Consider the following 56021-nt stretch of genomic DNA (forward strand, 5'->3'; position numbering starts at 1 on the left):
CGGGGGTTGGGGCTGGTGCTGGGGTGGTTGGGCAGGGCGTTGTTCGTGTGGCCGTGGGTGGCGTTGTGGCGGTATGTGCTGGCGCCGGTGGGCCGCGGGGTTGTTGTGGTGGTGGCGTGGTTGGTGCGGTATCTGGTGGTGGTGCCGGCCCAATGGCTGTACGCGGCGGTGCTGGCGCCGGTGGGGCGGGGGATCGCCTGGCTGGTGCGGGGGTTGGGGCTGGTGCTGGGGTGGTTGGGCAGGGCGTTGTTCGTGTGGCCGTGGGTGGCGTTGTGGCGGTATGTGCTGGCGCCGGTGGGCCGGGCGGCTGTTGTGGTGGTGGCGTGGCTGGTGCGGTACTTGGTGGTGGTGCCCGCTCAATGGCTGTACGCGGCCGTGCTGACACCCCTCGGGCGCGGGATCGCCTGGCTGGTACGGGGACTCGGCGCCGTGCTCGCCGCCCTCGTCCGGTGGACCGTGATCGTGCCGCTGGCCGCCCTCTGGCGCTACGTACTGCGGCCGGCCGGGCAGGCGCTGGTCACCGTGGTGACGGTCCTCGTCCGCGAGACCGTGGCGGCGTTCGGACACTGCTGGCGGGTCGCCGGGATGATCTCCCGCGCCATCGGCCGGTTCCTCGGTGCGGTGCTGCGGTGGCTCGTCGTCAAGCCGGTGCGCTGGGTGTACCGCACCGTCCTCACCCCACTCGGCCACGTCCTCCGCGACGGCATCTGGCGCCCGGTCCGGCAGGCGCTGCGCACCGCCCGCGAGACGGTGCGGCAGACCCGCAGGGAGCTGCGGCGCGCCCTGTTCGGCGCGCCCCGTGAGCCGCAGCGGGCCGCCGCCGGTCCGCCCCGGCGGGAACCGGGGACGTCCGGGGCACGTACTCTTGGTAGCAGTACGACCGCACTCACGAAGGACTGAACGACACTGGGCAAGCGACAGCCCGAAGGCCCGCCGCCCGCACCGGCGGTGCAGCGCATCCGACTGCGCTACACCAAGCGCGGCCGCCTCCGGTTCACCAGCCACCGCGACTTCCAGCGCGCTTTCGAGCGGGCGCTGCGCCGCGCCGAGGTCCCCATGGCCTATTCGGCGGGCTTCACCCCGCACCCCAAGGTGTCGTACGCCAACGCCGCCCCGACCGGTACGGGCAGCGAGGCCGAGTATCTGGAGATCCAGCTCGCCGAGCACCGCGACCCCGGCAAGCTGCGCGAACTCCTCGACGCGTCGCTGCCGGACGGGCTGGACGTGACCGACGCCGTCGAGTCCCGCACCAGCGGCCTGGCCGACCGGCTGGAGGCCTCGGTGTGGGAGATCCGGCTCGACGGGGTCGCGCCGGAGGTGGCGGGGCGCGCCGTCGAGGCGTTCCTCGCCGCGGACGAGGTACAGGTCGAGCGCCGTACGAAAAGCGGCATGCGGACCTTCGACGCACGGGCCGCGGTGACGCGTCTGGAGGTCGCCGGTGGCGAGAGCGATAGGCCCGACGGCAAAGCCTGTGCGATACTGCGGCTGGTTGTTCGGCATCTGACACCTGCCGTTCGACCCGACGACGTCCTGTCCGGCCTCCGAGCTACGGCCGACCTGGCGCCGCCGGTCCCCGCTGCGGTGACCAGGCTGGCGCAGGGGCTGCTCGATGAGGAGACCGGCGCGGTGACCGACCCGCTTGCGCCCGACCGCGACGCTGCCACGGCCGCCCCACCCACGGCCGCCGGGCTGAGTGCCGCGAAGGCGACGAGTGGGGCCTCCCCGGCAGCCGGGGACGGTACTGCGTAGGACCGCCGTCGTCGCGTCGCCGATCAGCCAGGGAGCCACCCCGGTCCGGCAGACGCACTGACCAGGAGACTTTCGCCGGTCCCGCCCAACCGGGGCCGACGAGCGAGACGACAGCTCCCGTGCGGCGCCCGCGCCCCGGAGCGGGACCGCGCTCATCACGCGGACCGCGGCCGGAATCAGGCGCGGCGCCCGGGAGCGTGACGGGAGAACCGCCCGCATGCTCGAGCCCATTGAGCCCACCCGATCCACGCATTCCCAGGATCGCGGTGCCGCCGACAACGACAACCACTCACCCAGTGACACGCTGCCGCCGCGCCGCAGGCGCCGCGCGGCCTCCCGGCCGGCCGGTCCGCCGTCGGCCGGTGCCGCCGAGGCCGCGGTGGTGAGCACCGAGACCACCGCCCCGGCCGTGGCCGATCCGGCCCTGGCCGAGGAGACCACCGCCGCCGCGGTGACCACCGGCGACGAGGCCAAGCCGGCCCGTACCCGCCGCCGCGCCACGCGTAAGGTCACCGCTCCGGCCGGTGCCCCGCAGCCGGATTCCGGTGAGGCGGAGGCCCCGGCTGCAGAGGAAACCACCGAGGAAACCGCCGAGGCCCCGGCCGCCGTCGTGGCGGCGCCCGCCGAGGCGCCGCAGGACGAGGAGGCCGCGCCGCGCCGCGGCCGCCGCCGCGCCACCCGCAAGGTGACCGCCCCGGCCGGTTCCCCGGAGCCCGTGACCGCCCCGGAGCCGGTGGCCGCCGAGGCGCCCGCCGCCCCCGCCGCCGAGGCCCCGGCCGCCGTCATGGAGACGCCCGCCGAGGCGCCGCAGGACGAGGACGCCGCGCCGCGCCGCGGCCGCCGCCGCGCCACCCGTAAGGCCACCGCCCCGGCCGGCTCCCCCCAGGCGAGCGCCGTCGAGGAGACCGTGACCGCGGCCGAGAGCACTGCACCGGCCGCTCCGGTCGCCGAGGAAGCGGCCCCCGCGCCCGCTGAGGACGCCAAGCCCGCCCGGACCCGTCGCCGCGCCACCCGTAAGACCACCGCCCCCTCGGAGACCCCGCAGGCGGCCGAGGAGCCCGCGGCGGAGCCCTCGGAGGCCCCGGCCGCTGAGGACAAGAGCGCCGAGGACAAGAGCGCCGAGGCGCCCCGCCGCCGGGCCCGCCGCCGTGGTGAGCGTGCCGCGGAGCCGGCCGCCGAGGCACCCCGTGCCGAGGAGGAGCCCGCGGCGGAGGAGCCGCCGCGCGGCCGCCGCCGTGCGCAGCGGCCCCCGACCGCCGTCTTCCAGCCGCCGGTCTTCACCGAGCCGATGTTCCAGACGCCGGAGACCGCAGCCGCCGCTGCCGCCGCGGCCCGCCAGGACGAGACCCCCGCCGAGCCGGCCGTGGAGGAGCAGCCCGCCACGGGTTCGCGCCGCCGTCGCCGCCGTGGCGCCCCGGACGGCCCCGAGCAGGTGTCCGCCGCCCCGGCCGAGGAGCCGGCGGCCGAGGAAGCCGCGGCCGAGCCGGAGACCGAGCCGGCCGAGAACGGCCAGGGCGAGGACGAGTCCGCCGAGCGCCCCTCGCGCCGCCGCCGCCGTGGCGGCCGCCGCCGTCGTCGCGGTGAGTCCGCCGAGGGCGCCGACGAGCAGACCGCCGACGAGCGGGACGCCGAGGCGGAGTCCGAGGACGCCGAGGACCACGCCGGGCAGCCGGACCAGGAGGAGGCCGAGGAGTCGTCGGCCGGCGGTTCCAGCAGCAGCCGCCGTCGCCGTCGCCGTCGCCGCCGTACCGGTGAGGGCGTCGAGGGCGAGGCCGGCAACGGCGACGACCCGGAGCGCACGGTCGTCAAGGTCCGGGAGCCCCGGAAGAAGGACGAGGGCACCAGCGCCGACGAGGTGCAGTCGATCAAGGGGTCGACGCGTCTGGAGGCCAAGAAGCAGCGCCGCCGCGAGGGGCGTGAGCAGGGCCGCCGCCGGGTGCCGATCATCACCGAGGCGGAGTTCCTGGCGCGCCGCGAGGCCGTCGAGCGGGTCATGGTCGTCCGCCAGAGCGGTGAGCGCACCCAGATCGGCGTCCTTGAGGACAACGTGCTCGTCGAGCACTTCGTCAACAAGGAGCAGGCGACCTCGTACGTCGGCAACGTCTACCTCGGCAAGGTGCAGAACGTCCTGCCGTCGATGGAGGCCGCGTTCGTCGACATCGGCAAGGGCCGCAACGCCGTGCTGTACGCCGGTGAGGTCAACTTCGAGGCGCTGGGCATGGCCAACGGCCCGCGCCGCATCGAGACCGCGCTGAAGTCCGGCCAGTCCGTGCTGGTGCAGGTCACCAAGGACCCGATCGGCCACAAGGGCGCCCGGCTCACCAGCCAGGTCTCGCTCCCCGGCCGCTACCTGGTCTATGTGCCCGAGGGCTCGATGACCGGTATCAGCCGCAAGCTGCCCGACACCGAGCGGGCGCGGCTGAAGCAGATCCTCAAGAAGATCGTTCCCGAGGACGCGGGCGTCATCGTGCGCACCGCGGCGGAGGGTGCGAGCGAGGAGGAGCTGGCGCGCGACGTCCAGCGGCTGCAGGCCCAGTGGGAAGAGATCCAGAAGAAGGCCAAGAGCAACAGCTCCAGCGCGCCGACCCTGCTCTACGGCGAGCCGGACATGACCGTCCGGGTCGTCCGCGACATCTTCAACGAGGACTTCTCCAAGGTCATCGTCAGCGGTGACGACGCCTGGGAGACCATCCACGGCTATGTCGGGCACGTCGCCCCGGACCTCGTCGACCGGCTCCAGAAGTGGACCTCGGACGTCGACGTCTTCGCGACGTACCGCATCGACGAGCAGCTGATGAAGGCGCTGGACCGCAAGGTCTGGCTGCCCAGCGGCGGTTCGCTGGTGATCGACCGGACCGAGGCGATGGTCGTGGTCGACGTCAACACCGGCAAGTTCACCGGCCAGGGCGGCAACCTGGAGGAGACGGTCACCAGGAACAACCTGGAGGCGGCCGAGGAGATCGTGCGCCAGCTGCGGCTGCGCGACCTGGGCGGCATCATCGTGATCGACTTCATCGACATGGTGCTGGAGTCCAACCGGGATCTGGTGCTGCGGCGTCTGCTGGAGTGCCTGGGCCGGGACCGGACCAAGCACCAGGTCGCCGAGGTCACCTCGCTGGGCCTGGTCCAGATGACCCGTAAGCGGGTCGGCCAGGGCCTGCTGGAGTCCTTCTCCGAGCCGTGTGTGCACTGCAACAGCCGTGGCGTGATCGTCCACATGGACCAGCCGACGGCGGCCGGCGGCGGTGGCAAGCGCAAGAAGAAGGGCAAGGGCGCACCGTCCGAGCCGCAGGTCCAGGAGGCCGAGGCGGCCCAGCCGGCGCCGGAGACCGCGCCGGAGCTGGAGCCCGTCACCGTGACGGAGGCCGAGCTGCAGCCCGCGGTGGCCGAGGCCGACGAGTGGTTCAGCAGCCCGGCCGAGGCCGAGGCGGCAGCCGGGCGGGGCCGTGGCCGCCGCCGGGCGAGCCGGAAGGTGTCCGCGCCGGCCGGTGCCCCCAAGGCGACCGAGGAGGCCGCCGAGATCGTGGTGCCCGCCGAGCCGGTTTCGGCACCGGAGCCGGAGCCCGCCCCGGAGCCGGCCGCCGAGGCGCCGGCCGCGGAGCCGGAGCCCGCGCCGGCCCGTCCGCGCCGCCGGGTGACCCGCCGGGTGACCGCCCCGGAGGTCTCCGACGACTCCGCGGCGACCGTCGTGATCACCGCCCCGGCGGCGGAGCCGGCCACCGAGCCGGCGCCGGCCGAGGAGGCCGAGGCCGGAGCGGAGGAGCCCGCGGCCAAGAAGACCGCGAAGAAGGCGACCACGAAGAAGGCCGCGGCCAAGAAGACCACGGCGAAGAAGACCACGGCCAAGAAGGCGGCGGCGAAGAAGACCACCACCGCCAAGAAGGCCACGGCGAAGAAGACCACCACGAAGAAGGCGACGACGAAGAAGGCGGCGGCCAAGAAGACCGCTGCCGCCGAGGAGCCCGCGGTGGCACAGGCGGAGGGCGCGGCGTAAGCCGCACCCGCGGAGCCCGGTGCGCGCACCGGGCTCTCCTCCACGGAGGACCGAGCACGCAGGCCGCGCCCCGGACCCAGGTGGTCCGGGGCCGGTTTGACCCCCTGGTCAAGGCCCCGTAACCTTGACCGTCGGTGTCTAAGACACCAAACCCCTGAGCAAACACCTCTCGGTCCGCCGAGGGAGGCCGCTCATCCACTCGGATTTCACGGGCCCCATCCCGCGCCCGTGTGAGCGGCTGGCATCAGAGGACCCGTTTCTAGCGAAAGAGAGTTCCGCGTGTACGCGATCGTGCGCACCGGCGGGCGCCAGCAGAAGGTTGCTGTTGGCGACGTCATCGAGGTTGACCGCATTTCCACCAGCAAGGTCGGCGACACCGTCGAGCTCTCCACGCTGCTGGTCGTTGACGGCGACTCCGTCACCAGCGACCCGTGGGTCCTGGCCGGCGTGAAGGTCCAGGGTGAGGTCGTGGACCACCACAAGGGCGACAAGATCCGGATTCAGAAGTACAAGAACAAGACCGGTTACAAGAAGCGGATCGGCCACCGCCAGCTCCACACGGCGCTGAAGATCACCGGCATCGACGCTCCGGCGAAGTAAGGGACTGAGGAGACATGGCACATAAGAAGGGCGCATCGTCCACTCGGAACGGTCGCGATTCCAATGCTCAGCGGCTCGGCGTGAAGCGCTTCGGCGGTCAGGCCGTCCTCGCCGGTGAGATCCTGGTCCGCCAGCGTGGCACCCACTTCCACCCGGGCACGGGCGTCGGCCGCGGTGGCGACGACACCCTGTTCGCCCTTGCTGCCGGTGCGGTGCAGTTCGGCACCCACCGTGGCCGCAAGGTCGTGAACATCGTCCCGGTCGCCGAATAATTCCGGCCCGGACGTAGTTCCACGCATCGCAGCATTCCGAGGGCGGACCGCCTTTCCCGCGAGAGCGGGAAGGCCGGTCCGCCCTTGGGCGTTGTCAGAGAAACACCGCAGTAAGAGAGACATCCGCGGTACGGCGCCCCCGCGCCCGGCCGCGACACCCCGCAGTTATCTGGAGGCACCCCCACCATGACCACCTTCGTGGACCGCGTCGAGCTGCACGTCGCCGCGGGTAGCGGAGGCCACGGCTGTGCCTCCGTTCACCGTGAGAAGTTCAAGCCGCTCGGCGGCCCGGACGGCGGCAACGGCGGCCGTGGCGGCGATGTGATCCTGGTCGTCGACCCGGACGTCACCACCCTCCTCGACTACCACCACCACCCGCACCGCAAGGCCACCAACGGCCAGCCCGGCGCCGGCGACAACCGTGAGGGCAAGAACGGCCAGGACCTGGTCCTGCCCGTCCCGGACGGCACGGTCGTGCTCGACGGGAACGGCGAGGTCCTCGCCGACATGGTCGGCCGGGGCACCACCTTCGTCGCGGGCCAGGGCGGCCGGGGCGGCCTCGGCAACGCCGCGCTCGCCTCCGCCCGCCGCAAGGCCCCCGGCTTCGCGCTGCTCGGCGAGCCCGGCGAGGGCCGCGACATCGTGCTGGAGCTGAAGACCGTCGCCGACGTGGCGCTGGTCGGCTACCCGAGCGCCGGCAAGTCCTCGCTGATCTCGGTGCTCTCCGCCGCCAAGCCGAAGATCGCGGACTACCCCTTCACGACGCTGGTGCCCAACCTCGGTGTGGTGACCAGCGGTTCGACCGTCTACACCATCGCCGACGTGCCGGGGCTCATCCCGGGCGCCAGCCAGGGCAAGGGCCTGGGCCTGGAGTTCCTGCGCCACGTCGAGCGCTGCGAGGTGCTGGTGCACGTGCTCGACACCGCGACCCTGGAGTCGGACCGTGACCCGGTCTCCGACCTGGACGCCATCGAGGCGGAACTGGGCCAGTACGGCGGCCTGGAGAACCGGCCGCGGGTGGTCGTCCTCAACAAGGTCGACATCCCCGACGGCCAGGACCTCGCCGACATGATCCGCCCCGACCTGGAGGAGCGCGGCTACCGCGTCTTCGAGGTCTCGGCCGTCGCCCACCAGGGCCTCAAGGAGCTGTCGTACGCCCTCGCCGACATCGTCGCGAAGGCCCGCGCCGCCAAGCCGGTCCAGGAGGCCACCCGGATCGTGATCCGGCCGCAGGCCGTGGACGACGCCGGCTTCACGGTGACGCAGGAGGGCGAGGGCTTCTACCGCGTCCGCGGCGAGAAGCCCGAACGCTGGGTGCACCAGACCGACTTCAACAACGACGAGGCCGTCGGCTACCTCGCTGACCGGCTCAACCGCCTCGGTGTCGAGGACGCGCTGCTCAAGGCGGGCGCCCGCGCCATGGACGGCGTGGCGATCGGCCCCGAGGACAACGCGGTCGTCTTCGACTGGGAGCCGACCATGGCAGCCGGTGCGGAGATGCTCGGCCGCCGCGGTGAGGACCACCGTCTGGAGGCGCCCCGCCCGGCCGCCCAGCGCCGCCGGGACCGCGACGCGGAGCGGGACGAGGCCGCCGAGGAGTACGAGCGCTTCAAGCCCTTCTGAGGCCGCGCCGCCGGGGCCGCCCGGCGGTACGGACAACGCGGTACGGAAACGGGGAAGGCCCCGGGAGGAGATCCTCCCGGGGCCTTCCCCGTGTGTGTGCCGCTGTGGCGGCCCGCTGCGGGCTCAGACGCCGGCGGTGGCGTCCGTGGTGCCGTTGGCCGGGTCCCCGGCCGTTTCGGCGGTGTCCGCGTCCTCCTGCGAGCGCTGGCCGGGGATACCGGACAGCCGGTTCTCCATCCGGACGCGGCGCTCGTCGGCCTTGGTGCCCAGCGCCAGCGCGGCCTGGTTGAAGCGGACCGACGACGGCGGGTCCGAGGGGCCCAGCAGGTGCTCCTTCAGCTCGGCCCGCTCCGCGGCCAGGGTGTCCTGCTCCGGGTCGCGGACCGCGTCGAGGAGACCGGCGACCTGTGCCGCGTCCGGCGTGAGGATCGTCGCCGCCCGCACGGTCGGGAAGTTCGCCCGGAAGTCGTCCTCGCTCATCCCCGAGGTGTTGGCGACCGCGTACGGCTTCTCGCTCGTCAGGTAGTCGGAGACGACGCTGGAGACATCGCTGACCAGTACGTCGGCCTGGTTGAAGCAGCTGAAGATGCCGGGGCGGGCGGTGGTGATGACGCGGTGCTCCCACTCCGGGAAGGAGTTCCAGTACGCCTCCTCCCAGGCGGTGACGGCCGCCGCGACGGCGGCGGCGCGGCCCTCCTGCGGGGTGCCCTGCAGCCGCATCCGCTCCAGCTCGTCCGCGCTCTTGCGGAACGCGGAGGTGGTCAGCGCGTTCAGCTCCTCGGTACGGCGGGCCAGTTCGGCGGCGGCCTCCGCGCCGGGCCGCTCTCCACCGCGCCGGGCGTTCGCCTCGTTGATCATCGCCTGGATGCGGGTGTTGGCGGCGCCCGCACGCGGGTCCACGGAACCGGTCATCGGGTGCGGCTTGTACAGCAGCCGCACGTTCTCGTCGGCGAGCAGCTCGCGGACGATGTTCTCGCCCGCCAGGATCACCGAGGTGTTGCCCGGGTTGCCGTCCCAGCCCTCCCAGGTCGGGGCGTACAGCACGGTCGTCAGCCGGCCGGCCGGGGCGCCCGACTGCGGCCGGATCGGCGCCAGTTGCGGGCGGCCGACCTCGATGACGTCCTTGTCCTCGACGCCGATGTCGGCGAGCTGGTAGCGGTCACGGGCCGCCGGGCCCGCCACCCAGACCTCGTCGTACGCCTTCGCGTACGGGTTGCAGGAGGACAGCTTGTCGCTCTCGCCGTGGTTGATGAAGGCGTGCTTGATGGACGGGATGCGCAGGATCTGCGAGGTCTTGCCGGAGTTCGCCGGGTGCAGCAGCACCTTGAGCGCGGAGTGCTCCAGGCGCATCAGGTTGGCGACCTTCGGGATGCACACGATCGGGATGTCGGTGGCCTCGATCTTCTGCACCATGAAGCGCTCGCGCAGCACGATGATCGGGTTGCCGTCCAGGTCGGCGAGGGTGCTCAGCCACATGTTGGCCTGGTAGGCGGAGGAGGCGCCGCCGGAGAAGTACATACCGACCGTCGGGCGGTACTCCGCCAGCCAGTTGTCCAGCCACTCCAGCGCCTGCTTCTCACTGGCCACCCGGTGCTTGGGCAGCAGCCAGGTGCCCAGGTAGAGGGTGCCGCCGGCGGACAGGGCCAGGGAGACGGCGAGGCCGATGCCGCCCCAGTACGCGTCGGTGGTGATCGCGGTGAGCATCATGCCGGTGGTGGTCGGCACCGAGAAGCGCAGCAGACGGCGGCCCGTCTGGCGGGAGAGGATGCGCGGCGGCGCGTCGCACAGGCGCAGCGCGCTCGCGTCGATGTTGCGGGTGACGAACGGCATGCTGCGGGTCCGGCGGACCAGCACCGCGACCGCCTGGCACACGAAGTGGGTGCCGTAGAAGAGGAGCAGCGTGATGGTGAGCGGCGCCTGCTCCTCCAGCGGGTTGATGCCGTCGATGTGCAGCAGGCCGACCAGTATCAGCATGTCGCGCAGCAACTGGCGCACCGTGACGTCGAACCGAATCCGGCCGAGCACCGCGAGCAGGCCGGGCTGCTTGTGCTGGAGGACCAGGTCGAGACCCAGGTTGACCACGGATGCGGCGATGAACAGCGGGATGACGGGCAGCAGCGCTCCGAGGAGCTGCGCGGTGAAGGCGACCATCATCGCGAAGAGGGCCGCGAGCTGTACGGCTCGGCGGGGGACGATTCCGGCGGAAGGCACGGGGGAGGGCTCCTGGCAGCACGAAAGGTCAGAGGGAGGCCGAGGGGGGCGGCCGGGTCCCGCGCTGCGACGCCGCCGGAGCGGCGATACGGGACCGATGGACACCCGACCGTATGACCTTGTTGGCCCCGGTGACAATCTGCTGTGGCTCTCATCACCGCGAAAGCGGATCAATCGAACGCAACCCGCCGGCCCCGGCTTCCCTCTTAGGGAAACCTCGTGGGTACGGGGGCGAACGGGGGACGCGGCCTCCATTGTGCGGGTCGCTTCCGCGTGCCCGTGAACCGGCGTGGCGGGTCTCACGCGGCGTCCGCCAGGCGATATCACGGAGCGCCCGTGGTCCGTACTGCCGTAGATTGCGCCCGTAGGGCCGTGGTGCGGGGCGAACAGCGCTCCCCGTGCGGCGGTGGGAACGGCGAACACAGGGGTACGCAGGTGGCAGGCGCAAGGCAGGACGTGAAGGACGCCCGCCGGATCGTGGTGAAGGTCGGCTCGTCCTCGCTGACCACGGCCGCGGGGGGACTGGACGCGGACCGGGTCGACGCGCTGGTGAACGTGCTGGCCAAGCACCAGGACAAGGAGATCGTGCTGGTCTCCTCCGGCGCCATCGCGGCCGGTCTGGCGCCCCTGGGACTCGACAAGAGGCCCCGTGACCTGGCCCGGCAGCAGGCCGCCGCCAGCGTCGGCCAGGGCCTGCTGGTCGCCCGCTACACCGCCTCCTTCGCCCGCTACGGCCGCCGCGTCGGCCAGGTCCTGCTGACCTCCGACGACACCAGCCGCCGGGCCCACTACCGCAACGCCTACCGGACCCTCGACCAGCTGCTGGCCATGGGCGCGGTACCGATCGTGAACGAGAACGACACCGTCGCCACCGACGAGATCCGCTTCGGCGACAACGACCGACTGGCGGCCCTGGTCGCCCATCTCGTCCGCGCCGACCTGCTGATCCTGCTCTCCGACGTGGACGGCCTCTACGACGGCGATCCGGCCACCCCCGGCACCTCCCGGATAGCCGAGGTCGGCGGGCCGGAGGACCTGGCGGGCGTCTCCATCGGCAGCGCCGGCAAGGCCGGCGTCGGCACCGGCGGCATGGTCACCAAGGTCGAGGCGGCCCGGATCGCGGCCGCGGCCGGCATCCCGGTCGTCCTGACCTCCGCCGTGCACGCCGCCGAGGCGCTGGCCGGCGGCTCGACCGGCACCCACTTCCTGCGCACCGGCCGCCGCTCCGCCGACCGGCTGCTGTGGCTCGCCCACGCCTCCACACCGCGCGGGGCGCTCGTGCTGGACGACGGGGCGGTGCGGGCCGTCGTGGAGCGCCGCTCCTCGCTGCTGCCCGCCGGGATCGCCGCAGTGGAGGGCGAGTTCTCCGCCGGTGACCCGGTGGAGCTGCGGGACGGCGGGGGCCACGCGGTCGCCCGTGGCCTGGTCAATTTCGATGCCAGGGAAATCCCCCGTTTGATTGGCCGTTCGACCCGCGATCTCGCCCGCGAGCTGGGCCCCGCCTATGAGCGGGAGGTCGTGCACCGCGACGACCTGGTGCTGCTGCATCACTGACGGCCGTCCACGGCCGTGCCCCGCGGCGGCCGAAAACCGCCCCACCGTCCCGGTGCACGGACCGGCCTTTCCATGGGGACCTTGGTGAAAACGCCCCCGCGACGGGCCGCGGGCTGGTCAACTTTGTTGCGGGACGCCGGAGGGGAGCGGCGCCCGCAGCGCGCACGCGCACCCGCCGATGTACGACGGCTCCGCGCCCCCGGGACGGAGCGATTCTCATCACAGGAGGCCGCCGGTGAGACGAGGGCGACCGGGGTCACCGCCCCGAGGGACGGCGGAGCGCACCCTGACCAGCGTCGGAACCGGCGAGGACACCGGCCGGCCGGACGCACCGGCCGCGGAGCGTGACGGCGCCGACAGGCCCGCCCCGGAGGGCGGCCGCCGGGAGGTGTCCCGCCTGTGGCACATCACCCTCAGCGTCGCGGGCGCCGAGGCCCCGCTGAAGGAGGTCCGGCGGGCCCTGGAGCAGCTCGCCCACGACCATCCGTTCCTGCTGACCAGCCGCTACGCCAACGACCACGCCGAGATCCGCTACTGGGAGGAGGCGCGGGACCTGCACGACGCCGCGGCGGTCGCCCTGCGACTGTGGGGCGAGCACCGCTCGACGGCCAAGCTGCCGCCCTGGGAGATCGTCGGCCTGGAGGTCATCGACCGCGGGACCTACCACCAGCGCCTCGCGGAGGGCTACGGTCCGCCGCCGGCCTCCCCGATCGGCGTCCACCCGTTCTGACCACCGGCCGTCCGCGTCCCGCGCTGTGAGATATGGCGTGGCCACGCCCCGCCACCCCGCTAGGCTGCGGCCATGACCAGCAGCGCACCGCACTCCTCGCCCGTCCTCGAGACCGCCCGCCGCGCGCGGGAGGCAGCCGCCGTCCTGGCGCCACTGCCGCGTACGGCCCGTGACGCAGCGCTGCTCGCCATCGCCGACGCCCTGGTGGAGCGGACCGACGCGATCGTCACCGCCAACGCCCAGGACACCGCCAAGGCGCGGGCGGCCGGCACCGCCGAGTCGATCGTGGACCGGCTCACCCTCACCCCCGAGCGGATCGCGGCCATCGCCGCCGACGTCCGCCAGGTCGTGGCGCTGCCCGACCCGGTCGGCGAGGTCGTGCGCGGCTCGACCCTGCCCAACGGCCTCGACCTACGGCAGGTCCGGGTCCCGCTCGGCGTGATCGGGATCATCTACGAGGCCCGGCCCAATGTGACGGTGGACGCCGCGGCCCTGTGCCTGAAGTCCGGCAACGCCGTGCTGCTGCGCGGCTCGTCGTCCGCGTACGCCTCCAACAGCGCCCTGGTGGAGGTGCTGCGCGACGCCGTCCAGAGCGCCGGGCTGCCCGCCGACGCGGTGCAGCTGGTGCCGGGGGAGAGCCGCGACTCGGTGCGCGAGCTGATGCGTGCCCGCGGTCTGGTCGATGTGCTGATCCCGCGCGGCGGCGCCTCGCTGATCCGTACGGTCGTCGAGGAGTCCACCGTCCCGGTGATCGAGACCGGCACCGGCAACTGCCACGTCTACGTCGACGAGGCCGCCGACCTCGACATGGCCGTCGACATCCTCGTCAACTCCAAGGCCCAGCGGCCCAGCGTCTGCAACTCCGCCGAGACGGTGCTGGTGCACGCCGGGATCGCCGAGAAGTTCCTGCCGCGCGCCCTGGAGGCGCTGACCCAGGCCGGTGTGATCGTGCACGGCGACGCCGCCTGGCAGCAGGCCGGCCCCGGACTGGTGGCCCCCGCCACCGACGAGGACTGGGCGACGGAGTACCTCTCGTACGACATCGCGGCCGCCGTGGTGCCCGACCTGGACGCGGCGGTGGCGCACATCCGGCGCTGGACCTCCGGCCACACCGAGGCCATCGTCACCACCTCGCAGGCCGCCGCCCGCCGTTTCACCCAGTTGGTCGATTCCACCACCGTCGCGGTCAACGCCTCCACCCGTTTCACCGACGGCGGCGAGTTCGGCTTCGGTGCGGAGATCGGCATCTCGACGCAGAAGCTGCACGCCCGCGGCCCCATGGGACTGCCGGAACTGACGTCCACGAAGTACATCGTCACGGGCGACGGCCACACCCGCTGAAGGTCCCCCGGATTCCCCGTTCTCCCTGCCCAAAACGACCGGCCGGGGCTAACCTGGACGGGTGCCGGACGACGTGGGGGGCAAGCCGTTCCCGGACGGTGAAGAGCCCGACGAGCACCACCACGGGAGCCACGGAAAGGCGGACGAAGAATTCGCCTCCGTGGTCTTCGACGAGGAATTCGTCCGGTCCGCCCGTATTCACGAGCCCTCGGCGGTCGAGCGGATGCTGGCCGCCGCCGAGGCACGCGCGGAGGCCGAGGCGGCCCGCTCCGGACCCGGCTTCGGCCCCGACGGCGACGACGTGGACGAGACCGGCCCCCGCCGCCGTCGCCGCGGCCGTGAGCCCGACGACTACGACGGCTACGCCGATTACGGAGAGTACGACGACGGGGAGTACGGCGACTATCCGCCGCATGACCCGTATGGCCCCTACGGCGGAGCGCTGCGTCCGTACCGCGGCGGCACCCGCTGGCACCGGCCGGTCGCCTGGGTGCTGGCCGTGGTGATGGGGATCGGACTGGTCGCGCTGGCCTTCAGCGCCGTCTACCGGGGCTCCTCCGGGCGACCCCAGAACCCGGCTCCGGCACCCGCCTCCAGCGGCGTGGACGCCCCGGTCACGGGCGGTCCGGACGGGGCCCGTACGGCGCGCCCCGGCCTCCCGTCGCCGCCCTCCGCGGAGGCTCCGCGGCCCTCGTTCTCGGCGGTGCCCAGGCAGCACTGACGGCGCGGCACACTTCCCGCAAATCGGACGCCTGAAACCGTATTGCCCGGTGAAGTTGCCCGGCGCCCCCGCGTTTACGTTCGCCCCGGCAGACCTACTCTTGTTGTATGACCGGGCCTGGTGACCCTCCGGAAGGGACGCCCAACGGCGCCCCGGGAGGCGGTGAGGACGAATACCGATCCGTCGTCTTCGACGAATCGTTTGTTCGGGCTGCGCGGCTGCAGGAATTCTCCGCGGACGAGCGGCTCGGCGAGCACCACTCGCCCGCCGTCAAGACCCGGCACGCCTGGCGGCGCCTCGGCGGCTCCCGGCAGGCCATCCTGCTGGTGCTGCTGATCGTGCTCGCCTTCGGCACCGCCGTCTACATGGGCGTACGGCACCCGTACAAGACGCCGGAGACGGTCCGGGCGCAGGCGCTGCGGTCCGCCGTGGTGCCGCTGGCGCCGGCCGGGAAGGTGCCGGGCGCGACCCCGGACGACCTCTTCGCACACAGCCCCGCGGCGAACTACCGGCTCGGCGCGGAGGGCGTGAACCTGCCCGCCGTCACCCGCACCGAGCACTTCTCCGACGGGCAGATCGTCTCCGCGCTGACCATCGCGAAGGACTACCTCGTCCGCTCCTCGCTGGACCCGGACACCCTCACCGGCGGCTCCGTACGGCCGGTGCGGCTGCTGCTCGACACCCGCCAACTCGACCAGTTCGACCGGAGCATGGCGCACCCGGACGACAACGGCCACGACGCCGCGACCGGCTGGCTGATCCGCTTCGACCCGCGCCAGACCCGGCTCGCCGACCGGGACGTACGGGTCAACGGCACACTGGCCGCCTCGGAGTTGAGCCCGGACGCCCTCGATGTGACCGCCGACTACACCTTCGTCTACGCGGTGCGGCCCGCGCCCGGCGCACCGCACGCGGACGGCGGCAAGCCGACGGCGGGCGCCGCCTCGCTGGTCACCGTCCGCCGTGAGGTGCACTTCCGGCTGACCCGCGAGAACCTCAGCGACCACCGCCTGGAGGTGCTGCAGAGCAGCCTGCAGGCGGGGCCGCTGGCCTGCTCCTCGAAGCCGGCCGACGCGCTGCGCCCGCTGTTCGCGGGACAGCACGCCGGCAGTGACCGGCCCTCGGGCACCGACCCCTACGCCAGGGACCGCGTCAACCCCTCCCTCTGCGGCGAGCTGGCACCCTCCGCCCAGCCGAAGCCGAGCCGTCCGATGCGCTAGGAAGAGTCCCGGGGCGACCCCTAGGAGCCCGTTCCGCCGCTTCCGTTGGCGCCGCCCTGGCCGTCGGGACGCGAGCCGCCGCGGAAGACCGTGTCGCGCAGCTTGCCGCCCAGGTCGCCCGCGCCGCCCGCGATGTCGCGCACCAGGCCCATCAGCGGGTCCTTGCTGTTGCGCATCGAGTCGGCGTAGTGGGCGGCGGAGTCCCGGAACGAGTCGGAGACCGAGGTGTCCTTGTCCTCGTCCCGGCGCGGGTAGTGGCCGTCCATGATCCGCTGGTAGTCGCGGCCGGCCGCCCACTTCTTGAGCTCGGCCGCCCGCACGGTGGTGAACGGGTGGCTGCGCGGCAGCAGGTTGAGGATCTTCAGCACGGAGTCGCGCAGATCGCCGCCCGACTCGTACTCGTCCGCCTGCTTCAGGAAGGCGTCGACATTCATCTCGTGGAGGTGATTGCCGCCGGCCAGCTTCATCAGACCGCGCATCGAGGCCTGCAGATCCTGTCCGACCAGCAGCCCGGCGCGGTCGGCCGACAGCTCCGACTTGCGGAACCACTCGCGCAGTGCCGTCACGATCGCCATGATCGCGACGTTGCCCAGAGGAATCCAGGCGACCTTCGTCGCCAGGTTCGTCAGGAACAGCAGGATCGTGCGGTACACCGCGTGACCGGACAGTGCGTGGCCGACCTCGTGGCCGACGACCGCCCGCATCTCCTCCTCGTCCAGCAGCTCGACCAGGCCGGTCGTCACCACGATGATCGGCTCGTCGAGACCGATGCACATGGCGTTGGGCTGCGGGTCCTGGTTCACATACATCGGCGGGACCTTCTCCAGGTCCAGGATGTAGCAGGCATCGCGCAACATGGCGTTGAGGTGCGCGAACTGCTGGTCGCTCACCCGTACCGAGTCCGACAGGAACAGCAGCCGCAGGCTGCGCTCCGGCAACAAGCCGCTGAGCGTCTTGAAGACGGTGTCGAACCCGCTCAGCTTGCGCAGCGCCACCAGCGCCGAGCGGTCCGCCGGGTGCTCGTACGCCCGCGACGAGATGCCGGGGAACCGCCGCCGGTCCCGGCTCGGTACGTTTGCGCTGCCGCCTGGGCTCTCCGTCATTGGGGCCTCCCCCTGTTCGACTGCGTGCGTTCAGACTAGAGGACGCCACCGACAGACGAATGGATGCTCGGGCGTACGCTGGCGATCGCACCAATACCCGCACGGGCCCGGACACATGACCACCCGGCCGTACCAGAGGAGCGCCTCGTCATGCCGTATCCGAACCTGCTGCTCGCCGCGGCCCAGGAGACCGCCAGGGACGCCGGACCCGGATGGATTCTGCGCACGGTGATCATCGGCGGAGTGGTGGGCGCCGCCCTGCTCGCCTGGTTCCTGCTGCGCGGCTACGGCCGGGACTGACCCTCCGCCGGCCGCCGCGGGGCGGGTCCGGACGGAGTCGCCGTGGGCCCACGGTGAGCCGCCGCTTACGATGTGGTGGAAGTCTCCGCCCGACCCCAGCCCGGATTGGTCCTGCCGACGATGAGCCTGCACACCACCGCACAGTCCCTGGCCACCCTCGCCGCCGAACCCGGGCACGAGGGCGGTCACGCCAGCCTCAGCCCCTTCGTGACCGGCGGCGGCGCCCTTTTTATCCTGCTCCTCCTGCTCTGGATCACCACCCGTTTCAACCGGGACCGCTGAGCCCCGGCACCCGGCCCCCGGCATCGCGCGGCGCCCAGTAGGGTCTGCACGCATGGGAGAGCACACAGGGCCCGTGAAGCGGCGACTCGGAGTGATGGGCGGGACGTTCGACCCGATCCACCACGGACACCTGGTCGCCGCCAGCGAGGTGGCCAGCCAGTTCCACCTCGACGAGGTCATCTTCGTGCCGACGGGACAGCCGTGGCAGAAGAGCCACAAGACGGTGTCCCCGGCCGAGGACCGGTATCTGATGACGGTCATCGCGACCGCGTCGAACCCGCAGTTCTCCGTCAGCCGGATCGACATCGACCGCGGCGGCAAGACGTACACGATAGACACGCTGCGTGATCTGCGGACCGAGCACCGTGACGCGGATCTGTTCTTCATCACCGGTGCCGACGCGCTCAGCCAGATCCTGACCTGGCACGATGCCGCGGAGCTGGTGTCACTCGCCCACTTCATCGGGGTGACCAGGCCCGGCCACGTCCTCGCGGACCCCGGGCTGCCCGAGGGAGCGGTGTCCCTGGTCGAGGTGCCGGCGCTGGCCATCTCCTCGACCGACTGCCGGGCGCGCGTCGCCCAGGGGGAACCGGTCTGGTACCTGGTGCCGGACGGTGTGGTGCGCTACATCGACAAAAAAGAGCTGTACCGCAACGACCGCTGACGGGGCTGACGGAAAGGGGCACCGGTGAGCGACCGACAGGACGCGTACGGGCCGCAGGACCCGTATGCCCACGACCCGTATGCCCAGGAGCGGCACGGGCAGCAGTCGGGCTACACCTACGACGCCTACGGGCAGCCGGTGTACCACGACGCCGCACAGCCGTCGTACGAGCAGCACTACGACCCGTACGGGCAGCAGGCCGCCGCCACCGCCTACCAGGGCTACGACCCCTACGGCGGCCAGACCGCCCAGGACCACCAGGCCGGCCGGCCGCCCTACCAGGCGCAGCAGGAGTACGGCTACGACGCCTACGGGAGCGGGCAGGCACCGGCACAGCCCGGCTATCCGCAGCAGTACGACCCGTACGGCCCCGCCCAGCAGGACCCGCAGCACCAGCAGGACTGGATTCCGCAGCAGGCCCAGCAGTCCCCGTACGAGCAGCCCTACGGGGAGCCGTCCCGTTACGAGGAGCCCGCACCGCAGCGCCAGGACGGCCCGCCCCGGCCGCCGGCGCAGCGCCGCGCCCCCGACGACACCGACGGGCCGGACGCCGCGGGCCGTCCCGCCGCGCCCGCCGACGGCGGTCCCGAGTACCGCACCGAGCAGTTCTCCTTCATAGAGGAGCCGGACGAGGACTCCGAAGACGTCATCGACTGGCTGAAGTTCACCGAGAGCCGCACCGAGCGGCGCGAGGAGGCCAAGCGGCGCGGCCGCAGCCGGATCGTCGCGCTGTCGGTGGTGCTGGCCCTGCTGGCCGCCGGCGGTGTCGGCTATCTCTGGTGGGCGGGCAAGCTGCCGGGCGTGGCCGCTCCGGGGGCTGATGCGGCCGCCGCGGGCGCCGGGCAGAAGCGCGACGTCCTCGTCGTCCATCTGCGGGACACCACGTCGGGGAACAGCTCGACGGCGCTGCTGGTGGACAACGAGACCACCGACAAGGGCACCACCGTCCTGCTGCCCAACAGCCTCCTCGTCTCCAAGGACGACGGCACCACCACGACGCTCGGCAAGTCCGTCAAGGACGAGGGCACCGAGCCGACCCGGGACTCCCTCAACAGCCTCCTGGGTGCCGACCTCAAGGCCAGCTGGCGGCTGGACACCCCGTACCTGGAGAACCTGGTCGAGACGGTCGGCGGGATCACCCTCGACACCGACGCCACCGTCCCCGGCGCCAAGAAGGGCGCCTCCCCGGTCGTCAAACAGGGCAGCGCCCAGGACCTCAGCGGACAGGCCGCCGTCGCCTACGCCACCTACCTGGGGCCGGGCGAGCCCCAGACCAAGCAGCTCCAGCGGTTCGGCCAGGTCATGCAGGCGACCCTGAAGAAGGTCTCCAGCGACGCCGACGGCGCCACCACCACGGTGAAGACCCTGCTCCAGGTGCTGGACCCGCCGCTCACCGAGGCCCAGCTGGGCAGCTCGCTGGCGCAGCGGGCGGAGCTGGCGAAGACCGGCGCCTACCGGACCACCCTGCTGCCCGTGCAGGCGAACGGGACGCTCAGCCCGACCACCTCGGCACGCGTGGTCAAGGACGTGCTCGGCGGCACGGTCAAGAAGACCACCCCCGACGCGACCGCCCGGGTCGCGGTCCGTAACGCCACCGGCAACCGGGCCGCCACCGGCAAGGCGCAGGTGGCGCTGCTCAACGGCGGCTACACCTTCGTCGACGACGGCGCCGCCGGTGCGGCCGCCGCGTCCCGGATCACCTACGCGGACGCCGCCCAGAAGACGAAGGCGGCGGAGGTCGCCAAGACACTGGGGCTGCCGGCCGGTGCGGTCCGGCAGGGCAAGGGCGCCTCGAACGCCGACATCACCGTGGTGCTGGGGCGGGACTACAAGGGCTGACGGGCCGGACGCGCCGGGCTCCCGGCCGCCACCGGCGGCGTCCCCGGCGGCCCGGCCCCGGCGCTGACCGGCCCGGACACCGGAACCGGCCGGTGGGTCCGGAAACACAGCCGGGAGTGTCGGCGGTCCGTGAGACCCTTGAGGGGTACCTGACCGCCGATCCGGTTGCCCATGGGGACTGCGGCGCGCACCGCGGTTCCGCAGCGCGCCGGCGCCCCTGCCCGGCCGGAGAGGCTGCCCTCGAACCGGAAAGCCGCTTGTGACCGCCACGGACCGCTCCATCGAGCTCATCAACGCCGCCGCCCAGGCCGCCGCCGACAAGCTCGCGCACGACATCATCGCGTACGACGTCAGTGACGTCCTCTCGATCACCGACGCCTTCCTGCTGGCCTCGGCGCCCAGCGACCGCCAGGTCAAGTCGATCGTCGACGAGATCGAGGAACGCCTCAACAAGGACCTCGGCGCCAAGCCGGTCCGCCGCGAGGGCGACCGCGAGGCCCGCTGGGTGCTGCTCGACTACGTCGACATCGTGGTGCACGTCCAGCACAGCGAGGAGCGCGTCTTCTACGCGCTCGAGCGCCTGTGGAAGGACTGCCCCGAGATCGACCTCCCCGAGGAGGCCAAGGCCACCCGCGGCAAGGCCGCCGCGCACGCCGAGGCCACGGCCGGCGAACAGGACGGTGAGCTGCTCTGAACGCCACCAAGAGCGGCCAGGGTCGCCGCATCGTCCTCTGGCGCCACGGCCAGACCGCCTGGAATCTGGAGCGCCGTTTCCAGGGCTCGACGGACATCGAGCTGACCGAGGCGGGCGTCGCCCAGGCGCGGCGCGCCGCCCGGCTGCTCGCCGCCCTGAGCCCGGACGCCATCGTCGCCTCCGACCTGCGCCGGGCCGCGGCGACGGCGGGCGAGCTGGCCGCGCTCACCCGGCTCGAGGTGACGCATGACGCGGCCCTGCGGGAGACCTACGCGGGCTCCTGGCAGGGGCTGACGCACGACGAGATCCTCGCGCAGTACGGCGAGCAGTACACCGCCTGGAAGCGCGGGGAGCCGGTGCGCCGCGGCGGCGGCGAGCTGGAGACCGAGGTCGCCGACCGGGCCGCCCCGGTCGTCCTCAACCACGCCGACAAGCTTCCCGAGAACGGCACCCTGGTCGTGGTCAGCCACGGCGGCACGATCCGCACCACCATCGGGCGGCTGCTCGGCCTGGAGGCCCACCACTGGGAGGGCCTGGGCGGTCTGTCGAACTGCTGCTGGTCCGTGCTGGGCGAGGGCGCGCGCGGCTGGCGCCTGATGGAACACAACGCCGGCACCCTGCCGGAGCCGGTGCTCGGCGACGACGACTGAGCCCGCCGGGCGGCCCCGGCCGACCGGATTTCACATCTGGGCAGGTCGCAGGCTAAAGTTCTTCTTGTTCGCGGCGCCGCCGGGGGAAACCCGGAGGAGCGGAACAAGACCCGGGGCTATAGCTCAGTTGGTAGAGCGCCTGCATGGCATGCAGGAGGTCAGGAGTTCAATTCTCCTTAGCTCCACAACCCGGATGATCCCGTCTCCCTCGCGGAGGCGGGATCTTCTGCGTTGTACGGGCTGTCGTACGGGCCGGGCGCCCCGGCCCGTACGGGGCGCCCGCCGGGTGGCGGTGGGCAACTGTCGTCGGCCAGGGTGGCGCGAAAGGCGGGCCTGACCCGGCCCCCGGTCCGTGGCAGAATCGGACGGCGCCGGCAGGGGAGGAGAGATCGCGATGCCCACGAGCATCCTCGAGGAGGTCAACGACCTGCTCGAAGTGGCCGAGGCGCAGGGCTATGACTGGCTCCCGGAGTACGCGCTCCGTTTCACCTGCCCCGTTGACGGCCCCGTGTGCAGCAGCGACGGCACTGCCCTGCAGTGCCCCTCGTGCGGCTCCTCCCATGTCGCGCAGGTGCTGGGCGACAACGGGGGCGTTTCCTTCGTTTGTACGGCCTGCGGCCACAGTTGGAGCTGATGGATGGGCGCCCACAGCAGGAAATGTGACTGGTGCGGCAGCGGTACGCCGATCGTCCGGGACATGGAACCCGTCAACACGGACTACCAGTACTGGTGCGAGGAATGCGCCCGCGCCCTGGTCATAAAAGGCGACCCCATCGAGACCTACCGGGAGCTCGACGGGGAGCCGATCTACGGGCGACTGCTGGACGAACACTGCACGCTGAAGCGTTTCTACTCGTTCGCCACGTCCTGAGCGGGCCGCCGCGCCCCAAGAGCCGGCGAACGAGCCGGCCTTCCCCTTGACGCCGCCTCAGGCGGGCGTGTGCCGCGTACGGTTCGGGGCAACTCCGGGCAACTCCGGGCGGTTTCTGACGGCTCCGGTCAGGGCGGAACTTCCGTCGGCGGAGCGGACGTTGTGGCGGAGAGGGGACCGTTCCCGTGCAATTCCGCCGTGCGGGCGCACGGTTCAGCCACCGCTGCCGGCGTCGCCGGACGGGCGTGCGGCGCTCCGTGCCACCCCTCTGAGCCGCCACAGCCGGGCCCCGGTGAGCGCCAGCAGCGCGAGGCCGGCGAGCGGATAGCCGGCGGAGAGCAGCATCTGCAGGCCGTTCTGGTGCAGCTCCTCGTGCTGGTGCCAGCGGTGCGGCACCCACCACAGCGCGAACGAGCAGAAGAGCAGCCCCAGTGCGCCGGTCGCCACCCACCGGCGGCGGGCCGCGGTGCCGCTCCGGTGCAGCGCCTCGGAGCCGAGCAGGACCAGCATCGGTACGCACCACACCCAGTGGTGGGACCACGAGATCGGGCTGACCAGGAGCGCGGTCGCCGCGCAGGCGACGGCCGCCCAGGCGCGCTGCCCGCGCAGCAGCGCCCCGACCGCCAGCGCCAGCCCGATCACCCCGGTCAGACCGGCGGCCACGGCCCAGGAGGTGCCCGGGTCGTGGGTGTGCAGCAGCCGGGCGAGGACACCGCGCAGCGACTGGTTCGCGGTGATCTCCACCTCACCGACCCGGTCGGCGGCGTACACGGTCTCGGTCCAGAAGCGGTAGGAGTCACGGGGCAGCACGAGGGCGGAGAGCAGCGCGGTGGCCAGGAAGGTGGCGGTGGCGACGGTGGCCTGCCGCAGCCAGGGGTTCCAGGCGGCGCGGAGCCCCGAGCCGGAGCGGAGCAGCTGCCCGGCGCGCACGAGGCCGGCCAGCGCGAGGAACACCGCGAACAGCGCCGGGGTGAGCTTGATGCCGGCCGCGATCCCGATGCCGGTCCCCGCGAGCCGCCGGCTGTCCCTGCGGGTGAGGTCCCACAGCACCAGCACGGCGATCAGCAGGTTGATCTGCCCGTAGCGCAGCGTCGTCCAGACCGGCTCGCACCACACCACCAGCGCGGAGACCGCGAAGGCCGCGGCGGGCCGGGGCAGCCGCCGGGGCAGGCCGGCCAGCCGCAGCGAGAGGTGGACGACGCCGACGAGCAGCAGCAGGTTGCCGGCGGTGGCGAGGGTGCGCATCTCTGGGACGCCGAGCAGGGTGAGCGGGGTGAACAGCAGGGCGGCGAAGGGTGGGTAGGTGTTGGGCAGGTGCGCGGAGGTCGCCACCATGTCGTAGAGGGACGCGCCGTTGCGGACGGTGAAGCCCTCGGCGCGGTAGACCATGAGGTCGATCATCGTCACGTGCAGCAGGCGCTGCACGGTCCAGAAGACGGCGAAGGAGACCAGGCAGCCGAGGGCCGCCGCGAGGGTCGGGTGCCGGCGGACGAGGCCGCCGCCGGGGCGGGTGCCGCCGGCGTCGGCGGACTGCTCCAGCTCCAGCGCGGTCACGGCGTACGACTCCCCAGGACGTATCGGGCACAGGCCGCCGACAGTACCGCGCGTCGCACCGGAGGGCCCCGGCAGAACGATTTGGCGAAAGCCGGGGAGGTCCGTGTAATGTAGGCGATGCCGCAGCGGGGAACCGGGCGGAAAAACAGAACACGGGGCTATAGCTCAGTTGGTAGAGCGCCTGCATGGCATGCAGGAGGTCAGGAGTTCAATTCTCCTTAGCTCCACAGTGAACGGAGCAGGTCGTCCGATACGGGCGGCCTGCTTCGTCGTGCGTGTGCGGACCGGGTGCCCCGGGGGTCGTGCTCGGCGGGGAGTTCCTCCGGGTCCGCCCTGATGGCCGGTCAGGGGTGCTTCCGTCATGACGCGTTGGTCGTCCGCTTCGTGCCCATTCCTGACCAGTCCTTGTCGTTCCTTGGGCTCATCTTGGTGATCGCATGTCCCTGACATGAACGGTTCACCGAAAGAGTGGCGCATCGCGTGAGCGTGACATCTCACGCCTCCACCGCTCGTGCGGTGCCGCGCACCGGCACGCCGCGCAGCGCGGCACCCCGCAGCGCACCGCTTCGCCACTCAGGGGGTCACATGAGAGCAAGCCGCACCAGATCACCGCGCGCCCGGGCCGGCCTGGCCTGGGCAGCGACGCTGCCGTTGGTCGCCGGCGCGCTCGCGCTCGGCGCACCCGCCGCCGACGCCGCGGGCCACGACGGCGGCCGGCACGCCCTGCAGGGCACCAAGCCCGGATGGGCCACCCGGCAGGCCGACCAGGGCGCCACCGCCGCCTCCACGGCCGTCACCGCCCGCGTCTACCTGGCCGGCCGCGACGCCAAGGGCCTCGCGGCCCACGCCCGCGCCGTGTCCGACCCGCACTCCGCCACGTACGGGAAATACCTCAGCCCCGCGCAGGTGCGTGCCCGCTACGGCGCCACGCACCACCAGATAGCCCAGGTGACCGACTGGCTGAAGAAGTCCGGCCTGAAGGTCACCGGCACCACCAACCGCTATCTGACGGTCAGGGGCGACGCGGCCGCCGCCGAGCGCGCCTTCGCCACCGACCTGCACAACTACCGCAAGGGCGGGCACACTTACCACGCCCCGTCGGCCACCGCCTCCGCGCCCGGTTCCCTGGCCGGTGCGGTGCTGACGGTCACCGGGCTGGACAACGCGCCGCGCCTGGCCAGGCACCACTCCAGCGAACTGCCGCCGCCGGAGGGCGTCTTCCGCAACGCCGGCCCGTTCTCCTCATACTACGGCTCCCGTACCGACACGTCGCTGCCGTCCGCCTACGGGCACAAGGCGCCGTACGCGGTCAAGGGCTACACCGGCAAGCAGCTCCGCGCCGCCTACGGGGCGAAGAAGTGGACCGGCAAGAACGTCACCGTCGCGATCACCGACGCCTACGCCTCGCCGACCATCGCCAAGGACGCGGACACCTACGCCGCCCGCAACGGCGATCCCCGCTACCGCCGGGGCCAGCTCTCCCAGGTCCTCCCCGAGGACTACACGCACGTCGAGGAGTGCGGCGCGGCCGGCTGGTACGGCGAGGAGACCCTCGACGTCGAGGCCGTCCACGCCGTCGCCCCCGACGCCGACATCGTCTACGTCGGCGGCGCCTCCTGCATGGACGACGATCTGCTCGACTCCCTCGGCAAGATCGTCGACGGGCACCTCGCCGACATCGTCTCCAACTCCTGGGGCGACATCGAGGCGAACGAGACCCCGGACGTGGCCGCCGCCTACGACCAGATTTTCCAGCAGGGCGCGGTCCAGGGCATCGGCTTCTACTTCTCCTCCGGCGACAACGGTGACGAGGTCGACAACACCGGCACCAAGCAGGTCGACACCCCCGCGAACTCCGCCTGGGTGACCGCCGTCGGCGGCACCTCCCTGGCCGTCGGCAAGCACGACGCCTACCAGTGGGAGACCGGCTGGGGCACCCGGAAGGCGGTGCTCTCCAAGGACGGCAACGACTGGACCGGCTTCCCCGGCGCCTACAACGGCGGCGCCGGCGGCGGCACCAGCAAGACCGTCGCGCAGCCCTTCTACCAGCGCGGAGTCGTTCCCGACGGACTCGCGAAGGCGAACGGCGGCGGCGCGAAGCGCACCGTGCCGGACATCGCCGCGGTCGCCGACCCCAACACCGGCTTCCTGGTCGGCCAGACCCAGACTCTGCCGGACGGAAAGCCCGGCTACGACGAGTACCGCATCGGCGGCACCTCACTGGCCGCCCCCGTGATCGCGGGCGTCCAGGCGCTCGCCCAGCAGGCCCGGCACGGCGTCGCCGTCGGCTTCGCCAACCCCGGCATCTACCAGCGCTACGGCACCGGCGCCTACCACGACGTCACCGACCACCCGCTCGGCGCGGGCCGCGACCTGGCGGTCGTCCGTGTCGACTACGTCAACGGCACCGACGCGAGCAAGGGCACCACGACCTCGCTGCGCAGCCTGGGCAAGGACAGCTCCCTGCGCGCGGTGGTCGGCTACGACGACGTCACCGGCGTGGGCACCCCGGGCGCCGGCTATGTGAGCTCCTACCGCCCCTGAGGCCAGGGCGCGCCGCAGCCTCCGCCGCCCGGTGGTGCGGCGGCAGGAGGGCGCGGCAACAGGGTGCGGGGCCCGTGGTGGGGTAATCCTCAGCGCGGGCCCCGCACGCCCTGCGGTACCCTGACGCCATGCGTGCCGTACGCCTTCTGCTTAGCGGGCCGCGCTGATCAGTACCGACGGTTGACAGAACCCGTCGGAATCGGCGCGGCTTCCCCTCCTGTGCGAGGGGTCTTTTTGTTTCCGGCGTGCCGGAGAACTGGCGCGTTTCCGCTGGCAGAGACGATCGATGGAGCTTTGAGGACGATGAGCGAGACGACCACCGCTGCCGAGGTCGCAGCGCCGCACCGCTATACGGCCGCGCTGGCCGCCGACATCGAGGCACGCTGGCAGGACATCTGGGAGGCGAACGGGACCTACGAGGCCCCGAACCCGAAGGGTGACCTGGCCGGCGACGCCGGGACGGCGGCCCGCCCCAAGAAGTTCATCATGGACATGTTCCCGTACCCGTCGGGCGCCGGCCTGCACGTCGGGCACCCGCTGGGCTTCATCGCCACCGACGTCTACGCCCGCCACCAGCGCATGACGGGCCACAGCGTCCTGCACACCCTGGGCTTCGACGCCTTCGGCCTGCCCGCCGAGCAGTACGCCGTCCAGACCGGCACCCACCCGCGGGTCTCCACCGAGGCCAACATCGTGAACATGCGGCGCCAGCTGCGCCGCCTGGGCCTGGGCCACGACCAGCGCCGCTCGGTCGAGACGATCGACCCGGCGTACTACAAGTGGACCCAGTGGATCTTCCTGCAGATCTTCAACTCCTGGTACGACCCGGAGGCGGACGCCGCCCGTCCGATCGACACCCTGGTCGCCCAGTTCGAGGCCGGCACCCGCGCCACCCCCGACGGCCGGGCCTGGAGCGGGCTGACCCCTCTGGAGCGGGCCAACATCCTGGGCGAGTACCGCCTGGCGTACGCCTCGGACGCGCCGGTCAACTGGTGCCCCGGCCTGGGCACCGTACTGGCCAACGAGGAGGTCACCGCCGACGGCCGCTCCGAGCGCGGCAACTACCCGGTATTCAAGGCCAAGCTGCGCCAGTGGAACATGCGCATCACCGCCTACGCCGACCGGCTGCTGAACGACCTGGACGCGCTGGACTGGCCGGAGGCCATCAAGCTGCAGCAGCGCAACTGGATCGGCCGCTCCGAGGGCGCCCGCGTCGACTTCCCGGTGGGCGACGACAAGATCACCGTCTTCACCACCCGCCAGGACACCCTGTTCGGCGCGACGTACATGGTGCTGGCCCCCGAGCACCCGCTGGTCGCGGGCTCCGACAACGGCGAGGGCGCGCGCTCCATCGTCCCCGACGCCTGGCCCGAGGGCACCCACGACGTGTGGACCGGCGGCCACGCCACCCCCGGCGACGCCGTGGCCGCCTACCGCAAGCAGGCCGCCTCCAAGTCGGACGTCGAGCGCCAGGCCGAGGCCAAGGACAAGACCGGCGTGTTCACCGGCGCCTTCGCGACCAACCCGGTCAGCGGCGAGCAGGTCCCGGTCTTCATCGCCGACTACGTCCTGATGGGCTACGGCACCGGCGCGATCATGGCCGTCCCCGCCCACGACAGCCGTGACTTCGCCTTCGCCCGCGCCTTCGAGCTGCCCATGCGCTGTGTGGTCGAGCCCTCGGACGACCGCGGCACCGACCCGTCCACCTGGGACGACGCCTTCGCCTCGTACGACGCGAAGATCGTCAACTCCGCCGGTGCGGACATCTCGCTGAACGGCCTGGGGGTGACCGAGGCCAAGGCCAGGATCACCGAGTGGCTGGCCGGCGAGGGCATCGGCGAGGGCACCGTCAACTTCCGCCTGCGCGACTGGCTGTTCAGCCGGCAGCGCTACTGGGGCGAGCCGTTCCCGATCGTCTACGACGAGGACGGGGTGGCGCACGCACTGCCCGAGTCGATGCTGCCGCTGGAGCTGCCCGAGGTCGAGGACTACTCCCCGCGGACCTTCGACCCCGACGACGCCGACACCCAGCCGGAGACCCCGCTGTCCCGCAACGAGGACTGGGTCCACGTCGACCTGGACCTGGGTGACGGCAACGGCATCAGGCGCTACCGCCGCGAGACCAACACCATGCCCAACTGGGCGGGTTCGTGCTGGTACGAGATGCGCTACCTGGACCCCCACAACAGCGACGCACTGGTCGACCCGGAGACCGAGCAGTACTGGATGGGCCCGCGCGAGGGGCAGCCGGCCGGCGGCGTCGACCTGTACGTGGGCGGCGCGGAGCACGCCGTGCTGCACCTGCTGTACGCCCGCTTCTGGTCCAAGGTGCTGCACGACCTGGGCCATGTCTCGTCCTCCGAGCCCTTCCACAAGCTGTACAACCAGGGCATGATCCAGGCCTTCGTCTACCGGGACAGCCGCGGCATCGCCGTCCCGGCCGCCGAGGTCGAGGAGCGCGACGGCGCCTACTACCACCAGGGTGAGAAGGTCAGCCGCGTCCTGGGCAAGATGGGCAAGTCCCTGAAGAACGCCGTCACTCCGGACGAGATCTGCGCAGAGTACGGCGCCGACACCCTGCGCCTGTACGAGATGGCGATGGGCCCGCTGGACGTGTCGCGCCCGTGGGACACCCGGGCCGTCGTCGGCCAGTACCGGCTGCTGCAGCGCCTGTGGCGCAACGTCGTCGACGAGGCGACCGGAGAGGTCACCGTCGTCGATGCGGAGCCGGACGACGCCACCCTGCGCGCCCTGCACAAGGCGATCGACGGCGTCACCCAGGACATGGCGAACCTGCGCTTCAACACCGCCATCGCCAAGGTCACCGAGCTGAACAACCACCTGACCAAGGCGGGCACCCCCGTCCCGCGCACGGTCGCGGAGCGGCTGGTGCTGCTGATCGCCCCGCTGGCGCCGCACATCGCCGAGGAGCTGTGGCGCAAGCTGGGCCACACCGGCTCCGTGGTGTACGCCGACTTCCCGGTGGCCGACCCGGCGTATGTCGTGGACGAGACCGTGACCTGCGTCGTTCAGATCAAGGGCAAGGTCAAGGCGCGGCTGGAGGTCGCCCCGTCGATCTCCGACGCCGACCTGGAGGCGGCGGCCCTGGCCGAGCCGGCCGTGGTCGCGGCGCTGAACGGCGCGGGCATCCGGAAGGTCATCGTCCGTGCGCCGAAGCTGGTGAACATCGTGCCGGCGTAGTCCGCCGGCGGGCGCCCGGGACCGTTCCCGGGCGCCCGGCAGCGGAGCGCCGGGGACGCCGACGCTGCCGCACCGGGCCGGCCGGGAGACCGTTGCGGCCCGCACCGCCGGTGCTCCGCGAGCACCATGGGGGGTTTCCCCTACGGGCAGGTTGGGGGTTCTTCCGGAACCCGCGACCTGCCCGAGCCGTTTACCGTGGAGATACCGGGCGCGGGCCGGAAACCGGCGCCGCCGACACGTTCTGGGGAGAGCCATGGAAGCCGCCGCCGCCATCATCGGACTGCTTTTCGTGCTGTTCGTTCTGGCCGGGGTCTTCGTGACGGTCAAGGCGGTCCAGGCGGCCAAGCGCGGAGTGGACCGCACGGTCGCCCACGCCCGCCGTACCGTCGAGGACACCACCCTCCGGGCCCGCCAGATCGCCCAGCCCGGCGTGGTCGGCGAACTGGCGCAGTTGCGGCTCTCCCTCCGCACCTCCATGCGCTCCACCCAGGAGGTGCTCTACGGGGGATCACCGGACGACGCCTCCCTCAGCGAGGCCATCGGCCTCTTCGAGCGGCTCAGCGCCCATGGCCACGAGCTGGACGACGAGCTCAAGCGGCTCGAACGCGAACCCGACCGCGCCACCATCGCCACCCGCCTCCCGGACCTCCGGGAGCGCCTGGAGCGGATCACTCACTCCGCGGAGTCGCTGCGCTGGGCCGCACGCGACCGTGCACGCAAGTTCGCTGACGACGACCTGGCCTCGCTGAGCGACCAGATCGATGTGGAGTCCGGGGCCCTGCGCCACTGGACCCGGGTCGACGACCTCGCGGACCCCCTGCGCGACCCCGTAGCGGGCCGTGCGGACGCCGCGGGACCGGGAGAGCCGGCGAGCCCGGCGGGAGGCCGGCAGCCGCAGGGGCCCGCACGCGCCGGTGCCACCGGCGGCCCCTCGGACCCCGCCGGCCGGCCGGACGGCGCGACCGAGGCCCGCTCCTGGGGCCCGACGCCCGAGGACCCGCCGGCCATCACCGCCCGGGACCCGCGCACCCAGCCGTCCTACCCGTGGCAGAAGACCCCGCGCCCCGAGGCAGAGCGGCCGGAGGCGCAGCGGACCGAGGACACGACCAGATGAGGCGATAGGGGCTGGGGAGGGGCGAGGGGTGGGGTGGGGGCGGGGCCCCCGGGAGAGGACCCGGTGAAGGCCGGCGGAGGGTCGGCGGAGAGCCAGGTGAAGGGCCATGTCGGATTTGGGCCTCTCCAGTCCCTGGGGGCCTTGAGGGGACGCGTGGGAGGATCGAGGACGTGTGGGACCGCCAGGGGTGTTGACGCTGTCGCGTGGCGCCAGGCACCGGCCCCAGGCCTCGGCGCTGTCTTGCGGTGGGCTCTTGGCAGAGCCTTGGGTAAACCTGGAGGATCTTGGGGAGGGGCCCGCACTGTGCGGCGTCCGTATCCCCGGATAACCTCCCTGTCATGTCCCGCCATGTCGCTATCGTCACCGATTCCACGGCCTACTTGCCGCGGGCGGCTGTCGAGCGTCACCGCATCACGGCCGTACCACTGACCGTCGTCCTGGGGGACCAGGCCCTGGAAGAGGGCACCGAAATCTCCGCGAGATCCCTCGCCCAGGCGCTGCAGAAGCGGCGGCCCGTGACGACCTCCCGGCCCAGCCCCGAGACGTTCGCGGAGACCTACCGCAAGGTCGCGGCGACCGGTGCGAGCGGCATCGTCTCGCTCCACCTCTCCTCGGAGTTCTCCGGCACGTACGACGCGGCGGTGCTCGCGGCCCAGGAAGCTCCGGTGCCCGTGCATGTCGTGGACACCGGAATGGTGGCGATGGCCCTCGGGTTCTGCGCCCTCGCGGCCGCGGAGACGACGGAGGCCGGCGGGAGTATGGACGAGGCGGTCGCCGCCGCGGAGAAGCGCGCGGCGGGTACCTCCGCCTACTTCTACGTCGACACATTGGACTATCTGCGCCGCGGTGGCCGGATCGGCGCGGCGCAGGCGCTGCTCGGTTCCGCGCTCGCGGTCAAGCCGCTGCTCCAGCTGGCCGACGGGCGGATCGAACTGCTGGAGAAGGTCCGTACGGCCTCCAAGGCCATCGCGCGGCTTGAGGAGATCGCCGCGGAGCGGGCGGGCGAGGGCCAGGTCGATATCGCGGTGCACCATCTCGCCGCGGCGGAACGCGCGGAGGCTCTGGCGGAGCGGCTCCGGGAGCGGGTTTCCGGGCTCAACGAGCTGCATGTGAGCGAGGTGGGCGCGGTGATCGGCGCGCATACGGGGCCAGGGCTGCTGGGGGTTGTGGTCTCACCGCGGTGAGAGAGGCGTAGGGGTTTCCTGTGGGTGACGGAGTTATCCACAACTGAGGCTCTGTCCACCGGATTTGCGGCCGCTCGGCGGGATCTGCGCGGGGTGCTTAGCGTCGGTCGGTATGAACTTGCATCGATCTGTGTCATGGGAATGTGCGGGCTCGGCGGGGGCGTTGGGGCCGGGGGCGGTGCCGGGGTGGGCTTCGGGTTCGGTTCCGGGGGCGGGCCCGGGGCCGGGGGTGGCTCTGGGGTCGTTTCCGGGGGCGGGGCCGGCGGCAGCGGTGGCGTCGGCGGCGGGGCTGGGGCCGTTGGGGGTGTCGGGCGGGGCGGAGGCGTTATCGCTGCCGGGTGGGTCGGATGCTTCGGGGCGTTCAGATCCGTTGGCTTCTCCGGGGGTTGGGCGCCCAGTCGGCTCCGCCGGCCCATCGGTGACATCTGCTCCTCCCGTCTCGTCGTCTGCACCGCCTGCCTGGTCAGGGTCGTCTGAGTCACCTGGGGCACCTGTGGGGCCCTCGCTATCCCCGCCATCCGCGCCATCCGCGCCGTCTGCGTCATCCGCGCCGTCTGCGCCGGATCGGCGGGAGCAGGACCGCGAGACGGTACGGGCACGGGCGGCGGCGATCTTCGGCGACGTGGGGGGTGCCGCCGACGCCGGTCCGTCGTCTCCCGGGCACGATCCGCCGGGGCGAGGCCGTGGGGAGCGGGCGTGGTGTGCCGTGCGCGAACGGCTCCCGTTGTGGGTGCAGTTGCGGTGCGGCACCGACCCGAGAGCCCTCGCCGCCCTGGTCCTGGTGCTTGTGGTGGCTGTGGGGTTCGCCGTGCAGCACTTCTGGACGGGCCGTCCCGAGCCGGTACGGGCCCCGGCTGCCGAACGGGCCGGAGGGGCACCCGGCCCGGGCCCGCGGGTACCGCAGCCGCCGTCCGCCTCGTCGACCGCCACTGCGGCGGCGAATGGCTCTCCGGGTAATACGGGGCGGCAGCTGGTCGTCGATGTCGCGGGCAAGGTCAGGCACCCGGGAATCCAGCGGATGCCGGCGGGGTCGCGGGTGGTCGACGCCCTGCGGGCCGCGGGCGGTGTGCTGCACGGGGCGAATATCCGCGGGCTCAACCGGGCGCGGCTGCTGACCGACGGCGAGCAAATCGTGGTCGGCGCGCCCGGTGGCGGTGCCGGGGGCGGTGCGGGCGCCGCTGACGTCGGCACCGGCGGGCCGGGGAGTGGGGCGCCGGGTGCCGGGGGTGGTCCGGGCGGCCCGGTCAGTCTCAGTACCGCGACCGAGCAGCAGCTCGACGCCCTGCCCGGAGTGGGCCCCGTCCTGGCCCGTCACATCGTTGAATTCCGCACCCAGCACGGTGGGTTCACCTCCGTGGATCAGCTCCGCCAGGTGACCGGCATCGGTGACCGCCGGTTCGCCGATCTGCGCCCCCTGGTGGTGCCATGACCGGCCCCCGCGCCACCGTGCACGCCACGGCGGCATCGCCGCACGGTGCCTCGGACCCGCATCAGGAGGGCCCCGCCGATCTGCGTCTCGTGGCGCCCGCGCTGGCGGCCTGGGCGGCCGCGGCGATCGCTCTGGGCGTCCCCGGTGGGGGAGTGGCAGCGGCCTGCGGCGTGGCCGTGGTGCTCGCGGTCGTCACGTTACGGGCGGCTGTGGTGCGGCGCCGGGCCGAGCGTGAACCGGGGGAGGAGCGGCACCCCGGCGCGGCCCCTCACACCGCGACCGGCCGGGAAGGAGCCGAGCCGTCCCACCCCCGAGCGTCCCGCCTCCGGTCGGCCGGCGGGCTCGTGGCCGTGGCCGCCGTGTTGCTGTGTGCCGCGGCGGGGGCCGCTTCCGCCGCGCTGCATGCCTCGGACCTGCGGCGTGGGCCGCTTCCCACCCTCGCGAAGCAGTACGCGCGGGCCACGGTGGAGTTGGAGGTGACCGGCGATCCACGGCTGACCCGCCCCAAGGTGCGGGGCTCCCAACGGACGCCCCCGGTGCTGGTGTTCACGGCCGACGCCGTCCGTGTCACGGCGCCGGACGGTGAGGTCACCGCCGTCCGCACACCGGCCCTGGTGGTCGTACAGCAGCCCGGTGGAAGAGCCGGCTCAGGGAGCGGGCAGGACGGAGCCGGCGGCCGTGCCGACGCCCGTGGGGGCATCGCGTCGGCGTGGCGGGGATTGCTGCCGTCGACGCGGATTCGGGTCGCGGCGCGTGCTGCGCCCCCGCTGTCGTCGAGCGACCAGGTGGCCGCCGTGCTGCGGGTCACGGGCGATGAGCCGCCGGTCAAGGTGCGGGAGCCGGACGCGCTGCAGCGGTTGGCGGGGAGTCTGCGTGCCGGGCTGCGGGAGGTCACCGGCGGACTGCGTCCCGATGCCCGTGCGCTATTGCCGGGCCTCGTGGTGGGGGACACCTCGCGCGTACCGCCGGATCTGGACGACGCGTTCCGTGCCACCGACCTGACGCATCTGCTCGCCGTGTCCGGCAGCAATCTGACGATTGTGCTCGCGCTGCTGGTCGGGCCGCCGCATCTCGCGAGCCGCGCCGAGCGCCGCGGGCTGGCACCGCGTCTGCGACTGTCACTGCGCGGTACGGCAGTCATCGGCGGCGCGCTCGCCCTCGGCTTCGTCGTGGTGTGCCGACCGGACCCGAGCGTGCTGCGGGCCGCCGCCTGCGGCCTGATCACCCTGCTCGCGATCGGCACCGGCCGCCGCCGCTCACTGCTCCCCGCACTCGCCGCCGCCGTGCTGCTGCTGGTTCTGTACGACCCGTGGCTGGCCCGCAGCTACGGCTTTCTGCTCTCCGTCCTGGCCACCGGCGCGCTGCTGCTGCTCGCGCCGCGTTGGAGCGCCGCACTGCAACGGCGCCGAATGCCGCCCCGGCTCGCCGAGGTGATCGCCGCCGCGGCCGCCGCCCAGGCGGTTTGCGCACCGGTCGTCGCCGTGCTGGCGGCCCGGGTGGGCCTGGTCGCCGTGCCCTGCAACCTGCTGGCGGAGCTGGCCGTGGCGCCCGCGACGGTCCTGGGCTTCGCGGCCCTCGCCGCCGCTCCAATCGTGCCGCCGGTCGCCCAGGCGGTGGCGTGGTGCGCGGGCTGGCCCGCCGAGTGGATCGCCGGTGTCGCCCGTACGGGAGCGGCGCTGCCAGGGGCGGAGTTCGCCTGGCCGGGCGGCTGGGCCGGTGGGCTGGCGCTGGCGGCCGCCACGGTGGTGCTGGTGCCGGTCGGCCGCAGGGTGCTGCGCCGTCCCTGGCTGTGTGTGCTCTGTGCGCTGGCGGTGATTCTGGCGGTGTGCCGCCCCGCGCCGTTCACCCGTGTTCTGACCGGCTGGCCGCCGCCGGGCTGGCGCGCCGTGGTCTGCGACGTCGGTCAGGGGGACGGCCTGGTGCTGGCCGCCGGTGACGGTACGGCGCTGGTGGTGGACACCGGGCCCGAGCCCCAGGCCATCGACCGCTGCCTGACCGACCTGGGTGTGCGCCGCATCCCGTTGCTCGTCCTGACGCACTTCCACGCCGACCATGTGGACGGGCTGCCGGGGGCGCTCCGTGGGCGTGCGGTCGGCGCGATCGAGACCACGACCCTGCAAGAGCCTCCGGGACAGGCGCAGTTCGTCCATGCCACGGCTGCCGCGGCCCGGGTGCCGGTCGCCCGCGCCACACCGGGGGAGCGCCGCCGTCTGGGGCCGCTGACCTGGGAGGTCCTGTGGCCGCCCGCCCCGCCGCCGGGTCTTCCCCGCCCCGGCGGTCCCGGCAATCCCGGCAGCCCGGGCAATCCCGCCGACCCCGCAGACCCCGGCGACCTCGACGGTCCCAACGACGCCAGCGTCACCCTGCTCGTCCGTACGGGAGGGCTGACCATCCTGCTGCTCGGTGACCTCGAACCGCCGGCACAACAGGGCCTGTTCGCGGCGCACCCCGAGCTTGGTGGCGTCGATGTCCTGAAGGTGGCACATCACGGCTCCGGCTACCAGGACCCGTCGTTGATGCACCGGCTGGCGCCGCGTCTGGCGCTGATCTCCTGTGGCGCCGACAACCCGTACGGCCATCCGGCACCCCGTACCGTCGCTGCACTCCGCGCGCAGGGCGCCCGGGTGTTGCGTACGGACACCGACGGAGCCATCGCGGTGCTCGGCACCACGGCCGGACTGTCTGCCACGGTCACCGGCCACCGGGTCATGGACCGCCCGGCCGACGGCCCGAGAATCCAGGCCCGTCCGCAGCTCGGTGTGCGCGGAGCCAACGTGCGCGGGGCCGGCGCGCGGACGGCAGGCAACCGCCGCTTCAGCAGGCGTCCCAGCAGGCGTCCCAGGAGATACCTCAGGAGTCGCCCGCGCTCCCCGCCCGGTGGCAGTTGCAGTGGTCGCACACGCCACAGAGGTGGCAGCATCCGCGGGCCATCGCAGCCGGACAAATGGAGGGAAAGCGTCGAATCAGGGTCTGTAGACTCCAGGTTGTGAGGATGAGTGAAGGCGTCGAGTGGGGCCTGCACTGTTGTGTGACGCCGGCCTGGCTCGAAGGGGACAGCCCCGTCTCCATCGCCCGGCCGGCGGCCTCCTTCGACCTGCCGGCGCCCTACCTGAACAAGCGGCTGCAGGTGCCGGTCCGGGCCGGGGTCCTGAGTTCCACGCCCGGTGCGCGGGGCGGCTTCCAGCTGGCCCGGCCGCCGGACCGGATCACCCTCGTGGACGTCGTCGCGGCGGTCGAGGGCGCCGACGATGTCTTCCGGTGTACCGAGTCTGTCGGCAGGGGGGCGCGACGGCGTCCGGCAGGGAGTTCGGGCGGCGCTGTGGCATCTCCACGGCGATGCGCAGGGCCGAGCCGGCCTGGCGGCGTGAGCCGGCCGCGCAGCGCCTTGCCGACGTCCTGGCCGGTACACCCGCCTCGGCGGCGGAACGGACCCGCCGCTGGTTCGCTGCGGAGAGGACGCACACCTGATGGACACGGCTGCCACTGACGCCTACCTGGACCGGATCGGCGCCCGCCGGCCCGCCGCCCCCGACGCCGAGGCGCTGCGTGCGCTGCACCTCAGCCACCTACGGACGGTCCCCTTCGAGAACCTTTCCATCCATCTCGGAGAGGAGATCGTGCTGGCCGAGCAGCCGCTGCTCGACAAGATCGTCGGCGCCCGGCGCGGCGGCTTCTGTTACGAGCTCAACGGTGCGTTCGCCATGCTGCTGGGCGCGCTCGGATACGGGGTCGAGCTGCTGGCCGCCCGCGTGTTCGGTGCCGAAGGGAAGCTCGGGATTCCGTACGACCACCTCGCGCTGCGGGTCCGGACGCCGGACGGGTCATGGCTCGCGGATGTCGGCTTCGGCAGGCACAGCCACTTCCCGCTGCGCTGGGACAGCCGTGCCGAGCAGACCGATCCCGGCGGGGTGTTCCGGATCGAGGAGACGGAGGAGGGCGATCTCGACGTCCTGAGGGACGGCTCGCGCCAGTACCGCCTGGAGCAACGTCCGCGCGCGTACCGGGACTTCGAGGTCGGCTGCTGGTGGAACCGGACCTCGCCGGCCTCGCACTTCACCCGGTCCCTGGTGTGCTCACGGCTGACGGAGACCGGTCGGATCACGCTCTCCGGCCGTACGTTCGTGACCACCGGGCCGGCCGGTGCCCGTGCGGAACGCCAGCTGGACGCGGACGAGGTCCTCGCCGCCTACCGGGAGCACTTCGGGATCGTGCTGGACCGGGAGCCCGTGGTGGGCGAGGTGCCACTGCCCGGGGCGGGAGGCCAGGGTCGCCCGTAGAACCGTCGCCTGCCGTTACTCGGCCTCGCGCCAGCCCTCGTGTTCCGCTGCCAGGTCGTGCAGCCGCTCGGGGTCGTGTACGGCGTCCGGGTCCTCGACGACCACGAGCCACTGCGCGTCCTCGGCGTCGTCCTCACCGGCCAGGGCGTCCCGTACGAGCTGAGGCTCCTCGGCGACGCCGAAGTGTTCGGTCAGGGCTTCGGCCACCTCCTCCGCCGCGTCGCGGTCGGGCAGCACCAGGACGTGGCGCACGGGTCGTACCTCGGGGTGGTGGGGGGCTGCGTCATTCACCGGGCCATTGTCCGACAGCGGGCGGGTGGTCCGGACCGGCAGGGGTCAGGGAGCGGCCGGGCCGGGTTGTCAGTGGCACGTGGGATGCTGGACCGCGATGGCCAGGAAGACAGCTCACGATGACCCGCTCGCCCCCGTCACGATCGCGGTGGGCCAGGAAGACCTGCTGCTGGACCGCGCGGTGCAGCAGGTGGTGGCGGCTGCCCGGGCGGCGGACGCGGACACCGATGTGCGCGACCTCACCCCCGACCAGCTCCAGCCCGGCACCCTCGCCGAGCTGACCAGCCCCTCGCTCTTCGCCGAGCGCAAGGTCGTCGTGGTGCGGGCCTCACAGGACCTGTCCGCGGACACCATCAAGGACGTCAAGGCGTATCTCGGCGCGCCCGCCGAGGAGATCACGCTGGTGCTCCTGCACGCCGGCGGCGCCAAGGGGAAGGGCCTGCTGGACGCCGCCCGTAAGGCCGGGGCGCGGGAAGTGGCCTGCCCCAAGATGACCAAGCCGGCCGACCGGCTGGCGTTCGTACGGGGCGAGTTCCGTACGGCCGGGCGTTCCGCGACGCCGGAGGCCTGCCAGTCGCTGGTCGATGCGATCGGCAGCGATCTGCGTGAGCTGGCGTCGGCCTGTGCGCAGCTGGCCGCCGACGTCGAGGGCGCGATCGACGAGGCCGTCGTCGCGCGCTACTACACGGGCCGGGCCGAGGCATCGAGCTTCACCGTCGCGGACCGTGCCGTCGAGGGGCGGGCCGCCGAGGCGCTGGAGGCGCTGCGCTGGGCGATCGCCACGGGCGTCGCCCCCGTCATGATCACCAGCGCGCTGGCCCAAGGCGTCCGCGCCATCGGCAAGCTGGCCTCCGCCCCCCGCGGCGCCCGCCCCGGCGACCTCGCCCGCGATCTGGGCATGCCGCCCTGGAAGATCGACCGGGTACGGCAGCAGATGCGCGGCTGGTCGGCGGACGGTGTCGCCACGGCACTGCGCGCGGTGGCGGCGGCCGACGCGGGGGTGAAGGGCGGCGGCGACGATCCCGAGTACGCGCTGGAGAAGGCTGTCGTGACCATCGCGCGGGCGGCCCGTTCGCGGTGAGGCGGAGCCGGCGCCCCGGCGCGGGTAAGCAGCGGCAGCCACCTGCACGGCAGCGGTGTGGCGGCGACGCTTACGCGTCCAGAACCCGGCGAATCAAGGCGCCGCAGTGCCCGCGCTGGTGAAGGCGCGCACTCACCAACCCCGCGATCCGAGCGGCCCGTTGACCCGTTGGCCGTTGGTCCATTGATTCGCCGGGCACCGTGATCTGGGGGCGCCGCCGTGACCCGCTGGGCTCCACGAGCCCTCACCGGGACCGCGAGTCCCGGTAGACCCACCGAGCCCCGCGAGCCCCCAGCCCCCCGCCCCTTACTGGGACCGTGAGTTCTGCAGTCGCTGCAGTGTCTCCCTGGCGCTGGTCTTCAGCATGGTCGCGACCTCGTCGTCGGTCGGGGGCTTGGCGGAGCTGCGGCTCGACGTATAGCTCGACCAGGTCGACTGGTACGTCAGCCAGCCGTCCCGGACGCCGAGGAGCACATACGAGCCGGAGCCGGTGCTGCCGTCGCTCTTCCGGGTCACCAGAAACGCCTCGTCGCCCAGGCCCGATACGGCCTCGACCCGATAGCCGACGGAGGCGTCCTGCTTCTCGTAGGAGCGGTAGTTGTCGGCGAACTCGGGGGCGGGGTCGGACTTCTTGTGCAGGGTCGCGGTGTTGTAGAGCCAGGTCGAGGCGTAGTCGGGGCCGCTGGCGCCCTTCTTCTCCAGGGAGGCGTTGCACCACATGGTGTCCAGCGAGGTCTGCTGGGCGCCGCTGTGCTGCGGGTTGGAGTTCTTCGAGGTCGTGCCGGTGCCCTCCTTGGTCTGGAAGCCGGCGTTCTCGAACGGGGTCATCGAGGTACGCGCGCACAGGTCACTGGTGTAGCCGTAGCCCGCGAGGTCTGGGCTGGGCTCGGCGGAGAAGCCGCCGGTGGCGAACAGCACGGAGCCCCAGAGCGCGGAGGCGGCGACGGCTCCGCCGATCGCCCAGAGCCAGCCGGACGTGCCGCGGCCCGCGCCGTCCGGAGCGCCGGGTGCCCCCAGGGGCGCGCCGGCCGCCGGATAGCCGTATCCGGCGGCCGGGCCCTGTGGCGGGCTCTGCTGTGTGTAGGGATTCTGCTGCGCGGGCACCGGATGCTGCGGTGCCGGAACCTGGCCATAGGCGTGTGGCTGCGCCTGGCCGTACGGATTGTTCTGATCCCCCGGTATCGACATGGCCGCAGCGTAGCGGACCCCGCCGACAGTGAACCCGGGAAGAGGACCAGTCAAGAACCGGCCAAGATCCAGCCGGAACCCATCGAAACCCGCCGCACCCGCCAGGAGAACCTGCCGACAGAGCCGGCGGAGAGCCCCAGCAAGCCGCTCCGCGGCCCGGTCACCCCGGCACCCCCCGCCCTGACCGCCCCTCGCTCCTGACCAGCCGCAACCAGCTGGTCACAGCTGTGACCAGCCGCGACCAACCGCCCCACGGCCCAACATCCCCATCGCCCCCGTCACGACGAAGACCCCGCCTCCCCCTGGGGAAGGGGTGAGGCGGGGTCTTCGTATCAAGTTGCTGCGGCTTCGTCGGCGGTTGCCGCCGGGTGAGCCGGGTGCGCCGCACCCGCGTGGCGAACGCAGGCCGTGTGCGGCGCGGTGGTGCACCGGTCAGGGAGCGGAGAGAGGGGCCGCTGAGTCCCTGTCGGCAGGGTTACTGCTTGGATACTGCGGTGGAACGAAGGTCAGGCCCGGATGGGCCGGGGACCTTGCTCCGGAGGAAGATTCAGCCCTTGAGGGACGCGACCTTCTTCGCCAGCGCCGACTTCTTGTTGGCGGCGGCGTTCTTGTGGATGACACCCTTGCTGACGGCCTTGTCGAGCGTCTTGGCAGCGGCGGCCTGGGCGGTGGTGGCCTTCTGCAGGTCACCGGCCTCCACGGCCTCGCGGGTGCGACGGATCGCGGTCTTCAGAGTGGACTTGACAGCCTTGTTGCGCTGACGAGCCTTCTCGTTGGTCTTGATCCGCTTCATCTGGGACTTGATGTTCGCCACGAAAGAGCCTTTTCAGGTTCGTTGGAGTTTCGAGTGGCGCCTCGTACGAGAGAGGGCACGAAGCGCAGTGGACCAGGCTACCAGCACGGTCCACGGCCTCCCAAACCGGACCGGCCCCACCCGGCGCCCGCCGCCCGGTCACCCCGCAAGCACCCTCTGACCTGCGGCCCGCCACCCCGCCCGAGCCCGCCTGCTGCGCCGGCCCGCACCACCCGGCCACGCCCCACCCCCACCGACCCGCACCCCGCGAAGCCACCCCGTCGAAGCCCACGACACCGCTCACCGAAGCCTCCGACGCCGCGCCCGAAGCCCCCCACAACCGCCCGATCCCACCCCCGCCCCCGCCCAAACCGGACCGAGCCCCTCGCTCATGGGACGATGGGGGTGACGTCACACAACCGAGTCCCGCCTACCCGCGTTCACTGAATGGACCCTGCGTGCCCGCGACCCCTACGAACGTGCCGGAGCCGAGCCGTACCGATCCGGCCCTCCTCCGTAACTTCTGCATCATCGCGCACATCGACCACGGCAAGTCGACGCTCGCCGACCGGATGCTCCAGATCACCGGTGTCGTCGACCAGCGGCAGATGCGCGCGCAGTACCTCGACCGCATGGACATCGAGCGCGAGCGCGGCATCACGATCAAGTCCCAGGCGGTCCGGCTGCCCTGGGACCCCTCCGAGGGTGAAGAGGGAAGTGGCGCGACCCACATCCTGAACATGATCGACACCCCGGGCCACGTCGACTTCACCTACGAGGTCTCCCGTTCGCTCGCCGCGTGCGAGGGCTGCATCCTCCTCGTCGACGCCGCCCAGGGCATCGAGGCCCAGACCCTCGCCAACCTGTACCTGGCGATGGAGCACGACCTCACGATCATCCCCGTCCTCAACAAGATCGACCTGCCGGCCGCACAGCCCGAGAAGTTCGCCGCCGAGCTGGCCAACCTGGTCGGCTGCGAGCCCGAGGACGTGCTGCGGGTCTCCGCCAAGACCGGCGTCGGCGTGGCCGAGCTGCTGAACAAGGTCGTCCGCGAGGTGCCGGCCCCGGTCGGCGTCAAGGACGCCCCCGCCCGCGCGATGATCTTCGACTCGGTCTACGACGCCTACCGCGGCGTCGTGACCTACGTGAAGGTCGTCGACGGCACGCTCGGCAAGCGCGAGCGCATCCGGATGATGTCGACCGGCGCCGCGCACGAGCTGCTGGAGATCGGCACGAACTCCCCGGAGATGAAGGCGGCCGACGGGCTGTCCGTCGGAGAGGTCGGCTATCTGATCACCGGTGTGAAGGATGTCCGGCAGTCCAAGGTGGGTGACACGATCACCCAGCTCAACAAGGGGGCCCAGGAGCCGCTGGGCGGCTACAAGGACCCCAAGCCGATGGTGTTCTCGGGGCTGTACCCCCTGGACGGCTCGGACTACCCCGAGCTGCGCGACGCGCTGGACAAGCTGCAGCTCAACGACGCCGCGCTGGTCTACGAGCCGGAGACCTCCGCGGCCCTGGGCTTCGGCTTCCGCGTCGGCTTCCTGGGCCTGCTCCACCTGGAGGTCATCCGTGAGCGCCTGGAGCGCGAGTTCGACCTCGACCTGATCGCCACCGCGCCGAACGTGGTCTACCGCGTCGACATGGAGGACGGCACCGAGCACGAGGTCACCAACCCGAGCGAGTTCCCGACCGGCAAGATCGACAAGGTCCACGAGCCGGTCGTCCGGGCCACGATCCTGGCGCCCAGCGAGTTCATCGGCTCGATCATGGAGCTGTGCCAGACCCGCCGCGGCAACCTCCTCGGCATGGACTACCTCTCCGAGGACCGTGTCGAGATCCGCTACACGCTGCCGCTCGCCGAGGTCGTCTTCGACTTCTTCGACCAGCTCAAGTCCAAGACGCGGGGCTATGCCTCGCTGGACTACGAGCCCACCGGCGAGCAGGTCGCCGACCTCGTCAAGGTCGACATCCTGCTGCACGGCGACAAGGTCGACGCCTTCTCCGCGATCTGCCACAAGGACAAGGCGTACGCGTACGGCGTGCGGCTGGTCGCCAAGCTGCGGGAGCTGATCCCGCGGCAGAGCTTCGAGGTGCCGATCCAGGCCGCCATCGGCAGCCGGGTCATCGCCCGTGAGACGGTCCGCGCCATCCGCAAGGACGTCCTCGCCAAGTGCTACGGCGGTGACATCTCCCGTAAGCGGAAGCTGCTGGAGAAGCAGAAGGAAGGCAAGAAGCGGATGAAGATGGTCGGCAGTGTGGAGGTCCCGCAGGAGGCCTTCATCGCGGTGCTGTCCTCGGACTCCGACGGCGACGCCAAGGCCAAGAAGTAGCGCACGGCCGCGCGACGGCGACAGGGCGCCGGTCCCCATGGCGGGGCCGGCGCCCTGTCGGCTTTCCCGCCGTGCACCGGGGTGAACGCGCGGCCGGGCGCCCGGCAGGGCCTGTTCCGGCCCGCCGGGCGTGGTCTGGTGTGGGGGAGCGGCGAGGCGCACTATCGGGCATTGTGTGTGCTACGTACACCTATCGCACCGGTCACAACGTGAACCAGTAGGTCGCAGCCCCTTACGTGTCGGCGCCTCGCGCTCTAGTCTGATCACTGCTCAAAGGTTACTCGCGAGTCACCAGCAACGAAGCGGGCCCCGGAGGACGCCGTGACGGACACCCACACGCTGATCGAAAACCGGCCGCCCTCGGTGGCACACCTCTTCCTGGAGCGGGTAGCGGCCACGCCCGACAACGAGGCCTATCGCTATCCGGTCCCGCCTGCCTCGGGCCAGGGGCCGGACGACTGGAAGGCGATCAGCTGGGCCGGTGCCGCGGAGCGGGTCCACGCCGTGGCCGCCGGGCTCATCGCGCTCGGCGTCCACCCCGAGGAGCGGGTGGCGCTGGCCTCGAACACCCGCGTCGAGTGGATTCTCGCCGACCTCGGTGTGCTCTGCTCCGGCGCCGCCACCACCACGGTCTACCCCAGCACCAACACCGAGGAGACCGCCTACATCCTGGCCGACTCCGGCAGCCGGGTGCTGATCGCGGAGGACGCCGGGCAGCTCGCCAAGGTCCGCGAGCGGCGGGCGGAGCTGCCCGAGCTGGCGCATGTCGTCGTCATCGACGAGGCGGGCGGGGCGCCCGCCGAGGGCGACCCGGACGGCTGGGTGCTCACCCTCGCCGAGCTGGAGAAGCGGGGCACCGCCTATCTGGAGGAGCACCCGGAGTGCGTCCAGGAACGGATCGCCGCACTGCGCGCCGACCAGCTGGCGACGCTCATCTACACCTCCGGGACCACCGGCCGTCCCAAGGGCGTCCGGCTGCCGCACGACTGCTGGTCGTACATGGCCCGCGCGATCCAGTCGACGGGCCTGGTCCATGAGGAGGACGTGCAGTACCTCTGGCTGCCGCTGGCGCATGTCTTCGGCAAGGTGCTCACCGCCGGCCAGATCGCGACCGGCCAGGTGATCGCCGTGGACGGCCGGGTCGACAAGATCATCGAGAATCTGCCGGTCGTCCGGCCGACCTACATGGCGGCCGTGCCGCGGATCTTCGAGAAGGTCTACAACGGTGTCGCGGCCAAGGCCCGGGAGGGCGGCGGCGCCAAGTACAAGATCTTCCAGTGGGCGGCCGGGGTGGCCCGCGAGTACGCCAAGGTCTCGCAGGACAACTTCCGCCGCACCGGCAGCACCTCCGTGCCGTTCGCGCTCGCCGCCAAGCACAAGGTCGCCGACGCCCTCGTGTACGCCAAGCTGCGGGAGGCGTTCGGCGGCCGGCTGCGCGCCGCGGTCTCCGGTTCGGCCGCGCTCTCGCCGGAGATCGGCTACTTCTTCTCCGGCGCCGGCATCCACATCCTGGAGGGCTACGGCCTCACGGAGTCCAGCGCCGCCAGCTTCGTCAACCCCGGCGAGGCCTACCGCACCGGAACGGTCGGCAAGCCGCTGCCCGGCACCGAGGTGCGGATCGCCGAGGACGGCGAGATCCTGCTGCGCGGCCCCGGCATCATGCAGGGCTACCACGGCCTGCCCGACAAGACCGCCGAGGTCCTGGAGGAGGACGGCTGGTTCCACACCGGCGACATCGGCGAGCTCTCCCCGGACGGCTATCTGCGGATCACCGACCGCAAGAAGGACCTGATCAAGACCTCGGGCGGCAAGTACATCGCGCCGGCCGAGGTGGAGGGCCAGTTCAAGGCGGTCTGTCCGTTCGTCTCCAATGTGCTGGTGCACGGCGCCAACCGGAACTTCTGCACCGCGCTGATCGCCCTCGACGAGCCGACGATCATGACCTGGGCGGCGGAGCACGGCCTGGGCGGCAAGCAGTACGCCGAGGTCGTCGCCACCGACCAGGTCCGCGAGCTGATCGACGGCTACGTCGAGCGGGTCAACGAGGGGCTCCAGCGCTGGCAGCAGATCCGCAAGTTCCGGCTGCTGCCGCGTGACCTGGACATCGAGCACGGCGAGGTCACCCCCAGCCTCAAGATCAAGCGGCCGGTGGTGGAGCGGACGTTCAAGGACCTGCTCGACGAGATGTACGCGGGGGCGCGCGAGTCGTAGCGGTACGGCGCGGTGGCGCGGGACGGGTCGGCGGGCCCGCCCCGCGCCACCGCGTCCGTACGGGTGGGTCCGGGCCGCCGCGGGAACCTCCGCGGCGGCCCTTGCCCGTCCCCGCGGGGTTCCCCGGGCCCGCTCTCCGCACCTCGGCCAACTCCCGCGCGGCGTCAGCCGAATTGGTGGCCGCGACCATGTACTTCTGTGACTCGGCGCTTATGTCCGCGCTCGTTCTGTCACTCTGTCGTTGGCGCATCCGGCGCTGTAGCGGAGCTGCTCGGGAGTTACTCAATGAGGACGACCACTTCGTCTCCACGGGACGACGACGTCACGGCGGCGCGCACGACGAGGACGGACGGGTTCCCCGGCGGGCCCGCGGCCCAGGCCGCCGCCCGCTCCCGTCGGGCCAGCCTGCCCGGTGACCCGCAGGCCGCTGCCGCCGCCCGGCGCTTCGTCCGGGCCACCTTCGCCGACTGGTCCGGCCGCCGGCTGACCGGCGCCGAGGGCCTCACCGACCGGCTCGCGGACGAAGCCGAGCTGCTGGTCAGCGAGCTGGTGACGAACGCCGTCGTGCACGCGGGCACCACCGTCGAGCTGCGCTGCCGACTGGACCCGGCGGCCGGGCGGGACGGGGAGCCGGAGCCGTACCGGAGCCGGGCCGCGGAGCCGTACGAGACGCCGCACCGGGACGCCGGAGCCGGCCCGGAAGCCGGTGCCGACGACCTGTCCGGCCCCGGCGTCGTCATCGAGGTCTCCGACCACCACCCCACCCAGCCCGTCCGCGCCCGCGCGGAGAGCGCCGCGTCCGAGAACGGCGGGCACGGGCTCCAGCTGATCAGCGCGGTCGCCGAGTCCTGGGGTGTCACCTACCGCCGGGCCATGAAGACCGTGTGGTTCCGGCTGCCCGTGCGGGACGGCGGCTGGCCCGAGCCGGACTTCACCCTCGACAACCAGCTGCTGCCGCGTGCGCTGCGGGCCGCCGAACTCCTCGCCCCGGCCCCGCGCCGCGCCGCCAAGCCGGAAACGGGCACCGGCCGGGCCGACAACGGCGCCCTCTCCTTCCTCGCCGAGGCCTCCGACCTGCTCTCCGGCCAGCTCGACGCCGACCAGGTCGCCGCGCTCGCCGCCCAGTTGATCGTGCCCCGGCTCGCCGAGTGGTGTGCGGTGTGGCTGTCCGACGGCGACGGCGGCGCACCCGGCCGGGGCCTCGCCCAGGGCGCCGACGAGCAGCGGCTCGCCGGCGTCTGGCACACCAGCGAGAGCCGGATCGACCCGCTGCGCACCGCGCTGGAGAAGCAGCCGCCGGAACCCCCGGGCGGCGCCACCTCGGGCAGCGCTCCCGGGGTCGCCCCCTGGCCCTGGCCGTACGAACCGGGCGGCCACGGCCCCGGCGGCGCCGCACTGGCCTGCCCCCTGGTCGCCGGCGGCCGGCGGCTGGGCACCCTGCTGCTCGGCCGGGGCGGACTGCCGCACTTCCCCGACGAGGCGGTCGCGCTGATCGAGGACCTGTGCCGCCGGGTCGCCCGCGCCGTCGCCACCGCCCGCGCCTACAGCCGCCAGGAGCGCATCAGCCAGGTCCTCCAGCGCCGGCTGCTGCCCCAGGGACGGGCGCAGGTACCCGGGGTGGAGTCCGCTGTGGTCTACGAGCCGCGCGAGGGCGCCTGGGCGGGCGGCGACTTCTGGGACCTCTTCGAGGCCGGGGACGGCCGCTGGTGCTTCGCGCTCGGGGACGTCTGCGGCAGCGGCCCCGAGGCGGCCGCAGTGACCGGGCTGGCCCGGCCGGTGCTGCGGCTGCTGGCCCGCGACGGCTTCGGCGTCGCGGCGGTGCTCGACCGGCTCAACAAGACCATGGCGCGGGAGGCCGCGGACTCGGTCGCGGCGGTCGCGGCGGCGGTGGCCGCGGCCGGAGCCGGCGCCGAGGCGCCCGTCGAGATCCGCGAGGAGGGCGAACAGGCCCGCTTCCTGTCCCTGCTCTACGGCGAGATCGTCCCCTACCCCGGTGGCCGCGGCGGCGCCCGCTGCACCCTCGCCAGCGCCGGCCACCCGCTGCCGCTGGTGCTCGGCACGGACGGCGCGGTCCGGGTCGTCGCGGCGCCGCAGATGCTGCTGGGGGTGGTCGAGGACGCGGCGTACGTCAGTGAATCGTTTGACCTCTGCCCGGGGGAGACGCTGCTGTGCGTCACCGACGGGGTGACCGAGCGGCGCTCGGGGCGGCGGCTCTTCGACGACGAGGACGGACTGGCCACCGCCCTCGCCGCGGGCGCCGGCCTGGGCGCCACCGCCCTCGCCGACCACATCCGCAGCACCGTCCACGCCTTCGGCCCCACCCCGCCCGACGACGACCTGGCCCTGCTCGTCCTCCAGGCGTCGGAGCCCGGGGTGTCCTGAGGCACAGCGGCACCGGACCGGCACCGCCCCGCCATGACGGACAATGGTTCCCATGCCTTCCGCACTGCCCGATGGTGAGCCGATGCCCGAGGACGGGGCACTGCCCGGTCATACGCCGGCCGGTGCCGCCGGACGACCCCTCGGCTTCTATCTGCACGTGCCGTACTGCGCGACCCGCTGCGGCTACTGCGACTTCAACACCTACACCGCGAGCGAGCTGCGCGGCTCCGGCGGCGCCCTGGCCTCCCGCGACAACTACGCCGACACCGTCGTGGACGAGATCCGGCTGGCCCGCAAGGTGCTCGGCGACGACCCGCGCCCGGTCGAGACGGTCTTCGTCGGCGGCGGCACCCCGACCCTGCTGCCCGCCGCCGACCTCGGCAGGATGCTGGCCGCGATCCGCGAGGAGTTCGGCCTCGCACCGGGCGCGGAGATCACCACCGAGGCCAACCCGGAGTCCGTCGGCCCCCGCTACCTCGACGAGCTGCTCGCGGGCGGCTTCAACCGCGTCTCCTTCGGCATGCAGAGCGCCCGGCAGCACGTCCTGAAGATCCTCGACCGTACGCACACCCCCGGCCGCCCCGAGGCCTGTGTCGCCGAGGCCCGCGCGGCCGGCTTCGACCACGTCAACCTCGACCTGATCTACGGCACCCCCGGCGAGACCGACGACGACTGGCGCGCCTCCCTGGACGCCGCGCTCGGCGCCGGCCCCGACCATGTCTCCGCCTACGCCCTGATCGTCGAGGAGGGCACCCAGCTGGCCCGCCGCATCCGCCGCGGCGAGGTCCCGATGACCGACGACGACGTGCACGCCGACCGCTACCTCATCGCCGAGGAGCGCCTCGCCGCGGCCGGCTTCACCTGGTACGAGGTCTCCAACTGGGCCACCACCGGGGCCGCCCGCTGCCGCCACAACGAGCTGTACTGGACCGGCGCCGACTGGTGGGGCGCCGGCCCCGGCGCGCACAGCCACGTCGGCGGCGTCCGCTGGTGGAACGTCAAGCACCCCGGCGCCTACGCCCAGGCCCTCGCCGAGGGCCGCTCCCCGGGCGCCGGCCGGGAACTCCTCTCGGCCGAGGACCGCCGCGTCGAGCGCATCCTCCTGGAGCTGCGCCTGGCGGACGGCTGCCCGCTGGACATCCTGGCCCCGGCGGGGGCACGGGCGGCGGCGCGGGCGCTGGCCGACGGCCTGCTGGAGGCCGGCCCGTACGAGCGTGGCCGGGCCGTGCTGACGCTCCGCGGACGGCTGCTGGCGGACGCGGTGGTGCGGGATCTGGTGGACTGATCACGTGCTGTCCTCGAACGAGTGAACCGATGCGACGGGCCTGCGGCCCCGCCTAGGCTGTTCCTGGCCTGTGCCGTATAAACGGCGACGGGAAACGGAGGCCACGGAGATGACCGCTGTGGATGAACGCCGGATGACGGAGCTCTTCGAGAACCTTGAGGTTCCCGAGGGCGTCAAGATCGAGCTCCTCCGGGGGAACATCGTGATGATGGCGGGGCCGGACGTGGTCCATAACGACATCGTGGAAGCTGTCTCCGACCAGTTTCCGCGGAAGAAGTGGCGGCGCCTGCAAACCCAGGATGTCGCGCTTCATCAAGAGTCCAGTGAGCCCCAGCCGGATCTCGTACTGGTGGAGCGTGGAACCGGACCGGACTCCGGGCGGATGATGCCGCCCGAGGTGATCAAGATGGTCGTCGAGGTTGTCTCCAAGACCAGCGTTGATCACGACTACGTCATCAAGCGTTCGATCTACGCGGCGAGCAGGCTTCCGATCTACCTGATCATCGACCCTCTTGTGGCTCACTGCGTCCTGCTCACCGGGCCCACCGGCACGGGGGAGAACGCCGACTACCGATCGCAGTCGATCCATAAATTCGGCGATCCTGTGCCGTTGGATCAGCTCGATGCTGTACTCGACACCACCGAATTCGGCACCCTCCCCAACGTCAGGCCACATCGCCGGCCGTGACGAAGTCGATCAGCTCCTCCACCCTCCCCAGCAGCGCCGGCTCCAGGTCCTTGTAGGAGCGCACGCACGACAGGATGCGCTGCCAGGCGGCGCCGGTGTTCTCCGGCCAGCCCAGCGCCCGGCACACGCCCGTCTTCCAGTCCTGGCCGTGCGGGACGGCCGGCCAGGCCGGGATGCCGACCGAGGACGGCTTCACGGCCTCCCAGATGTCGATGTACGGGTGGCCCACCACCAGCGCGTGGTCACCGGTCACCCCGGCCGCGATCCGGGACTCCTTCGAGCCGGGCACGAGATGGTCGACGAGGACGCCGAGGCGGGCGTCCGGGCCGGGGGAGAAGCCGCGGACGATCGCGGGCAGGTCGTCGACGCCCTCCAGGTACTCCACGACGACGCCCTCGATGCGCAGGTCGTCGCCCCACACCCGCTCCACCAGCTCGGCGTCGTGCCGGCCCTCCACGTAGATGCGCCCGGCGCGGGCGACCCGCGCGCGGGCGCCGGGCACGGCGACGGAGCCCGAGGCCGTGCGTGCGGGGCGGCTCGGCGCCGGCGTGCCCTGGGGGCGTACGAGGGTGACCACCTTGCCCTCCAGGAGGAAGCCGCGCGGCTCCATGGGAAAGACACGGTGCTTGCCGAAGCGGTCCTCCAGGGTGACCGTCGGACCCTGCGCGGTCTTCTCGCAGCGGATCACCGCACCACAGAAGCCCGAGGTGACCTCTTCGACGACCAGATCGGGATCGGCGGGAACCTCGGGCGCGGGGCGCTGCTTCTTCCAGGGCGGGGTGAGGTCGGGGCTGTAGCGCTTGCTCTGCATGGGGGCCTGTCTGTGGGTGGCGGGCGGATCAGGAGGGGGCGACGCCGAAGCGGGCGGCGAGGGCGTCCCGTTGGGCGCGGACGAAGCGGGCGTCCACCACGGCGCCGTGGCCGGGAACGTACCGGGCGTCCTCGCCGCCGAGGGACAGCAGCCGGTCCAGCGCGCCGGGCCAGCGCTGCGGCAGCGCGTCCGGGCCTGCCTGGGGCTCGCCGGACTCCTCGACCAGGTCGCCGCAGAAGACGATCTCCGGGGACCCGCCCCGGCCGGGCACCAGGACCGCCAGGTCGTGCGCGGAGTGGCCCGGCCCGACGTTGGCGAGCAGCACCTGCCGGTCGCCGAGCTCGACGGTCAGCTGGTCGTGGACGTGGTGGTGCGGGGCGACCAGCAGATCGGCGGCCTCGGCGGCGGCGTCCCGGTCGACGCCGTGCCGGATCGCGTCGTGCCGCAGCTCGTCCTTGCCGCGGCGCAGCAGGTCGCCCAGCCCGGCCGCGCCGAAGACCTCGACGCCCGCGAAGGCGGCGGTGCCCAGGACATGATCGAAGTGGGGGTGGGTGAGCGCGACATGCGTCACGTCGCGGCCCAGCACACCGCGGATCGCCCGCCGCAGATCCGCACCGTCGCGCAGGGTCGCGCCGGTGTCGACGATCATGACGCCGGTGGTCCCCGCGATCACGCCGATCGTCTCGTCCCAGCCCGGCATCCGGCGTCTGGCGACACCGTCACCGAGCTGTTCCCAACGGGCCTCTTCCCAAGCAGTGCGCATACCGAGACGCTAGCGCCATCGCGATAGCGTTGCCCGACAGATCGCCCGAACACGGTCACCGGGCGGGTGCTGTGTGCGGCCACCCTTGCCGGGTCCGTGCTACTCGGCCGTACACTGGCTCAAGGTCTGGCACTCGGCCCGTGTGAGTGCCAGGAGAGTCGAGACGGCGGACGGCCGGACTGGAGGTGCGCGGGATGCTCAGTGAACGCAGGCTCGAGGTGCTGCGCGCCATCGTCCAGGACTATGTCGGGACGGAGGAGCCGGTCGGCTCCAAGGCCCTGACCGAACGCCATCAGCTCGGTGTCTCCCCGGCCACCGTCCGCAACGACATGGCGGTCCTGGAGGACGAGGGGTTCATCGCCCAGCCGCACACCAGCGCCGGGCGTATCCCCACCGACAAGGGCTACCGCCTGTTCGTCGACAAGCTGGCCGGTGTGAAGCCGCTGTCCAGCCCGGAGCGGCGGGCGATCCAGAACTTCCTGGACGGCGCCGTCGACCTCGACGACGTGGTGGGCCGCACGGTCCGGCTGCTGGCGCAGCTGACCCGGCAGGTCGCGGTCGTGCAGTACCCGTCCCTGACCCGGTCCACGGTCCGGCACGTCGAGCTGCTGGCGCTGGCCCCGGCCCGGCTGATGCTGGTGCTGATCACGGACACCGGGCGGGTCGAGCAGCGGCTGATCGACTGCCAGGCACCGTTCGGCGAGACCTCCCTCGCGGACCTGCGGGCCCGGCTCAACAGCCGGGTGGTGGGGCGCCGGTTCGCGGATGTGCCGCGGTTGGTGCAGGATCTCCCGGAGTCCTTCGAGCAGGACGACCGCGGCACGGTCTCGACAGTGCTGTCGGTGTTGCTGGAGACTCTGGTGGAGGAGACCGAAGAGCGGCTGATGATCGGCGGCACCGCAAATCTCACGCGCTTCGGGCATGATTTCCCGCTGACCATCCGGCCGGTGCTGGAGGCGCTGGAAGAGCATGTGGTGATGCTCAAGCTGCTCGGGGAAGCCAATGACTCGGGCATGACCGTACGCATCGGGCATGAGAATGCCCACGAAGGCCTGGCGTCCACATCGGTCGTCACGGTCGGCTACGGTTCGGGCGACGAGGCAGTCGCCAAACTCGGCGTGGTCGGACCGACCCGCATGGACTACCCCGGAACGATGGGAGCGGTACGCGCAGTGGCACGTTACGTCGGACAAATCCTCGCGGAGTCGTAAGTGGCCACGGATTACTACTCGGTCCTCGGCATCGGACGCGACGCCTCGCAGGACCAGATCAAGAAGGCCTTCCGCCGGCTCGCGCGTGAGCTGCACCCGGACGTGAACCCGGACCCGAAGACCCAGGAGCGGTTCAAGGAGATCAACGCCGCTTACGAGGTGCTGTCGGACCCGCAGAAGAAGCAGGTCTACGACCTCGGCGGGGACCCGCTCTCGCAGGCCGGCGGCGGCCAGGGCGCGGGCGGCTTCGGCGCGGGCTTCGGCAACTTCTCCGACATCATGGACGCGTTCTTCGGCACCGCGTCGCAGCGCGGGCCGCGCTCGCGCACCCGCCGCGGCCAGGACGCCATGATCCGGCTCGACATCGAGCTGAACGAGGCGGCCTTCGGCACGACCAAGGACATCCAGGTCGACACCGCCGTCGTCTGTACGACGTGCAGCGGCGAGGGCGCGGCGCCGGGCACCTCGGCGCAGACCTGCGACATGTGCCGCGGCCGCGGTGAGGTCTCGCAGGTCACCCGGTCGTTCCTCGGCCAGGTCATGACCTCGCGGCCGTGCCCGCAGTGCCAGGGCTTCGGCACGGTCGTCCCGACGCCGTGCCACGAGTGCGCGGGCGACGGGCGCATCCGCTCCCGCCGCACCCTGACCGTCAAGATCCCGGCCGGTGTCGACAACGGCACCCGCATCCAGCTCGCGGGCGAGGGCGAGGTCGGCCCCGGTGGCGGCCCCGCCGGTGACCTCTACGTGGAGATCCACGAGGTCGCGCACTCGGTGTTCCAGCGCCGCGGCGACGATCTGCACTGCACGGTCACCATCCCGATGACGGCGGCAGCGCTGGGCACGAAGTGTCCGCTGGAGACGCTGGACGGGGTGGAGGAGATCGATGTCCGGCCCGGTACCCAGTCCGGCCAGTCGATCCCGCTGCACCAGCGCGGGGTGACCCATCTGCGCGGCGGCGGCCGGGGCGACCTCATCGTCCATGTCGAGGTGCAGACGCCTTCCAAGCTCGACGCCGAGCAGGAGGAGGTGCTGCGGCGGCTGGCCAAGCTGCGCGGCGAGGAGCGGCCCACGGGGCAGTTCCAGCCGGGACAGCAGGGGTTGTTCTCCCGTCTGAAGGACGCGTTCAACGGGCGATAGCCCAGGTCGGCCCGGGGGTGGCGGTACCTCCCCGGGCCCGCGCGGATGCCGCCGCCCCGGTGCGGGGCGGCGTGCCGGGCGTGACACGATGTGCTCATGCCCACCGCGCTGACCGATCTCTGCCGCTACCCGATCGTGCAGGCCCCGATGGCGGGAGGCGGCTCCGGACCCGAGCTGGCCGCCGCCGTCTGCGGCGCCGGCGGTCTCGGCTTCCTCGCCGCCGGCTACAAGACCGCCGACGGCATGTACCAGGAGATCAAACAGCTGCGGTCGCTGACCGACCGCCCCTTCGGCGTCAATCTCTTCATGCCGCAGCCCTCCCTGGCCGACGCCTCCGTCGTCGAGGTCTACCGCGAACAGCTCGCCGGCGAGGCCACCTGGTACGAGACCGAGCTCGGCGACACCGACGGGCCCATCGACGACGGCTACGAGGCCAAGCTCGCGATACTGCGGGAGGACCCGGTGCCGGTGGTGTCCTTCACCTTCGGCTGCCCCTCGCGCGCCGTCCTCGACGCGTTCGCCAAGGTCGGCACGTACACCGTCGTCACGGTCACCACCGCCGCCGAGGCGCAGGCCGCGCAGTGGTCGGGCGCCGACGCGGTCTGTGTGCAGGGCGTGGAGGCCGGCGGCCACCAGGGCACCCACCGGGACGATCCGCACGCGGACGGGACCGGCGCGGGGCTGGGGCTGCTGGCGGCGCTCGGCCAGATCCGGGAGGCCGTGCAGATCCCGGTGATCGCCGCGGGCGGGCTGATGCGCGGGGCACAGATCGCGGCGGTGCTGGCCGCCGGGGCGAGCATGGCGCAGCTGGGCACCGCCTTCCTCGCCACCCCCGAGTCGGGCGCCAACCCGCTGCACAAGCAGGCACTGACCAACCCCCTGTTCACCCATACAGAGTTGACCCGGGCGTTCTCCGGGCGCCCGGCCCGCGGGCTGGTGAACCGCTTCCTGCGCGAGCACGGCCCGTACGCACCGGCCGCCTACCCGGCCGTCCACTACCTCACCGCCACCGTCCGCAAGGCCGCCGCCAAGGCCGGCGACGCCCAGGGCATGAACCTGTGGGCGGGGCAGGGGCACCGGCTGGCGCGGGAGCTGCCCGCCGCGCAGCTGGTGGAGGTGCTGGCGGCCGAACTGGACGCCGCACGCGCCGCGGTGAACCTCCCCGCCACCGGAAACGGCTCATGACCGCGCCGGTCTTCCTCGTCGACTCGCTCGCGGGCGTACGGGCCGGCGGCACGCTGACCCTGGACGGGCCCGAGGGCCGGCACGCGGTCTCGGTGCGCCGGCTGCGGACCGGCGAGGAGGTCGTCCTGACGGACGGTCAGGGCAGCGGCGCGTACGGCACGGTCGCCGCCGTCGAGGGCAAGGACCGGCTCACCGTCGCGGTCACCGCACTGCGCACCGAGGAGCCGCCGCACCCCACGATCACCGTCGTCCAGGCGCTCCCCAAGGGCGACCGCGGGGAGCTGGCCGTCGAGACGATGACCGAGACCGGGGTGGACGCCATCGTGCCCTGGACGGCGGCGCGTTGTGTCACCCAGTGGAAGGGCGAGCGGGCCGCCAAGTCGCTGGGCAAATGGCGCGCGACCGCCCGCGAGGCGGGCAAGCAGTCACGCCGGCTGACCTTCCCCGAGGTCGCGGACCCGCTGACGACGAAGCAGGTGGCCGCGCTGCTCGCGGACGCCGACTTCGCGGCCGTCCTCCACGAGGAGGGCAGCACCCCGCTGGCCACCGCCGAACTCCCCACGGAGGGCCGGATCGTGCTCGTCGTCGGCCCGGAAGGCGGCGTCTCCCCGGAGGAGCTCACCGCCTTCGCCGAGGCCGGCGCCCGGCCCTACCGGCTGGGGACGACCGTCCTGCGCACCTCCACGGCGGGCACCGCGGCCACCGCGCTGCTGCTGGGGCGCACGGGGCGGTGGAGCTGAGCGGGTTCGCTGCGCTTTGGTTTCGGGCCCACGTTTTTGGCTTTCCCGCCGTGGGGGTTGCTCGCCGTTTCTTGCCCGCTTGCGCGGTGCCCCCGTCGTTGCGCCTGCGGCGGGCGGGTCCGCTGCGCGGGGCTGTCGGGGTGCGGTGACGGGCCTCCGCGGGTGGGGTGTGCCGGACTGCTTCGCTTTACGTCCGGCACA

At 72.5% G+C, this 56021-nt stretch carries 45 protein-coding genes and 2 tRNA genes; 39 read left to right on the forward strand and 8 right to left on the reverse strand.

What is annotated here, in order from left to right:
• From ACGFN2_RS22865 to obgE, 6 genes are all read left to right on the forward strand, one after another.
• A partial coding sequence (locus tag ACGFN2_RS22865) for a hypothetical protein (protein ID WP_393363242.1) occupies positions 1–900 on the forward strand: 900 nt, incomplete at its 5' end.
• A 48-nt stretch (positions 901–948) separates the two neighbouring features.
• Positions 949–1749, forward strand: a complete 801-nt coding sequence (locus tag ACGFN2_RS22870; protein WP_393363245.1) for a TIGR03936 family radical SAM-associated protein — start codon at positions 949–951, stop codon at positions 1747–1749.
• A 217-nt stretch (positions 1750–1966) separates the two neighbouring features.
• Entirely contained in the window at positions 1967–5743 is a 3777-nt protein-coding gene (locus tag ACGFN2_RS22875; RefSeq protein ID WP_393363248.1) for a ribonuclease E/G, read from the forward strand.
• 279 nt (positions 5744–6022) lie between these two features.
• Positions 6023–6343 (forward strand): 50S ribosomal protein L21, encoded by a 321-nt coding sequence (rplU, locus tag ACGFN2_RS22880; RefSeq protein WP_006605648.1) that lies wholly within the window; start codon positions 6023–6025, stop codon positions 6341–6343.
• A gap of 14 nt (positions 6344–6357) precedes the next feature.
• Positions 6358–6615, forward strand: coding sequence for a 50S ribosomal protein L27 (gene rpmA / locus ACGFN2_RS22885; protein WP_018088248.1), 258 nt, complete (start codon positions 6358–6360; stop codon positions 6613–6615).
• 186 nt (positions 6616–6801) lie between these two features.
• Positions 6802–8238 (forward strand): GTPase ObgE, encoded by a 1437-nt coding sequence (gene obgE / locus ACGFN2_RS22890; RefSeq protein ID WP_362606877.1) that lies wholly within the window; start codon positions 6802–6804, stop codon positions 8236–8238.
• 123 nt (positions 8239–8361) lie between these two features.
• Here the strand turns inward: obgE and ACGFN2_RS22895 are convergent, their stop codons facing one another.
• Positions 8362–10449: a hypothetical protein gene (locus ACGFN2_RS22895; RefSeq protein ID WP_362606874.1), complete on the reverse strand. Its 2088-nt coding sequence runs from the start codon at positions 10447–10449 to the stop codon at positions 8362–8364.
• Between the two features lie 456 nt (positions 10450–10905).
• Here ACGFN2_RS22895 and proB point away from each other — a divergent pair, with 456 nt between their 5' ends.
• The 5 genes from proB (at position 10906) to ACGFN2_RS22920 (ending at position 16015) form a co-directional block, all read left to right on the forward strand.
• Positions 10906–12003, forward strand: a complete 1098-nt coding sequence (gene proB / locus ACGFN2_RS22900) for a glutamate 5-kinase (protein WP_362606951.1) — start codon at positions 10906–10908, stop codon at positions 12001–12003.
• Between the two features lie 235 nt (positions 12004–12238).
• Complete coding sequence (locus tag ACGFN2_RS22905; protein ID WP_393363251.1) at positions 12239–12733, forward strand: hypothetical protein; 495 nt, start codon at positions 12239–12241, stop codon at positions 12731–12733.
• Between the two features lie 72 nt (positions 12734–12805).
• Positions 12806–14074 (forward strand): glutamate-5-semialdehyde dehydrogenase, encoded by a 1269-nt coding sequence (locus ACGFN2_RS22910; protein WP_362606869.1) that lies wholly within the window; start codon positions 12806–12808, stop codon positions 14072–14074.
• Between the two features lie 61 nt (positions 14075–14135).
• The gene (locus tag ACGFN2_RS22915) at positions 14136–14795 is read left to right on the forward strand and encodes a hypothetical protein (RefSeq protein ID WP_362606866.1); all 660 of its coding nucleotides are present in this window, start codon (positions 14136–14138) and stop codon (positions 14793–14795) included.
• Between the two features lie 107 nt (positions 14796–14902).
• On the forward strand, positions 14903–16015 hold the full coding sequence (locus tag ACGFN2_RS22920; protein ID WP_393363254.1) for a hypothetical protein: 1113 nt from the start codon (positions 14903–14905) through the stop codon (positions 16013–16015).
• A 20-nt stretch (positions 16016–16035) separates the two neighbouring features.
• Here the strand turns inward: ACGFN2_RS22920 and ACGFN2_RS22925 are convergent, their stop codons facing one another.
• Complete coding sequence (locus ACGFN2_RS22925; protein ID WP_362606861.1) at positions 16036–17118, reverse strand: M48 family metallopeptidase; 1083 nt, start codon at positions 17116–17118, stop codon at positions 16036–16038.
• 150 nt (positions 17119–17268) lie between these two features.
• On the opposite strand from ACGFN2_RS22925, the gene ACGFN2_RS22930 reads away from it, so the two are divergent.
• The 9 genes from ACGFN2_RS22930 to ACGFN2_RS22970 all read left to right on the forward strand — a co-directional run bounded on the left by ACGFN2_RS22930 (position 17269) and on the right by ACGFN2_RS22970 (position 22418).
• Complete coding sequence (locus ACGFN2_RS22930) at positions 17269–17418, forward strand: hypothetical protein (RefSeq protein WP_393363257.1); 150 nt, start codon at positions 17269–17271, stop codon at positions 17416–17418.
• Between the two features lie 120 nt (positions 17419–17538).
• Positions 17539–17700 carry a hypothetical protein gene (locus ACGFN2_RS22935; protein ID WP_018088238.1) on the forward strand — a complete coding sequence of 54 codons (162 nt, stop codon included), beginning with the start codon at positions 17539–17541 and terminating at the stop codon, positions 17698–17700.
• Between the two features lie 52 nt (positions 17701–17752).
• Positions 17753–18364, forward strand: coding sequence for a nicotinate-nucleotide adenylyltransferase (gene nadD, locus ACGFN2_RS22940; protein ID WP_362606855.1), 612 nt, complete (start codon positions 17753–17755; stop codon positions 18362–18364).
• A gap of 24 nt (positions 18365–18388) precedes the next feature.
• Entirely contained in the window at positions 18389–20203 is a 1815-nt protein-coding gene (locus tag ACGFN2_RS22945; RefSeq protein ID WP_393363262.1) for a LytR C-terminal domain-containing protein, read from the forward strand.
• A gap of 259 nt (positions 20204–20462) precedes the next feature.
• Entirely contained in the window at positions 20463–20897 is a 435-nt protein-coding gene (rsfS, locus tag ACGFN2_RS22950) for a ribosome silencing factor (RefSeq protein WP_362606851.1), read from the forward strand.
• The gene (locus ACGFN2_RS22955) at positions 20894–21547 is read left to right on the forward strand and encodes a histidine phosphatase family protein (RefSeq protein ID WP_362606948.1); all 654 of its coding nucleotides are present in this window, start codon (positions 20894–20896) and stop codon (positions 21545–21547) included. Before rsfS ends, ACGFN2_RS22955 begins: the two co-directional genes overlap by 4 nt.
• A gap of 112 nt (positions 21548–21659) precedes the next feature.
• Positions 21660–21732 (forward strand) — tRNA-Ala (locus ACGFN2_RS22960).
• A gap of 209 nt (positions 21733–21941) precedes the next feature.
• Positions 21942–22181 (forward strand): hypothetical protein, encoded by a 240-nt coding sequence (locus tag ACGFN2_RS22965; protein ID WP_362606957.1) that lies wholly within the window; start codon positions 21942–21944, stop codon positions 22179–22181.
• A gap of 3 nt (positions 22182–22184) precedes the next feature.
• Positions 22185–22418: a hypothetical protein gene (locus ACGFN2_RS22970; RefSeq protein WP_362606849.1), complete on the forward strand. Its 234-nt coding sequence runs from the start codon at positions 22185–22187 to the stop codon at positions 22416–22418.
• Between the two features lie 213 nt (positions 22419–22631).
• On the opposite strand, the gene ACGFN2_RS22975 is transcribed toward ACGFN2_RS22970, so the two are convergent.
• A complete protein-coding gene (locus tag ACGFN2_RS22975; RefSeq protein ID WP_362606847.1) occupies positions 22632–23972 on the reverse strand; it encodes a glycosyltransferase 87 family protein in 1341 nt (446 codons plus the stop codon).
• Positions 23973–24126: 154 nt separating this feature from the next.
• Here ACGFN2_RS22975 and ACGFN2_RS22980 point away from each other — a divergent pair.
• From ACGFN2_RS22980 to ACGFN2_RS23020, 9 genes are all read left to right on the forward strand, one after another.
• Positions 24127–24199 (forward strand) — tRNA-Ala (locus ACGFN2_RS22980).
• A 358-nt stretch (positions 24200–24557) separates the two neighbouring features.
• The gene (locus tag ACGFN2_RS22985; protein WP_393363267.1) at positions 24558–26516 is read left to right on the forward strand and encodes a protease pro-enzyme activation domain-containing protein; all 1959 of its coding nucleotides are present in this window, start codon (positions 24558–24560) and stop codon (positions 26514–26516) included.
• Between the two features lie 303 nt (positions 26517–26819).
• On the forward strand, positions 26820–29717 hold the full coding sequence (locus ACGFN2_RS22990) for a leucine--tRNA ligase (protein WP_393363270.1): 2898 nt from the start codon (positions 26820–26822) through the stop codon (positions 29715–29717).
• A 253-nt stretch (positions 29718–29970) separates the two neighbouring features.
• The gene (locus ACGFN2_RS22995; protein ID WP_393363273.1) at positions 29971–30831 is read left to right on the forward strand and encodes a hypothetical protein; all 861 of its coding nucleotides are present in this window, start codon (positions 29971–29973) and stop codon (positions 30829–30831) included.
• 338 nt (positions 30832–31169) lie between these two features.
• Entirely contained in the window at positions 31170–32015 is an 846-nt protein-coding gene (locus tag ACGFN2_RS23000; protein ID WP_362606837.1) for a DegV family protein, read from the forward strand.
• Between the two features lie 1018 nt (positions 32016–33033).
• Positions 33034–33444, forward strand: coding sequence for a ComEA family DNA-binding protein (locus ACGFN2_RS23005; RefSeq protein WP_393363276.1), 411 nt, complete (start codon positions 33034–33036; stop codon positions 33442–33444).
• Positions 33441–36434 (forward strand): ComEC/Rec2 family competence protein, encoded by a 2994-nt coding sequence (locus ACGFN2_RS23010; protein WP_393363279.1) that lies wholly within the window; start codon positions 33441–33443, stop codon positions 36432–36434. Before ACGFN2_RS23005 ends, ACGFN2_RS23010 begins: the two co-directional genes overlap by 4 nt.
• A 2-nt stretch (positions 36435–36436) precedes the next feature.
• On the forward strand, positions 36437–36931 hold the full coding sequence (locus ACGFN2_RS23015; RefSeq protein ID WP_393363311.1) for an RrF2 family transcriptional regulator: 495 nt from the start codon (positions 36437–36439) through the stop codon (positions 36929–36931).
• Complete coding sequence (locus tag ACGFN2_RS23020; RefSeq protein WP_393363282.1) at positions 36912–37721, forward strand: arylamine N-acetyltransferase; 810 nt, start codon at positions 36912–36914, stop codon at positions 37719–37721. Before ACGFN2_RS23015 ends, ACGFN2_RS23020 begins: the two co-directional genes overlap by 20 nt.
• Positions 37722–37736: 15 nt before the next feature.
• Here the strand turns inward: ACGFN2_RS23020 and ACGFN2_RS23025 are convergent, their stop codons facing one another.
• A complete protein-coding gene (locus tag ACGFN2_RS23025; RefSeq protein ID WP_393363314.1) occupies positions 37737–37973 on the reverse strand; it encodes a hypothetical protein in 237 nt (78 codons plus the stop codon).
• A gap of 136 nt (positions 37974–38109) precedes the next feature.
• Between ACGFN2_RS23025 and holA the strand changes: the two genes are divergently transcribed.
• The gene (gene holA, locus ACGFN2_RS23030; RefSeq protein ID WP_362606805.1) at positions 38110–39093 is read left to right on the forward strand and encodes a DNA polymerase III subunit delta; all 984 of its coding nucleotides are present in this window, start codon (positions 38110–38112) and stop codon (positions 39091–39093) included.
• Between the two features lie 306 nt (positions 39094–39399).
• Here holA and ACGFN2_RS23035 read toward each other — a convergent pair whose 3' ends face one another.
• Positions 39400–40281, reverse strand: a complete 882-nt coding sequence (locus tag ACGFN2_RS23035; RefSeq protein ID WP_393363285.1) for a hypothetical protein — start codon at positions 40279–40281, stop codon at positions 39400–39402.
• A gap of 547 nt (positions 40282–40828) precedes the next feature.
• Entirely contained in the window at positions 40829–41095 is a 267-nt protein-coding gene (gene rpsT, locus ACGFN2_RS23040) for a 30S ribosomal protein S20 (protein ID WP_018088219.1), read from the reverse strand.
• Positions 41096–41532: 437 nt separating this feature from the next.
• Between rpsT and lepA the strand changes: the two genes are divergently transcribed.
• The 5 genes from lepA to ACGFN2_RS23065 all read left to right on the forward strand — a co-directional run bounded on the left by lepA (position 41533) and on the right by ACGFN2_RS23065 (position 49973).
• On the forward strand, positions 41533–43407 hold the full coding sequence (lepA, locus tag ACGFN2_RS23045; RefSeq protein WP_393363288.1) for a translation elongation factor 4: 1875 nt from the start codon (positions 41533–41535) through the stop codon (positions 43405–43407).
• A 321-nt stretch (positions 43408–43728) separates the two neighbouring features.
• Positions 43729–45618 (forward strand): long-chain fatty acid--CoA ligase, encoded by a 1890-nt coding sequence (locus ACGFN2_RS23050; protein ID WP_362606796.1) that lies wholly within the window; start codon positions 43729–43731, stop codon positions 45616–45618.
• Between the two features lie 285 nt (positions 45619–45903).
• Positions 45904–48000, forward strand: coding sequence for a SpoIIE family protein phosphatase (locus ACGFN2_RS23055; RefSeq protein WP_393363291.1), 2097 nt, complete (start codon positions 45904–45906; stop codon positions 47998–48000).
• A 52-nt stretch (positions 48001–48052) separates the two neighbouring features.
• The gene (gene hemW, locus ACGFN2_RS23060) at positions 48053–49285 is read left to right on the forward strand and encodes a radical SAM family heme chaperone HemW (protein WP_393363294.1); all 1233 of its coding nucleotides are present in this window, start codon (positions 48053–48055) and stop codon (positions 49283–49285) included.
• Positions 49286–49394: 109 nt separating this feature from the next.
• The gene (locus tag ACGFN2_RS23065; RefSeq protein WP_362606787.1) at positions 49395–49973 is read left to right on the forward strand and encodes a Uma2 family endonuclease; all 579 of its coding nucleotides are present in this window, start codon (positions 49395–49397) and stop codon (positions 49971–49973) included.
• Here ACGFN2_RS23065 and ACGFN2_RS23070 read toward each other — a convergent pair.
• Both ACGFN2_RS23070 and ACGFN2_RS23075 read right to left on the reverse strand, forming a co-directional pair.
• Positions 49951–50784, reverse strand: a complete 834-nt coding sequence (locus ACGFN2_RS23070; protein ID WP_362606784.1) for a DUF3097 domain-containing protein — start codon at positions 50782–50784, stop codon at positions 49951–49953. The two genes, ACGFN2_RS23065 and ACGFN2_RS23070, sit on opposite strands and share 23 nt — an antisense overlap.
• 28 nt (positions 50785–50812) lie before the next feature.
• Positions 50813–51547, reverse strand: a complete 735-nt coding sequence (locus ACGFN2_RS23075; RefSeq protein ID WP_393363298.1) for an MBL fold metallo-hydrolase — start codon at positions 51545–51547, stop codon at positions 50813–50815.
• A 194-nt stretch (positions 51548–51741) separates the two neighbouring features.
• On the opposite strand from ACGFN2_RS23075, the gene hrcA reads away from it, so the two are divergent.
• The 4 genes from hrcA to ACGFN2_RS23095 all read left to right on the forward strand — a co-directional run bounded on the left by hrcA (position 51742) and on the right by ACGFN2_RS23095 (position 55820).
• Positions 51742–52758 (forward strand): heat-inducible transcriptional repressor HrcA, encoded by a 1017-nt coding sequence (gene hrcA / locus ACGFN2_RS23080; protein ID WP_362606781.1) that lies wholly within the window; start codon positions 51742–51744, stop codon positions 52756–52758.
• On the forward strand, positions 52759–53895 hold the full coding sequence (gene dnaJ / locus ACGFN2_RS23085; RefSeq protein ID WP_362606778.1) for a molecular chaperone DnaJ: 1137 nt from the start codon (positions 52759–52761) through the stop codon (positions 53893–53895).
• Positions 53896–53991: 96 nt separating this feature from the next.
• Positions 53992–55080: a nitronate monooxygenase gene (locus ACGFN2_RS23090; RefSeq protein ID WP_362606776.1), complete on the forward strand. Its 1089-nt coding sequence runs from the start codon at positions 53992–53994 to the stop codon at positions 55078–55080.
• Positions 55077–55820 (forward strand): 16S rRNA (uracil(1498)-N(3))-methyltransferase, encoded by a 744-nt coding sequence (locus ACGFN2_RS23095; RefSeq protein ID WP_393363303.1) that lies wholly within the window; start codon positions 55077–55079, stop codon positions 55818–55820. Before ACGFN2_RS23090 ends, ACGFN2_RS23095 begins: the two co-directional genes overlap by 4 nt.
• The last annotated feature ends 201 nt before the right edge of the window (positions 55821–56021 follow it).

The sequence above is a fragment of the Streptomyces sp. NPDC048612 genome (genome assembly GCF_043199295.1).
GTDB lineage: Bacteria > Actinomycetota > Actinomycetes > Streptomycetales > Streptomycetaceae > Streptomyces.

Bases quoted from the DNA above. Each gene is read 5' to 3' on its own strand.
- ACGFN2_RS22925 (WP_362606861.1), bottom strand. From the start codon at position 17,118: ATGACGGAGAGCCCAGGCGGCAGCGCAAACGTACCGAGCCGGGACCGG.
- ACGFN2_RS23070 (WP_362606784.1), bottom strand. From the start codon at position 50,784: ATGCAGAGCAAGCGCTACAGCCCCGACCTCACCCCGCCCTGGAAGAAG.
- nadD (WP_362606855.1), top strand. From the start codon at position 17,753: ATGGGAGAGCACACAGGGCCCGTGAAGCGGCGACTCGGAGTGATGGGC.
- hemW (WP_393363294.1), top strand. From the start codon at position 48,053: ATGCCTTCCGCACTGCCCGATGGTGAGCCGATGCCCGAGGACGGGGCA.
- ACGFN2_RS23010 (WP_393363279.1), top strand. From the start codon at position 33,441: ATGACCGGCCCCCGCGCCACCGTGCACGCCACGGCGGCATCGCCGCAC.
- holA (WP_362606805.1), top strand. From the start codon at position 38,110: ATGGCCAGGAAGACAGCTCACGATGACCCGCTCGCCCCCGTCACGATC.
- ACGFN2_RS23005 (WP_393363276.1), top strand. From the start codon at position 33,034: ATGCCGGCGGGGTCGCGGGTGGTCGACGCCCTGCGGGCCGCGGGCGGT.
- ACGFN2_RS22910 (WP_362606869.1), top strand. From the start codon at position 12,806: ATGACCAGCAGCGCACCGCACTCCTCGCCCGTCCTCGAGACCGCCCGC.
- ACGFN2_RS23065 (WP_362606787.1), top strand. From the start codon at position 49,395: ATGACCGCTGTGGATGAACGCCGGATGACGGAGCTCTTCGAGAACCTT.
- ACGFN2_RS23035 (WP_393363285.1), bottom strand. From the start codon at position 40,281: ATGTCGATACCGGGGGATCAGAACAATCCGTACGGCCAGGCGCAGCCA.
- ACGFN2_RS22965 (WP_362606957.1), top strand. From the start codon at position 21,942: ATGCCCACGAGCATCCTCGAGGAGGTCAACGACCTGCTCGAAGTGGCC.
- ACGFN2_RS23020 (WP_393363282.1), top strand. From the start codon at position 36,912: ATGGACACGGCTGCCACTGACGCCTACCTGGACCGGATCGGCGCCCGC.
- rpmA (WP_018088248.1), top strand. From the start codon at position 6,358: ATGGCACATAAGAAGGGCGCATCGTCCACTCGGAACGGTCGCGATTCC.
- ACGFN2_RS22930 (WP_393363257.1), top strand. From the start codon at position 17,269: ATGCCGTATCCGAACCTGCTGCTCGCCGCGGCCCAGGAGACCGCCAGG.
- ACGFN2_RS22875 (WP_393363248.1), top strand. From the start codon at position 1,967: ATGCTCGAGCCCATTGAGCCCACCCGATCCACGCATTCCCAGGATCGC.
- ACGFN2_RS23090 (WP_362606776.1), top strand. From the start codon at position 53,992: ATGCCCACCGCGCTGACCGATCTCTGCCGCTACCCGATCGTGCAGGCC.
- ACGFN2_RS23095 (WP_393363303.1), top strand. From the start codon at position 55,077: ATGACCGCGCCGGTCTTCCTCGTCGACTCGCTCGCGGGCGTACGGGCC.
- ACGFN2_RS22995 (WP_393363273.1), top strand. From the start codon at position 29,971: ATGGAAGCCGCCGCCGCCATCATCGGACTGCTTTTCGTGCTGTTCGTT.
- ACGFN2_RS23055 (WP_393363291.1), top strand. From the start codon at position 45,904: ATGAGGACGACCACTTCGTCTCCACGGGACGACGACGTCACGGCGGCG.
- hrcA (WP_362606781.1), top strand. From the start codon at position 51,742: ATGCTCAGTGAACGCAGGCTCGAGGTGCTGCGCGCCATCGTCCAGGAC.
- ACGFN2_RS22985 (WP_393363267.1), top strand. From the start codon at position 24,558: ATGAGAGCAAGCCGCACCAGATCACCGCGCGCCCGGGCCGGCCTGGCC.
- ACGFN2_RS23000 (WP_362606837.1), top strand. From the start codon at position 31,170: ATGTCCCGCCATGTCGCTATCGTCACCGATTCCACGGCCTACTTGCCG.
- obgE (WP_362606877.1), top strand. From the start codon at position 6,802: ATGACCACCTTCGTGGACCGCGTCGAGCTGCACGTCGCCGCGGGTAGC.
- ACGFN2_RS23015 (WP_393363311.1), top strand. From the start codon at position 36,437: ATGAGTGAAGGCGTCGAGTGGGGCCTGCACTGTTGTGTGACGCCGGCC.
- ACGFN2_RS22920 (WP_393363254.1), top strand. From the start codon at position 14,903: ATGACCGGGCCTGGTGACCCTCCGGAAGGGACGCCCAACGGCGCCCCG.
- ACGFN2_RS22990 (WP_393363270.1), top strand. From the start codon at position 26,820: ATGAGCGAGACGACCACCGCTGCCGAGGTCGCAGCGCCGCACCGCTAT.
- ACGFN2_RS22970 (WP_362606849.1), top strand. From the start codon at position 22,185: ATGGGCGCCCACAGCAGGAAATGTGACTGGTGCGGCAGCGGTACGCCG.
- ACGFN2_RS22935 (WP_018088238.1), top strand. From the start codon at position 17,539: ATGAGCCTGCACACCACCGCACAGTCCCTGGCCACCCTCGCCGCCGAA.
- ACGFN2_RS23075 (WP_393363298.1), bottom strand. From the start codon at position 51,547: ATGCGCACTGCTTGGGAAGAGGCCCGTTGGGAACAGCTCGGTGACGGT.